Genomic DNA, 57,671 nt, shown 5'->3' on the forward strand with positions numbered 1-57,671 from the left:
CGGCAGATGATCACCCCGCCTGAAATTCGCGCCAGTAAATGCGCCGGGCGAAGTCACCACATTCCAGCCCGCGCGACCACCTGAGAGAATATCAAATGTCGCGAGCTGACGAGCGAGTGCATAAGGCTCGTTAAATGTGGTTGTGAGTGTGCCGATTAGCCCGACGTGTTCGGTGATAGAAGACAATGCGGTAAGAATGGCCAGCGTATTCGGACGGCCTGCTACATCGAGTTCATGCAGTTTGCCTTTCTGCTCGCGTACCCTCAGACCTTCTGCAAGAAAGATAAAATCAAATTTTCCGCGTTCAATCGTTTCGGCAAAATGCCTGAATGATGAAAACTCGATCTGGCTCCCTGCCGCCGGGTCGCTCCAAACCGTGAAATTGTTGACGCCGGGAAACTGCGCTCCAAGAATAACCTGCTTAAGCTTTGTCATTGTGGCTTCTCCTTCGCTCAAGCGGCTGTTTCATAACGATTGATTGCTTCAGGCAGACCAAAGCGCGCACGCAGCGTGGAGCCTTCCAAATCGCGAATAAGCTTTTGCTCACGCAGTGCTGGCAGCAGCTCCTTCAGAACAAAATCGCTTTGTGATTTCGGATCGGACAAAACCAACCTTATCCCCTTCGCGCCCAGCGCTTCGCTTCGGAGAATATTTTCAATCACTCGCTCTACATTTGGCACTTCTGAAAGCTTGATATCTCCGACGATTACGGGCGTAGTTCCGCCTATCGCTTTGAAAAGTGGTTCATCCACGGGAACGAAAACGACGTCAGCGCTGCGTGCTTTGGCAATGTCATTATGGTTGGTGATTGTGGTCGCAACGACAGGCTGTCCCTGCGGTGGGCGCGGTGTAATCGACGGCCCAAGAACCCGGAAATTGTCGCTTTCAAACTTGATATAGTGAAGCTTAGAAGCGTCGAGAAAACGCTGCGTTTTCTTATCGCGAATGACCGCATCATCCTCCCAGCTATCCCACAACCCGCGGATGACTTCGATTGCATCCTGCGCATCGCGATCAAGAGCCTGTTGGTCAAACGCAGGATAGCCGTTCAAAACGCCCAGAGCTTCGCTCGCCTCGATATTTCGGTTTTCTGCAAGATTTTGAACCACAACTCCTGCCCGCCCCTCGCTGACATAATCAAGCGTTGCAATGGCAGTTGAGACGTGAAATGGCTCCAGAAAATTGACCGCCGCACCGGCGATAATTCCGATATTGACCAAACGTGGTGCCAGCCAGTTTGCCAGCAATATAGCATCCAGCCCGTCGCCATTCTTGTTGGCAAAACCATCTTCGAGCGTCAGAAATGCGAACTCATGATCAAACGGCTTTGTCAGCTCGGTCCAGAACTTTCGCGATGGCTTGTCACTGTTCTGCGAAGCGGTAGCCACATCGATACCCACACCGAAGAGCAGACCTTTGGATTGCGTCATGTCTTTGTTCCGATCGTCTAAGAATTTATGGGATGGCTAGCCAGCACGAAGGGCGCTGAGTTCTGGACGAGAAGCGCCGGAGGCTGGGATGATCTTTGCGAAATCGCTCAAAATTTGCGCATAATCCTCAGCAAAGAACTCGTAAGGCAGCTCAAGCCGAAACTCCGATACCAACGGCAGAACAGGATCCCGGGAAAGCGTTTCGAGAATTTCATCAGTCGTACCGACGATATCCGGCAAGAACAGCGTGCGACGCGGACCATGAGCAAAACCAGTCCTTTTATCGCGCTCAGCAACAAATTCGGCATAGCGACGGCGGGCATCCGGACTGGCGCTATCGGTTGGCAAGATCACACGACCCAGAGCAACACGCGGCGCACGTTCATGCACCCATTCTTGCCGGAATCGCTCAATCAACGCTTTCTGCGCGGTCAGAAAATCATCCGTTTTTTCACCGCTGACGATGTTGCCGGTCAACAGGTTGAAACCAGCCTGCCCGGCCCATTTGGCGGAGATTTGCGAACCACCGCCATACCACAAGCGGTCTGTTAATCCCTCGGCGAACGGCCTTAAACGTGGAATTTGTGCGCCAGCAGCATTGCCCGCTTCGGTCTTGCCCGAAAGTGGCTCCGAACGAAGTGCCTGCGCCAGTTTCTCAGCCCGCGCATGGCTGTAATCAGCAATTGGAACCGTATCAACAAAGTCCTCAATCAGATGCGCAAAAGGCGGCGCACCAACCGAGACACCAACATTCAATCTGCCATGTGAAAGCAGATCAACCGTTGCCAAGTCTTCGGCCAGCCGAAACGGATTTTCATAGCCAAGCTGGATAACAGCGGTGCCAAGGCCAATGCGTTTTGTTCGCTGCGATGCAGCTGCAAGGAAGGTCGATGCAGAAGAAATGCCACGCTCCAGATGGCGCTGGCGCACCCAGCCACTGTCATAGCCTAGTCGCTCTCCATGCTCGAAAAGTTGCAACGTATCTTCAATGCCCTGCGCCGGATTGTCCTCTCGGTGACTGCCGGGAATGAGAAAAGCAAAATGTTCAATATTGGAAAATGGCATATTCTGCCCCCTTTAAGCAGCTGTTTCGCGATAGCTTTGAAGACGCGCCAGGATTTTTGCTTCCTGCACCGCTTTGCGTTCCTGCACACGTTGTGTTGCCTCTTCAAACGAAGCTGCGGCCGGATAAATTGGAGTAGCAATTGGATGCCCCAACTTGGGTCCAATATGCTTTTCAAAAGGGAGTGAGCGATAGTGCTGGACATCGACTGACGTATCAAACAGCGGTCGATAGCCGAGCGCGATATAGAGGGCAGTCGCCTCCGGCTGGCGGAAGCCTGTCGAAAGATAGGCCCGCGTGTAACCCAATTCTCCAGCAGCTTCCTCGAGAGCGACCACGATGCGGCGCGCCAGTCCCTGTCTGCGCAAATGCGATGCAGTCCAGATGCGTTTGAGCTCCACTGTATCATCATCGTGGCTCATAAACGCACCGCCAGCGATAGTCTCTCCATCGCGCTGCAACAGCAAAAAACCACCAAGCGGCGGCGCGAATGCTTCCGTGGGGTAGCGAAGGATTTCCGTGCGCGCACCACCGGGACGATCTAAGTTCGCGTAGCGGCTGTCATACTCTTGAACCAAGCCATCAATAAGTGGCTGTGCAGCTGGGTCCAGAAGTGAGGATTGGGTAATAATATCTACCATAAGAGACCTCTATAGAAACAAATACTTTTTCATAAGCGGTTTTCAGACAGCAAAACCAAAACATGGAAAAGCATATTTTCTATACGGTGCATCTTTGTTTTATGATTTGCACGGCATGAACGTTTAATCAAACAACAAATATTAGAAGAACATTGCTAGATTAAAACTCTACAAAAAACATAGGCTATATCTTCATTGATTTTACTGATGGGGACAACATGCCTTATGCGCTTAGCTTTCTTGACAAAAGCCCTATTCATGATGGCGAAGATGCCCGAACGGCTCTGAGCCGCACGATAAAGCTTGCACAGAAAGCGGAAGCCGCAGGTTTTCGTCGTTTCTGGGTCGCCGAGCATCATAATTCGCCAGCACTCGCCAGTTCTTCGCCGGAAGTGCTGATCAGCTTTTTGTTGGCACATACGAAACATATTCGTATCGGCTCGGGTGGAGTGATGTTGCAGCACTATAGTGCTTACAAGGTCGCTGAAAATTTCAATCTCCTTGCCTCTCTTACCCCTGGACGCGTTGATCTTGGGGTTGGCAAAGCGCCGGGTGGCCTGCCACTTTCAACGCGTGCTTTGCAAGGGGCTTATGATCCTGAACGCAAGCCACCCTTTGAAGAACAACTGAAAGAACTTGACCAGTACTTAAACCATTCCATCAAAACTGCTGACGACGAAAATCACCTCGCCGCCTATCCGGTTCCGCCGCAAAAACCTGAACGTTTCCTACTGGGTGCGAGCGTCGAAAGTGCTGAACTTGCTGCGCAGCTCGATTGGAACTTCGTCTATGCTGGACATATTCAGGGCGACCCGGCAGCCATCAAAGAAGCGGTTGAAGCCTATCGGACAATTACGAACCGCCCTGCTATTTTAGCGGTTAGTGTTATTGTTGCTGAGAGCGATGCCGAGGCGGAAAAACTGGCTGGTGATATTCGCCGCTTCCGTGTCGCGGTCGAAGGCCTGCAGCCAGTCAACGTGGGCAATCACGAACAGGCGCTGGAATATGTAAGACAGGCAGGCGCCACGGAATACACAATCGAAGAGCGCATGCCGCATGTCATTCGCGGCACGGCCCGCCATGTTCACGCCGAACTTCAACGCCTGCATCATGATTTTGGCATCGCTGAGTTCGTTATCGACTGTCCAGTTTCAGAGGGCAGCCATCGTCTCAAAACCATTGAGCTGCTCGCCAACAATCGCCCGGCAATCGCGGCATAAGTTTTCCCAATCTCCCGACACTGGATGATCAACGTGGTAACAAGACGAATTTTTCTTACAGGTGCCAGCGCTATTGCTTTCACCATCGCTGCAGGCTTAACAACAACTTACGCTCAAACAGAAGCCAAGCCAGTCAGTGGCGGCTCTCTCACATGGGGTGTGGAGACAGAGCCAAGCACGCTCAATCCGCATTTGAACGGTCAGGCCAAAGCCAAGCTCATCTTGCGCAACAGCTATGAATCCCTTTTGGCCCGCACACCGGAGGGTGGTTATGTGCCGTGGCTCGCCAAGAGCTATGAAGTTTCTGAAGACGGCAAAACCTACACGTTTAAACTACGCGACGGTGTGAAGTTTTCGGATGGTGAAAAATTCGATGCGGCGGCTGTTGCGCTCAACTTTAGCAAACTCAAAGAACCCACTTATTCGGGAAGCATCAGTGCAGGGCATGTCGCGCGTGTCAGCGAAGTCACGGCTGTTGATCCACTGACTGTCGTTATAAAACTCGACCGCGTTTACGCACCTTTTCTGGATGGTGCGGCCGGCATTGAACTGATCTCGCCCAAAGCATTTGAGTCTACACAGCTGAAGGCTGGTGGAACAGAAGTAGCAGGAACCGGGCCATTTGTTATCGACCGTTATATCAAGGGTCAGGAAATCCGTTTCGTTAAAAACCCGGATTATAATTGGGCGCCCGAAAATGCCGCGCATCAAGGACCGGCCTATCTTGATGATGTGACATATCGTTTCCTGCCTGAATCCTCAGTGCGTATCGGCGCACTCACTTCCGGGCAGATTGATGCTGCAGAAGGTATTTCGGGTAATGACGCACAGCTTTTCAAGGATAATCCGGAGTTTACCTATCAAGCTGCACTTAACACCGGAACACCCTACACACTTTATCTCAACATCACCCGCGAGCCGACGTCCGACGTCAATGTCCGTAAAGCAGTGCTGGCTGCCGTCGATGTCGAACGCATTATTCAGTCGGTTTATCGCGGTGAGCGCGAACGTGCCTGGGGCATTCTTACGCCCGCTGACACTGACTTTTACGACAAGTCGATTGAAGGCACTTACGGGTTTAATCCAGAACTTGCCAATAAGCTGCTTGATGACGCGGGTTGGACGGAACGCGATGCCGACGGCTTCCGCACCAAAGACGGCAAACGTCTGACAATCGAGGTTGTGCAGTCACAATCCACCGTGCGCGACCAGCGGGATATTCTGTTACAGGCGGTACAGGCACAGGCCCGACAGAATGCGGGCATCGATATTGCGCTACAATATGTCGATGCGGGCACCTATTCCAGCCGTCAAAAAGACGGCGAATACGGCATCATCCCAAACTCGACCACGACGCAAGAAAATGGCGTCACCATCTATTTCCATTATCTGCCACGCGATAAGGGCGGCTCGATCAACTATAGCCGAACAGAAGACCCCAAAGTCTCCCAATGGCTGGACGATGGCGCTTCCACGCTCGATCCCAAAAAGCGCTTTGAGACTTACGCAGAACTGCAACGTTTTGCATTACTCGATCAGGCTTATGGCCTGCCGCTCTACGTACCTGCCGATCAAATCGTCGCATCATTCCGCGTTCAAGGCATTGGTTTCCGCGCTTTCAAGCGGCTTCCGGAAAACGCCTACGACATCTGGCTTCAAGATTAATTTCATCCTTTTGACGAGAGACCGATACATGCTTAATCGCCGATATTTCCTGACACTCGGAACCGCAGTTTTCGCAGCGGTCGCATTGCCAAAAATCGCATTCGCGGAAGATGCCAAACCCGTTGAAGGTGGCAAGCTGGTCTGGGGCGTTGAAACCCAGCCTGCAACGCTCAATCCGCAACTCAATGGTCAGGACAAAACCAAACTTCTGCTGCGCAATGCTTATGAATCGCTGCTCGCACGCACCGCTGACGGCGGTTATGTGTCCTGGCTTGCGAAAGATCATAAGATTTCGGACGACGGTAAAACCTACACATTCACGCTACGCGATGATGTGAAGTTTACGGACGGCGAAAAATTCAATGCGGAAGCCGTCGTAGCCAACATTACAGCGCTCAAAGACCCGGCCTATTCCGGCAGCACAAGCACTGGGCCAGTGTCGCGCATTGCAGAAGCGACAGCGCTTGACGAAAACACCGTCAGTTTCACGCTCAAAGGCATTTACGCGCCATTTCTCGATTATATTGCCAGCCTGGAAATTCTCTCGCCTGCTGCATTCAAATCTGAAGAAATCAAATCCGGCGGACCTCAGATTGCAGGAACCGGTCCTTTCATTTTGAAGCGCTATGCCAAAGGACAGGAACTCAACTTCGCAAAAAACCCGGATTACAACTGGGCACCAGCAAATGCTGCTCATCAGGGGCCAGCCTATCTGGATGAAGTGACCTACCGTTTCCTGGGCGAGTCCTCGGTCAGAACCGGCGCCCTTACGTCTGGTCAGGTTGATGTCATTGAAGGTGTTTCCGGCAATGATGCGGCCTTGTTCAAGGACAATCCTGACTTCACCTATCAGACGGCCTTGAATACCGGCACACCTTATTCGCTTTTCCTCAATGTCGAATGGGGGCCAACGCAGGAGCTGAATGTTCGCAAAGCGCTGGTTGCCGCGATTGATGTCGATGCCGTTCTCAAGTCTGTCTATCGCGGGGAACGCACCCGCGCATGGGGCATCACTTCGCCTATTGATCCACAGTTCTACGATAAAAGCATCGAAGGAAAATACGGTGCAAATCCAGAGCTTGCCAATAAGCTTCTTGATGAAGCTGGCTGGACGGAACGCAATGCGGAAGGCTTCCGCACCAAGGATGGCAAGCCGCTGACCATCGAAGTTATTCAGGCACAGGCAACCGTGCGCGATCAGCGCGACGTTCTCTTGCAGGCTTTGCAGGCGCAGGCGCGCCAGAGTGCGGGCATTGATCTCAAGATCGTTTATGTGGATGCCGGAACCTACACAGATCGCCGCAAGACCGGCGAATTTGGCTCGATTGCCAATTCCAACACGCCAACCGACGCTATCGATATCGAGCTGCATTACCTGCCACTCGATAAGGGCGGTTACATCAATTACAGCCGCGCATCCGCGCCTGAGTTGGCGCAATTGCTAAACGAAGCCGCTTCGACGCTCGATCAGGCCAAGCGGTTTGAGCTTTACAGCAAGCTGCAAAACTTCGCCATTTTGGATCAGGCCTATGCCCTGCCGCTTTACGAGCCAGAAGATCAGGTTGCGGCAGCAAGCTACGTCAAAGGCATCAGCTTCCGCCCATTCAAGCAACTTCCAGAAAGCGCGCACAATATCTGGCGCAGCGAATAAGCACGCTTTTTCGCGGACTGCGACACAAAGGAGCTACAGATCATGGATGCTGAAAATACCACGACCATCGGTCGCGCACCCGCAAGCTGGTTGCCCCGGCGTTTCGGAGTTCCGCGTAACAGTCTTACGGGACAAATCACCCTGCGCATAAGCTCAGGTCTACTGGTGCTTTGGGCGGCGATCACCCTGAGCTTCATCAGCGTCCACCTCGCGCCGGGCGATATCGTCAGCATATTGATTGGCGAGCAGTTACGCACGCCTGAAGTAGAGGCCGCCATTCGTGCAGAATGGGGTCTAGGTGAACCGATATTCGTACAATACCTGTCCTATCTCGGACGCATTCTGCATGGCGATTTTGGCCGCTCTTATTATCTGCAAACAGATGTTTCTGAGCTGCTTTATTCGCAGATGTGGCCGACGCTAAAGCTCGCAGGGGCCTCGCTTTTTGTGGCAATCGTCTTTGCGGTGAGTAGCGCGGTCCTGACTGCTGGTAAAAAGCTGCCGCGTTCAATCGCGGCCGGCACAGAACTTGTGCTGATTTCAACGCCATCCTTCTGGCTTGGCATCGTTCTGCTTTTTATCTTCTCTTTCACACTCAAGCTGTTTCCGGTGTCGGGGGACAGGAATTTCGCAGCACTCGTTTTACCTGCCTTGGCTCTCGGTCTGTCCTTGGGTGCGGTCATTGGACAGGTCCTACGCGAAGGTCTGGAACGCGCACTGGAAGAACCCTTCGCGCTCACCGTTCGTAGTTGGGGAACCAGCGATCTCGTGTTGCGGCTTCGACATGGTTTGCGCCATGCATCGCTACCAGCCGTGACACTCACCGGCTGGCTGATTGGTGGACTTCTTTCAGGCGCAGTCATCACCGAAGCCGTTTTCGGACGTCCCGGTCTTGGGCGCATCACCGTTGATGCAGTGCTTTATCACGACCTGCCGGTGGTGCTTGCTGTCGCTATTTTCTCGGCCTTTATCTATGTGGTGATGAGCACCATCGTTGATGTGCTCTATCTGCTCATTGATCCGCGCCTGAGAACCGAAGGCCGGAGATAAATCATGAGTGTCACCCCCGCACTTGAAACGCACTCGACGGCAAAACAGGCTGGCACAAGCTTACGTGATCTGGCCCGATTGGTGCTTTCGCGCCCGTCACTGGCACTACCATCACTCTTTCTAACGCTCATTGCCGTTGCAACGCTCTGGCCGGGTTTACTTACAACAGCGGATCCATTGCTAGCAGATCCGCTACAGGCACAATTGCCGCCGTCGGCAGAGCATTGGTTTGGCACCGATCACCTGGGCCGCGACGTGTTTTCACGCGTTGTTCATGGCGCACGTTATTCTGTTCTGATCGGCTTTAGCGCTGTGGCTATCGGTGCTATCGCTGGCTCGATTTTGGGGCTGTTGGCTGGACTATCGCGCGGCCTGATTGATGAAGCAATTTCCCGCTTTCTCGATGTGGTGTCTTCGTTTCCCGATCTGCTGCTGGCTCTTGTTTTCATCTCGTTCACAGGACCGGGCACCGTCAATCTGATCTTCGCGCTGGGTGTCGCAATCATTCCGCGTTTCGCTCGCGTCGTGCGCGCGCAGACCTTTGTTATTGCGCAAAGCGGTTATGTCGAGCAGGCGAAAACATTTGGGCTGAAGCGTCACATCCTCGTGTTGCGGCACGTATTGCCCCACGCCATTGCGCAGGTACCAATCCTTGCAACAATCGGGCTTGGTACAGCAATCATCAGTGCTGCGGGCTTGAGCTTTCTTGGCATGGGACCGCAGCCGCCAGCTCCCGAATGGGGCGCGATGCTCTCAGAAGCGCGCAATTATCTGCGTGTCGCATGGTGGATTGGCGTCTGGCCCGGTCTGGCCATCACACTCACCGTTATCTCCATCAGCATTCTCGGACGCCGTTGGCAGCTTGCCTTTGAAGGCCGGAGGCAGTCATGACAACGCCCCTTGTTGAAATGCGCAATCTATCCATCAGCTTTCAACGCGATGACCAATTGGTCAAAGTCGTCGAAGGCATCAATTTGACCATTCAACCCGGTGAGACGGTAGCGCTTGTTGGAGAGTCCGGTTCGGGCAAGTCAGTGACGGCACGAGCACTGATCGGACTTTCAGGCCCAAGCGCAATCGTCAAGGCTGACCTTTTCGAGATTGATGGTCTGAGTGTCCTTGATTATCGCGACAAGCAATGGCGCGGTCTTCGCGGCAACAAGATCGGCTTTGTACTTCAGGACGCGCTGGTCTCGCTTGATCCGCTGCGTCGTATCTCGCAACAGCTTTCCGATGCCTTCGGCGTCAAGGGCTTCTTCCGAAAGCCGGATGTCACGGATCGCAGCAAGGAATTGCTGCGCTCGGTCGGCATTCCCGACCCTGATCGCAGATTGTTGCAATATCCACATCAGCTTTCCGGCGGCTTGCGGCAACGCGCACTGATTGCAACAGCGGTTGCGCGTTCGCCGTCACTGCTGATTGCGGACGAACCGACAACAGCGCTGGATGCGACGGTTCAGAAGCAGATACTTGATCTTTTTGCAGAGCGTCGTCGGGCGGGACACACACTTCTGCTGATTAGCCATGACCTTGCTGTTGTCTCACGGTTGGCCGATCGCGTTCTGGTCATGCACAATGGCCGCATCGTTGAGGAAGGCCCGACTAACCAGATCCTCAATGCGCCGAAGGAAGCCTATACGCGACATTTGCTTGAAGCCGTACCGTCGGCCGGGTCGCGCGGCTACCGGCTATCGCCAGCACAGCCGCACCAAGCTCAAGTCAGGGTGGCTCTGCCAGCAAAGCGCATCGATGAGAGCACCAATGTTCTCGAAGCCAAAGGGCTTTTCAAACATTATGGCAAAGCCAACACGCCTTTGGCCGTCAATGATGTCTCATTCTCGCTGAAAGCTGGCGAAGCGCTCGGCATTGTTGGGGAATCCGGCTCTGGCAAAACCACCGTCGCGAAGATCGTTCTGGGACTCACGGAACCCGATCAGGGTAGCGTGCATATTGATGGTAGGCTCTGGAGCAATCTGCGCGAGGAGCAACGCCGCGAACAACGTGCGCATATGCAACTGATTGCACAGGATGCCCTCAGTTCGTTCGATCCGCGTTACACGGTTGAAAAGATCGTCGGTGAAAGCCTTGATTCCGTTCATATCTATGGCGATGAACGCCGCAAGCGCGTGGTGGAAGTGCTGGATGCCGTGCGTCTGGGCGCACCGTTTCTCAAGCGCTATCCCCGCGAATTGTCGGGCGGACAGCGCCAGCGTGTCGCCATCGCGCGTGCCTTTGCACCGCGTCCGAAACTGCTGGTCGCCGACGAGCCTGTAAGCGCGCTTGATGTATCGGTACAGGCTCAAGTGCTCGACCTTCTTGCGGAACTTCAAGCTGCCTCCGGCACATCGCTTCTGTTCATTTCGCACGATCTTGGCGTTGTCCACCATCTGACAGACCGCGTTCTGGTGATGAAGGACGGTCGCATCGTTGAAAGTGGCGCTGTTGAACGCGTCTTTTCTCAACCACAGCACAATTACACACGCGCCCTGCTGGATGCGGTTCCAACGATAAGCGCCGCTTAATTTACAAGGACATTACCATGACCAAAACACGTACCCGCCGCTTGAAAACCCTGTTCGGTGCCAGCAACGTTGTTTCCGCGGACAATGACCAGGACAAGACATTTGGTTTCAAACGCGCAATAGAGCTGGCAAAGAAGGCTGAAGCCGAGAAAATCACCGGTCTTTTTACTGCCGACCTTCTGCAACTTGATCCGGCGGGTCTTGCAGGCACCACCGGCACACAAGACCCGGTTATCGCGCTTGCAGCGCTGGCACATGCCACATCGCATATCGGGCTTATTGCGACCGTCTCAACAACATTTCTGCATCCTTACAATCTCGCACGCCAGATCGGAACGCTGGATCATTTGAGCGGTGGCCGAACGGGCTGGAATGCCGTGACCTCTTCGGTCGGCGAAGAGAATTTCGGCGGCGATCTACCAAGTCCGGAAGAGCGCTATGAACGGGCTGCGGAATTCATCGAGATCGTCAACGCGCTCTATGATGCAAATGAACGTGATGCGATCACGCGCAAAGCGTCGGGTAATATCTCTGTCCACCCAGAAAAATTTCACCCCATCAACTATCATGGCAAGCATTTCAGCGTCGAAGGGCCACTGAATGTGCCACCTCTGCCGCAGGGTCGTCCGGTTCAGTTTCAGGCAGGTCAATCGGATGCCGGTGTCACAGTTGGCGCACGCTATGCGGAGGTTGTTTATACATCGCAGCCAAAGCTTGAAGACGCTGTGGCCTTTGCCACCGAGCTGCGCCGCAGAGCAGCACAGTTTGGCCGCGGCAACAATCTGCCATTCATCATGAACTCGCTTCATTCGCTCATTGGCTCATCGGAAGCCGATGTTGCACGCCGTGTGAAGGATAAGCATGAGGCTATCGATTATGATCAGGGGCGTGTCAAACTTGCAGATATGCTCGGCGGTCATATTGATCTGAGCGATCTGCCGCTCGACAAGTCTCTACCGGAAAACCTTTTGCCGGAAGTAACCAGCATTAACCGGCGCCGGGGCCGTGTTGAAGTCTTCCGCCGCTATGCGCGTGAAGGCCTGACGCTGCGTCAGTTGATTATTGAGGCACAGGAAACCGGTCACTGGTCGGTGGCTGGCACGCCGGAGCAACTCGTTGATGCGATTGAAGAACGCTTCAATACGGGTGCTGTCGATGTTCTCACGCTGCACGGCATTGGTAATCCCGATCAGGAAGATTTGCTTCTCAATGGTCTGATCCCGGAGCTTCGACGCCGGTCGTTGATTGATACGGATTATATCGGTTCTGACTTCCGAGCCAATCTGGAACTGCCAGCCTTATCCGTTGCAACACCATCTCAAGCCCGGAGCGCCTGAAATGGCAAAGCGTGAGGGTTTTCTGCGTTTTGGCTTGTTCGTCTATCCGGTCGGCCACCATATTGCGGCATGGCGGCACCCGGATGCTGTTGCAAATGCTGGCATCAATTTCGACTATTACCGCAACGTTGCCTCGCTGGCAGAAGCAGCCAAATTCGATCTGCTGTTTCTTGCTGATGGTGCAGGAACTCGCGGCGACAATCTCGAAATTCTGAGCCGCACAGCGCATAGCTACGTAGCACAGTTTGAGCCACTCACGCTTTTGTCCTCGCTCTCGGCTGTCACCAGCCATATCGGTCTTGTTGCAACAGCCTCATCGAGCTTCAATGAGCCTTTTCACATCGCACGAAAATTTGCCTCACTTGACCATTTAAGCGGTGGTCGCGCAGGCTATAACCTTGTCACTTCGGCCAGCGACTTTGAGGCGCGCAATTTCAATCTCGACCGTCATTATGAACATGCCGACCGTTATGAACGGGCGGAAGAATTTGCCGATGTCGTCACGGGGCTATGGAATAGCTGGGAAGATGATGCCTTTCTTTATGACAAGGAGCAGGCACGGTTCTTCGACCCTAACAAGCGGCATGTGCTTGATCATAAGGGTAAGCACTTTTCCGTTCAGGGACCGTTAAATGTGCCGCGTTCGCCGCAAGGACATCCGGTAACGGTGCAGGCCGGTTCATCGGCAGCTGGAAAGGAACTGGCAGCAAAAAGTGCAGATGTTGTTTTCACAGCACAGCAGACGGTTGAGGAAGCTTCCGCTTTCTACAAAGATGTCAAACAGCGTGCAGCGCACTATGGCCGTGATGCCGACGATATAAAAATCATGCCAGGCATTTTTCCGGTTGTTGGCCGCACGAGGCAAGAGGCCCAGGATAAGTTCGATCAGCTCCAGAACCTTATTCACCCGTCTGTGGGGCTCAATATTCTGTCTTCGGGCTGGTCTGGCCCCGACCTTTCTCAGTTCGATCTCGACGGTCCCGTGCCGGAGTTGCCGGAAACTCAAGGCAGCAAAAGCAGACAAGAGCTTCTGTTTGAATTGGCGCGGCGCGAAAATCTGACCATTCGCGAACTTTATCTACGGGTTGCAGGTGCGCGTGGTCATCTGCAAATCATCGGCACGGCGACGGACGTGGCTGACGCACTCGAAGAGCGTTTTGAAACCTATGGCGCGGATGGCTTCAATGTGATGCCGCCTATCTTTCCGGCAGGTCTGGAAGACTTTGCCGAGCTGGTGCTGCCGGAGCTTCGTCGCCGCGGGCTTGCCCGCAGCGATTATGATGGTCCGACATTGCGGGACAATCTCGGTTTGAAAATACCGATCCATCCCGCGACATCGGTTCAGAGTTCAGACACCTTAGCTGCCATTAAAAAAGCGGTTTGAAGGGCGTGGGAGACCCAGGTGTTCACGCAGCGTGGCGCCCTCGTAATCGGTGCGGAAAATGCCACGACGTTGTAATTCCGGCACCAATTTATCCGCTACATCATCAAGGCCTTCCGGCAGAAACGGGAATACAACCGTGAAGCCGTCGCTCGCATCCTCTTCCAGCCATTTCTGCATTTCATCGGCAACGCTTTCGACGGTTCCGACGAAAGCAAGGCCTGAATAGCCGCCATAACGCTGAGCGAGCTGACGGACAGTCAGCTTTTCCTCTTCAGCCAATTTAAGCACTTGCGCCCTGCCAGACTTGCTTGCATTGGTTTCGGGAATTTGAGGCAGATAGGCGTCGGGATCGAAGCCTGATACATCATGGCCAAGAGCTATAGATAGAGATGCAATACCGCTATCATAGTGAACAAGACTATCGAGCTTCGCACGCTTCTGCTTGGCTTCCTCAATGCTATCACCAAGGACGATGAAGGCTGCAGGCAATATCTTCAGCGACGTTGGCGCGCGACCGGCAGTAGCCAAGCGCGACTTCAAATCAGCATAAAGCTTTTTCGATTCACCAATGTCGCGCGGCGCACAAAATACCACTTCCGCAGTTTCTGCCGCCAGCTTGCGACCCGGCTCTGATTGGCCTGCCTGAACAATAACTGGCCATCCTTGTACGGGGCGCGCGATATTGAGTGGTCCACGCACGTTAAAATCATCGCCATGATGGTCTAAAACATGCATTTTAGATGGATCGAAGAAGATACCGCTTTCCTGATCGCGAATGAAGGCATCATCCGCAAAGCTATCCCACAGGCCAGTTACAACATCATAGAACTCACGCGCACGCTTATAACGTTCTCCATGTTCAGCGTGCTCATCCTTGCCAAAATTCAAAGCTGAATCTGGGTTTGACGTCGTCACGATATTCCATGCAGCACGCCCTTGACTGATATGATCGAGCGACGCAAAGCGGCGAGCAATATGGTACGGCTCTTCAAATGTTGTGGAGGCGGTCGCGGCCAGACCAATTTTATCAGTCACCGCAGCCAAAGCCGAAAGCAACGTAAATGGCTCAAACGACGTAACGGTGTGACTGCGCTTCAGTGCCTCGACAGGCATGTTCAGGACTGCAAGGTGGTCTGCCATGAAAAATGCGTCGAACTTGGCCGCTTCTAGCTTTTGCGCAAAGGCTTTCAGATGCTGAAAATTGAAATTCGCGTCGGCATAGGCGCCCGGATATCGCCAAGCGCCAGTATGGAGACTTACAGGGCGCATAAACGCCGTAAGATGAAGTGACTTTGTCAATTGATTGTTCCTGAGGCTATTGCGAAATGTGGGATCGTCTTGATGAGTGCTGATCAGATCAATGATTTTACGACTACAGGTTCATTGAGCTAAGAAATATGGTTGCGCAGCCTGCGCTACTCAAGGAATTTACGCTTCATATTTCCGTGATTCATGCATCATCATGCTCATCATCTGTCACATAGAGATGATAAACTTCACCCCAACATATAGCGTCATCTTTATTGGGTTTTATCGACAAACGCGACATGGCATAATTTCTGAGTGGAACCGACATCGGCGTTTTGACGTTGAAGATGTGGTTCCGATCAGCCTCGGAGGCAAAATGGTTTCGCTTCTGGGCCTTGAGGAAAACAACAAAGGGAGGTCAGAAAAATGAAAGCACGCACAGCGAGTGTCGGTGATCTTGAGAGCGTTTTTCACGACCTTTCAGAGCGTATGGCGACTGAATATAGCTCTGCCGGAAAAGACGTAAAAGCTGCCCATGATAATTTCACAATGAATCTCAGTGAGGGCCGTGCGCATGCGTTGATTGAAGGCGACAAAGTCGTCGCCATTATTGCATGGCAGGAAGCTGACGAGGCTACAGACACACTTTTTGCAGCCAAAGAAGACTTTTTCAATGCACGGTCAGTCAGGTTCTGTCGCAAGCACATAAGACAAATTCAGGCTCTTTCTGGCGACCGCCCCATCCATTCAAGAAGCTGGCTTGATCGACCTGACGTCGTCAAATGGTTTCGCATCATTGGCTATCGAGAAATCAGCGGTGAGAATGGAGCGCATCTCTTCGAGCTTAGCGCCCCGGCAGGAAACAGTCTTCCCAGCCAATGACATCACTTGCGCCGCGCTTATCAAATTCAGCGCGGTGCGATCCATCTCAAATCCTCTGCTATAGCGTCAATTGTTACCCGCACGCGCGAAGCGAGAACACGTCCGCCGGGCCACAGGATATGGATGGGAAGCACCGGCATTTTAACAGCTGATAAGACCTGAACCAGCGCACCAGATGAGAGCTGATCTTCAACGAGCCAATGCGGTACCTGTGCGAGGCCAAGACCGGCCGCTGCCGCATCTACAATCATATCGTAGGCTGCAAAACTGTGCTTTGCGCGCATCTCGCATCGAACAGCCTCTCCTTCAGCGTTCAATGTAAGCCATGCGTCACTCTGCCTACCCCGAAACTGCGTGATACAGCTATGCTCAAGTAGTTGTTCCAGCTTCAGTGGTTCGCCATACAAAGCGATATAGCTAGGCGCTGCGCAAATAATGACATCTTGCTGGCCGATGCATTTTGAAAATAGATCTGTGCTATCCGGCAAATGGCCAATACGAACCGCGAAATCAAACCCTTCTTCGATAAGGTTTACAATGCGGTTCTCAAACGACACCTCAAAATGAATGTTTTGATGCTCTCTAGCCAATTGCATCAGAATTGGTGCAATGCGTTTGCGCCCGAACAGGTCCGGCAGATTAATCCTGACCCGACCTGTAGGCACTTCCTGACGCGAAGAAAGTACCGTCTCTGCATTGGCGAGTTCTTCAAGCGCACGGCGGCAGCTTTCAAGATAGACACGTCCCTCGTCCGTTAGGCTTAAGCTGCGGGTGGTACGTTGAAACAACCGGACACCGAGACGCTCTTCAAGTCGTGCAACAGCCTTGCTAACTGCAGATTGCGACAACCCAAGCACTAAAGATGCAGCAGCAAAACTACCCGACTGCTCCGCCTGAACGAAAGCTCTGATACCATTAAATCGTTCGTTTGAGATCATTATTCGATACTATGTGTCTTATATGACTATATAAAATGCCAGAAATGCGAAATTTTATCCATGATAAATTGCCTCACACAGAAATCCAGTCTGCAAAGGGCAAAAAAATGTCAGATGCGTTGAAAGATAAGACTATCGTTGTGATTGGTGGAAGCACAGGCATCGGCTTTTCGGTTGCTCAAACTGCCATAGCGAAGGGTGCCAATGTCATTATTGGCGCACGCGACGCCCAGAAATTACAAGCGGCAGCGGCAAAACTTGGCGAACGCGCAAAAGCTTTAGAGGTCGATACATCTGACCATGAATTGCTTGCAGCCTTTTTCAAAACAGCGAGTAAATTCGATCATCTGTTTATTTCTGCCGCGACCTATACAATCGCTGGTATCGACAGCAACGATGAGCAGGCAATCGAAAGCCCCTTTCGCTCCAAATTCTGGGGGCAGTATTGGGCCGTAAAGCAGGCATTACCTTATCTCGATAAAGCGGGGTCCATCACATTGATGGCTGGTGCTGCCGGTGCGAGACCGATCAAGGGTGGAGCGATCTATGCCGCCTGTAACAGTGCGATTGAAGGACTTGGCCGTGGACTGGCAATTGATCTCGCCCCCATCCGTGTGAATACGATTTCACCGGGCACAATTGATGGCCATTTATGGCAAAATCGCCCGCAGGAAATACGTGAGATGGCCTTTGAGCATTACCGCGGAGCGTCACTCGTCGGGCGTCCGGGAACTGAGCAGGAGATAGCCGATACAGTGCTTTATCTTATGGAAAACCGCTTTGTAACAGGCTCAACGCTCTATCCGGATGGCGGCTACGCGCTTCGCTAAAATCCGAAATAACAACTGGCTACATTATCTGAAGTTTCTAATGCAGCCAATTGAATTTAAAAAGTTTCTCCCCGAAGATGGCTTGCTAGAAAGCCGAGATTATCCTGCCCCCAGTAGGTCTCAGTGTCGTAGATATAGGTTGGGAAACCAAACACACCCTTATCGACAGCACGCTCACGATCAGCTTTCCACTTGGCCTGAACATCGTGATCATTTTCGCGCCCGATGAGATATGCGCCATCGAAACCCGCTTCATCCGCGACCGCCCTGCGGACTTCTGGATTGCCAATGTCTTTCGCTTCGGACCAGAAGGCGTTTTGCAGGACGCGGGTGAGTTGCAGCCAGTTCTGACCATCCAGATAGGCCGCGATTACACTGAAGGATGCAGGGGTCGGATCGCTCAGAGCGGGCCTATCATCAATCAAAAGTGGCTTGCCACGAAATCTGGCCCAACGCTTAAGATCTTGCGTGCCATAAGCGCGCCGGGCTTCCGGCCGGTTGCGCGAGAAGATGCCACCGTTCTCTTCAATCACAGTTGCAAGATAAGGCTTTATTTCGACCACATGCCGTTCTGCCAGTTCCTCAAGCGTATCAAGCCCCAAGTAAGACCATGGCGATCCGATGGAAAAGAAGTAATCAATCGTTTTTGGCACGTTGTGTCCTTCGATAAATGCTGCATTGGGAAGGTTATTTAAACTTTGGTAATCCGGGCGGATTGGTTTCAGATCGCTCTAGGGCTTCTTCACTCAGATGCCAGCGATCAAGGATACGGGCGTAGTCTCCGCCCTTAATCAGAGTGTTGGTGGCCACAGTCAGCGGATCAGCCAGACCGCTGCCTTTACGTGTAGTGATCGCCACGTCGGACCGATCTGGCCAACCTGCGCTCAGCGTACCCACACGTTTGATATTTCCGTCACGCGAGGCAATGAACACAAGCTGTGCATGAGGCTGCACAATCACATCGGCACGTCCCGACTGCACAGCCAAAAGGCTCGCGGCCTCATCATCATAATATTGCAGTTCAAGCGGCTTTAGCCCGGCCTTTTCGTTTTCCTCACTCCACTTGACGAGGATACGCTCCTGATTGGTTCCAGCTCCCACTATAATGCGCAAACCGGCAGCATCTTTGGGTTCTTTAATGGACGTAACGGCACTGTCAGTTTTCACAAACAGGCCATGTAGACCCTGCCGATAGGTCGAAAAATCGAACTTCTCTTTGCGTTCCTCTGTAACGCCAACATTTGAGATCACCGCGTCATACTTGCCAGATGCAAGACCCAGCGGCCAGTCAATCCACGCAACCGGCACGCTTTCCAGTTCAAGGCCGAGGCTCTCAGCAATGGCCGATGCATAATCCAGATCAGCCCCAACGACCGTTTTGGCATCTGTTGCATAGGCTGCAAGTGGTGGTCCTCCGGGTGCAACCGCCACAGTCAACTTGCCCGGCGTTACGAACTTGAAATCGGCGGGGATGGCGGCAATTGCTACGGCATCTTTCTGGACGTGAATGCGCCCTGACTGTTCAGGCGACAAATCAAAATCGTCTGCCGCGAATGCTGGCAGAGACGAAGCCGCGAACGCCGCCCATGTAGCGAACAACAGAGCACTTGCTCTCATAAACCATTCTCCATCTGTTTGAAAACTTGTGGGCTGGCGCAAGCACCCCTCATGCGCCAGCCCAAACCCTTACGATCCGCTTTTTGGCAGACCCTGCGGGTTTGTATGTGCCTCGGTGATGGCTTCTGGTCCAAGGTTCCATGTTTCGAGAACCTTGGTATAGGCACCGCTTGCAATCAGATCGTTGAGGACATTGGTCAGCGGCTGCGCAAGCCCGCTGCCTTTGCGCGTTGTCACTGCAATTTCAGCGGTAATCGGCCAGCCACCACTGACGGTGCCAACAAGCTTGGTCTTCCCGTTGATACCAGCCGAATAGGCCTGTGTCGCATTCACGCTGAACACTGCATCAGCGCGGCCGCTCTGGATCGCGAGATCTTTTACGGCATCATCGTCGTAATACTGTACCTCAATCGGTTTCAGACCAGCTGCAACATTCTGACGATCCCACTCAAGCAACACCTTTTCCTGATTGGTGCCAGCATCAGTAATGATCTTGAGACCTTCAATGTCTTTTGGCTGCTTCAACTCGCCAATTGCGCTGTCTGACTTGACGTAAAAGCCAAGCTCATCCTTGCGGTAAGTAGAAAAGTCAAACTTCTCTTTGCGCTCTTCCGTCACTGTAACGTTGGAAATCACAGCGTCGAATTTGCCGGAAGCAAGACCGAGCGGCCAATCAGCCCAGGCAACAGAAACCAGTTCCAAATCCCGTCCAAGACTGTCTGCAACGATCTGAGCCAGATCGACATCGTAGCCAATAACGGTCTTGGAGTCAGACGCATAATCATGCAGCGGTAAGTGTCCGCTGGTGCTGATACCGATTGTCAGAACACCATCTTTGACGAATTTGAAGTTCTTAACCTCATCGATACGATTATCGCTTTTCTCGACCCGCAAGCGGTTTGGCTGTTCGGGGCTAAGGTCAAACTTACCCTCGCTCCACGCTGTCCCCGAAGTCAGCACAGCCATCGAAATCAGGCCTGCAGTGAAGTATCCCGCTTTTCTGATATATGTCATATTCCCATCTCCTTGAGCTTAAAGCTCCATGTAATGACCTGATTTCTCGATATTCTGGCTCTTTACGAGCGGATTTTACGATCCGCTTTTTGGCAGGCCAGCCGGATTCGTTTTGGCCTGATCAACAGCTTCTGAGCTCAAGCTCCAGCGTTCAAGCACCTGCTGGTACTTGCCATTTTTGATAAGTTCGTTGAGTGAAAGCGTGAGCGCATCGGCCAGACCGCTGCCCTTGCGTGTGGTGATTGCCACTTCTGCTGTCTGTGGCCAGCCACCGCTCACAGTTCCGACAAGCTTGGTTTTGCCATGCTGCGATGCTGCATAGGCCTGCACGGCGTTGACACTGAACACCGCATCCGCGCGACCGGAATCAATTGCAAGGCTCTTGACCGCATCATCGTCGTAATACTGAATTTCAACAGGCTTCAGACCCGCTTCAACGTTCTGCTTGTCCCATTGCACAAGGATGTTTTCCTGATTGGTGCCTGGATCGGTGATGATTTTGAGACCCGCAATGTCCTTTGGCTCTTTCAGCGAACTGATTGCGCTGTCAGCCTTCACATAAAAGCCGAGTTCATCCTTGCGATAGGTCGAGAAGTCGAACTTCTCCTTACGCTCTTCCGTCACGGTCACATTGGAAATAACCGCATCGAACTTGCCCGACTGCAGCGAAAGCGGCCAGTCAGCCCACGCAATCGGCACAAGCACCAGTTCACGACCCAATGTGTCGGAAACCAGCTGAATGAGATCAGGATCGAAAGCTACGACGGTCTTTGCGTCCGTTGCATAGGTGCTGATCGGAGGGACCCATGGATTGATGCCGACGACGAACTTATCGTTCTGCACGAATTTGAAATCTTTCGGCACGGCATTGATGACAGCGTCACTTTTTTCCGTGCGCAGACGGTTTGGCTGCTCCGGGCTAAAATCGAGCTCTGCGGAAAAGGCTGGTGCGCTCAACAGGGTGGCTGCTGCAAACAAGCCACCCAGAATTGCATTTTTGTAATGAGATGGTTTCACTGAATAACTCCTGAGATTGATCTGAATTTTCGACAAACAGCTCCCTTCAATCGCCTGTGCAGAGGCGATTGCTGCTGTCTGAATTTTGGTTGAATTAGATGGGTGTTCCTGCGTCAGAGAACTTTGGCGAGAAACTCCCGGGTTCTTGGATGCGTGGCCGCGTTGAACAGCTGTTCCGGCCTGCCGGTTTCGAGAATACGGCCCTCTTCCATGAAGACGACAGTATCTGCCACTTCACGCGCAAAGCCGATTTCGTGGGTTACGATCACAAGTGTGGTGCCAGAGCGCGCAAGCTCCTTAATCACATCAAGCACTTCGCCAACCAGTTCCGGATCAAGCGCAGAGGTCGGCTCGTCAAACAGGATGACTTTTGGATTAAGAGCGAGTGTGCGGGCGATGGCGACACGCTGCTGCTGCCCACCAGAAAGCTGGCGCGGATAGGCATTGATCTTTTCGCTGAGACCAACACGAGCCAGCAGGCGCTTTGCGATCACCGTTGCGGCGTCACGGCTCAGACCACGCACAATCATCGGCGCTTCGATAATATTTTCTAACACGGTCAGATGCGGGAAGAGATTGAAGTTCTGGAAGACCATGCCAACATCGACACGCTTTTTCAGAATATCCTTTTCTTTGAGCTCATAGAGTGTGCTGCCACTCTGGCGATAGCCCAACAGTTCGTCGTCAATCGCAATGAAGCCGTCATCGACGCGTTCCAAATGATTGATCGAGCGCAGAAGTGTCGATTTACCGGAGCCTGACGGCCCGAGGATCGCCGTTACGCTGCCTGACTTAATATGAAGGCTGACATTGTCGAGAACCAGATTGTCGCCAAAGCTCTTGGAAACACCATGAATATCAACTGAGCCGCGTCGTCCACCTGTGAACCCGCCAATAGTCAGCGCTTCGGTAATCTGTGAATTCTTCTCACGGCTGACAACATTCTGCACTTCAGCGGATGCTTTAGGCTGTGATGGGATAAAGCGGGAGAACAGGCGGCCAAACAGAGCCGGTGGCGGATTGCGCAATGCGCCACGTGAATAATACCGTTCCGTATAATACTGAGCAATCGACAGCACAGTCATGATGATCAGGTACCAGACGGTCGCGACCATCAGCAGAGGAATGACTTCAAGATTGCGGCGATAAATGACCTGAACCGTATAGAAAAGCTCAGGCAATGCCAGCACGTAAACCATCGACGTGCCTTTTGCGAGGCCGATGATCTCATTGAAGCCAGTCGGAAGAATTGTGCGCATGGCTTGTGGAAGCACAATACGGAAAGCCTGACGACGACGCGGTAGACCAAGAGCCGCCGCTGCTTCAAGCTGACCCTGATCAACAGACAGAATACCGCCGCGAATGATCTCGGATGAAAATGCTGCCTGATTAAGGCTAAGCCCAAGAAGTGCTGCTGCAAAAGGGCTCAATATCTGAACGGTCGGATATTCCGCGAAGGTAATATCCGTATAAGGCACGCCGAACCGGACGGTCTCATACAAATAACCAAGATTGTTAAGCACCAGCAGCAGAACGATCAACGGGATAGAGCGTAACAACCAGATATAGGCCCATGACAATCCCGACAACAACGGCGACCGTGAAACACGCGCCAGTGCAAGTGCGGTGCCAAGTGCAAAACCCAGCACCGTTGCAAGGGCAGTCAGCCAAAGTGTGCGCATCAGGCCGACAAGCACTGGCTCAGCGAAGAACCATTCCGCAAAAACCGACCAGCCCCATTTAGGGTTTGTCAGAACCGATTGCGCCGTCGCGATGATAAGAACTGCCGCAATAATTGTACCTACAACACGCGCTGGATAACGTGCTGGCACGATGCGGTAATGTTTAAAATCACCGGGACTGACGCGAGGTTTAGCCTCGCGTTCGGTGCCGACAAAGTCTGTAGCAATGGCCATGATCAACGCTGCTCCGATTGGTCATTCAATTTATGACGAGAAGCGAAGGCGTCTGTCATGGAAGTCATATGTTGCAATATTCGGAGAAGATTGACCGGTTTTCAAAACAAATAAGTCTATTTAATCGAGCTGACGTGGATGTTTTTTCTACAACACCCACTTAAACGCCATGCATTTACTTAGCCAAAAACCGGCTGCTTCTGCGGAGTTTTAGTTGATTCAAAACCGAGCTCAGAAATATTTGCAATGTGCTTTTCAAACGGCAGTGTGCCGTAAATTTCCGGATCAGCGGCCACATCAAAAAGTGCCGTATATCCGTTGCGCAGATAAAGTTCCTTGGCTTCTGGCTGCCTGAAACCGGTAGTCAGATAGACGCGTTTGTAACCTTGAAGCCGAGCCTGCGTTTCAAGCTCTTGCAGTACCTTTTTCGCCAATCCCTGACGACGCAGATCGCCATGAGTCCAGATGCGCTTGAACTCAGCGGTCTCATCGTCATAACGCATGAATGCACCACCGCCGATGGTCTGACCGTCGCGCAACAACAAAAGGAAATTACCATGCGGCGGCGCGAAGGCTTCCGGTGGATATTTGTTCATTTCCGCAGCGGCACCTTCATCGCTGAAATAGTTGCCGTAGCGCGTGTCATATTCAATTGTCAGCGCTTCGATCAAAGGCACTGCACGACTATCAAGTGTTGTGGTGTAGAGAAATTCATCCGCCATGATATGGACTTCCGTATCAGTTGAGAGAAGCTTCGGTCAGACGCACCCAAAACAGGGCTGCTGGCAGTAAGATGTCATCGTTGAAATTATAGTCCGGGCTATGCAGACCGGCGCTGTCGCCATTGCCGACGAAGAGATAAGACCCCGGCTTTTGCTCAAGCATGAAAGCAAAATCCTCGCTCGCCGTGCGCGGCCGAAAATCTTCGATCACCGTGCCTTTGGGAAAGCTTGTAAGCGCGACCTGTTTCGCAAAATCAGTCTCCGCTTTCGCATTGATCAGCGCCGGGAAGCCCCATTGATAATCGACATCCGCAACCGCGCCATAGCTCTCAGCTTGCGAACGGGCAACAGCTTCGATCCGCCGCCGCAGTTCTTCTCGAACGCTCTGTGAGAACGAGCGAATAGTAAGCCCAAGATCAACATGCGCCGGAATGACATTGAGTGCATCGCCGCCATGGATGGAAGCCACCGTGACCACTCCCATATCGAGTGGATCGAGATTGCGCGCAACGACAGTTTGTAAAGCCAGAACAATCGACGAAGCAACCACAACTGGATCAACCGACTTGTGTGGCTCCGCACCATGACCGCCGCGACCATTAACGCGGATTCGTGCACGATCCACGGATGCCATTGCAGACCCGCTCACAAAGCCAAATTGTCCTGCAGGAACACCCGGCCAGTTATGCAGTCCATAGACGGCATCGCAGGTAAAGCGCTCAAACAGGCCATCATTGATCATACGCTTCGCCCCTGCCCCAATCTCTTCCGCGGGCTGGAAAATCACATGCAGCGTGCCTGAAAAACGACCAAACTCGGCGAGATACCGCGCAGCGGCTAGAAGAATGCTCGTATGCCCATCGTGACCACATGCATGCATGACGCCGGAGTTTTTGCTTGCGTATTCAAGGCCAGTCGCCTCGATGATCGGCAGCGCATCCATGTCCGCCCGGATGCCGATGGTCTTGCCGGAGTCACCACGCTTCAAACTTCCCACGAGACCAGTACCGCCAATACCGGTTGTAACCTCATAGCCCCATTGGCTGAGATAATCGGCGACAAGTGCAGAGGTCCGAACCTCTTTGAAAGCCAGTTCTGGATGAGCATGAATTTCGCGACGCAGAGCGATAAACTCGTCGATAAACGAGGCAAGACCTGCCTCGATTTCGAGTTTTCGGTTTATCTCTGGCGACGGTTGAACAGTCATGCCGCGCCCTTCTGATCACCTTCCTGCGCAGGCGCCGCATAACGGCTCTGCGGAAGGATCAGGCCCAGATTTTCACGCAACGTATCGTGTTTCAGCGTGCCTTCATGATAGCCGCGCTTTTCCAGAATTGGCAGAACATGCGCAGTGAAATCATCAAGCCCTTCAGCAATGACCTGAAAGCCGAGGATAAAGCCATCTGCAGCCTTCTGCTCTTTCCAGCGGATAATTTCGTCAGCAATCCGCTCTGCCGTGCCGATGAAAGAAGTGCGCGGCGTTGCAGCATTAAGAGCCACCTCACGCAAAGTCAGCTTCTGTTCAGCCGCATCACGCTTGATACGATCTGTTGTCGAGCGGAAACTGTTTCTACCGATATCACCCAATTCTGGGAACTGCGCGTCGAGATCATAGGTCGTAAAATCATGATGATCGAAGAAACGGCCAAGATAGGCGAGAGCCTCGTTGACGCTTACCAAATTGCGGATTGCCTGATATTTTTCTTCGGCTTCCACTTCCGTTCGCCCGACAATCGGACCAATGCCGGGGAAAATACCGATATCATCCTGTGAGCGCCCATGCGCTACAGCACTGGCCTTGATCTGCGCATAGAATGTCTGGCTGTCTTTAATCGTGCCTGCATTGGTGAAAACAGCATCCGCATGTTTACCGGCCAGACCAATACCCGCTTCCGATGCGCCGGCCTGAAAGATAACGGGCTGCCCCTGCGGTGAACGCTGAATGTTGAGCGGACCTTCAACGGAGAAGAACCGACCTTTGTGGTCAAGACGGTGGAAGCCTTCCGGCTCGTAAAACTGACCAGTTTCGCGATCACGAACAAAAGCGTCATCGTCCCATGAATCCCAAAGGCCTTTGGTGACGTCGAGATATTCATCGGCAATTTCATAGCGCAGTGCGTGATCGGGATGCGGCTTGCCGTAATTCCGGCCCGATCCTTCCAGCGGGGTTGTCACAACATTCCAGCCAGCTCGTCCACCTGAAATTAGATCAAGCGATGCAAACTGACGCGCAATCGTAAACGGGTCGCTATAGGACGACGAAACGGTACCTGCGAGGCCGATACGTTTTGTATGCGCTGCCAGCGCCGACAAAACAGTCAAAGGCTCGAAGCGATTGAGAAAATGTGGAATGGAAATCTCATTGATATAAAGCCCGTCTGCGATGAAAGCGAAGCTAATGCCCGCCTCTTCGGCCTTGCGCGCCGTATCAATAACGAATTGGAGGTTGACACTGGCATCGGCAGGGCCGGACGGATGCTTCCAGGCGCTCATATTTCCGCCTGCTCCTTGCAGCATCACGCCAAATCTAATCTGTCTGGAACTCATTTGAGATTTTCCTTATAGCCAATGGCTTTTAATCAGGCGGCAATAGCTAGACGTTCGCCCGCGAGGCTTTCAATCGCAGCCAGTCTTTGCTCATGGGAAACAGCAGGGAACTCGAGTACAAACTCTTTAACCCCATATTGCGCGTGCAATTCATCGAGCTTCTGCTTCACCTGCTTTGCAGAACCTGAAAGCACGCTTGGGTGCTTTTCCTCAACACGATAATCAGTCTCACCAGCCTGCCGCGCAAACTCCGCTGCCGCCTCCGGCGTGCCAACGGAAACAGATACACCCGACGCCAGATGGACTTTAAAAATCTTGATTTTGCTGACGGCCGCATCGACGTCGTCTTTGCTTTCAGCCACCACAGCGCCCAATGCTAGGACGGGCACTTTTCCAGTCGCATCACGATAGACGTCAAAGGTTTTCTGCAGATTGGCGGTATCGCCGTTGAGATGGCCTGCATAAACGAAATCCCAGCCTGAACGAGCGGCGAGCAACGCGCTATCAGGGCTTGCACCAAGCACAAATTTTTCTGCCGGAACCTGCGGTTTTGGCGTCGCCGCCAATCCCTCAAATGGGCCGGAAGCTATTTTGTCGCCGCCAAGGAAAGCACTGAGTTGTTCAATCTTGCTGTTAAAATCGAGCCGCTTTTCGGCGCCGAACTCCTGCTGCAAAGCCTTGGTTGATAGCGGCAACCCACCGGGCGCTTTCCCCACGCCAAGATCGACACGCCCCTGCCCGAGTGCTGCAAGCAGGTTAAAATTCTCGGCAACCTTATAGGGGCTGTAATGCTGAAGCATAACGCCACCAGAACCTATTCTAATACGTTTGGTTAGTGCGAGGAGATAGGACACAAGAACTTCGGGCGATGGCCCGGCCAACTCATCTGCATGGTGATGCTCTGCAACCCAGAAACGCTTATATCCAGCCTTCTCTGCCGCTTGCGCATAAGACACGGTATTAGCAAGTGCAGTTTCCGCGTGTCCTGCCGGCACCACAGGGCTCTTGTCGAGAAGGCTTAACTGATAGGGCATCGACGTATCCGCTTTCATTGAGAAATTGAAACCGCCTGATTTGCCAGGCAGAGCTTTCCCATTATGCGAAGCACATAGATGCGATCAGCCGAGCTTATTTTCCCGGCGCTGACATAAAATCTCAAAGATCCAACGACTGAAATATACTGTATTCAGGCAAATTAATTCTGTTTCATTCCGTATTTTTAAAATGCGCTTCTTCACTTTTATCTTCTGCACATATTCGATCAAGAACAGCGGCTTATTGTGCACCTTCACCAACACCACGTTCGGCGATATTGCTTTGGCCCTTGCATAAGCCCTGCAACCCTTATTCGGTTTCGCTAAACATACAATTGCATCTCAAAATATTAAATATGGCATTCTATGAAGTCGCCGATCTATATCTTTAAAATACCTGTAACTTTTCCATCAAAAAATAGAAGCAACTCGTGGTGTCTTGGATGTCATACTAGATACAACGACGAGCTGATTGAACTCACCACGTTTGAAGGCATTCAGAAACCGCGGATAGTCTTTAAAAACAACGCAGCCATTCGAGTTTCCACTTTTGCCCAACATATATGTATGCGCAAGAAGACCATCCCGATTATGTGGATTACGACCGTCGACGGGCGTCAACCGAATTGCTGCGACGCCGTGGAAAAGACTTTCGCGCATGCGCAAATTATATGTATGAGGTGGCGTCGCACCACGATTTTTTTGGGTAACAGAGTTCGGATTATCGCGCATCGGCCCTATACCCGAATGCGCTTCCAAACGTTCGCCATTTGGTAAATAAACGGTCGCAGCCGAAATATCATAAATGGCAGTACGGCTATTAATTGGAGACCTGAACAGTCTCTTCAAAAGTCCGTCATGCTTTGGTTCGTCATCCCGTGTTGCTTCCGTAGCATAACGAGTTGTCTGTGCAGGTAAGCGGCTTATTACAGGCTTACGCGAAGGTAACGGAACTTCGTCAGGCATTAATTTTTCTGGCGCATTTTTTATGATCGGTATCTGTGGAGCAACGTCAGGCCCCAGATGTGAGGCGTCTATTTCGGCGACTCTTTCAGCTTTAATCGGCGTGTAAGGAACACGTTCTGCACGTGGCTCCACTATCTTTTCTGAAATTGCCACTTTCTCTTCAATGACGCTATCTGGTCCGATATCCGAAATGATATCTCTGTCACCATCGACTTTGTTGCGATGCCAATCGACATTTGAATAACGCGTATCAGCGGTATAAGCCGCAATAAAACGCTGCCGAATGACATTATCTATACCAAGGCTATGATTTACAGTCGCAAATTTCTGCGGAAAATCCCCAGGCAAGCGCCGCATTACAGGGGCAACGGAAGCAAAAATGGGCAAAACAGTCTCAGCGACACCTATCGCACTTAAAACACCACTAAATGCAAACAAGCCAACTGCTAAAATCGTAGCAATTTGAGGAAATCTATAATTCTTCTTATTGGAAAATTTATACCGAAAACTGAATGCGGTATCAAAACTAAAATCGAATGTATCAGTTACCAGCGCCATAACTCTTAACCCGCATGGAAAATAGAATTCAGAAAGTCATCGAAGCTAGGATTTCGTCAAAAAACAAACACCCGTAATCTCAATGAACCGCTGATAAGACATTCTAATTATGCAAAATTATGGTAACCAAATTCTTTACGCGCCCATCCTCATCTACGAAAATAAATAATTCACTCGATAAGTGATATGATTCAATCAACGACGCGCTCGTCACATTCCCGACTATAGATACGCCTGAAGAGCTAAAAACCGACAGTTAGCCGGATGAGCGGCCCGTTTTTCTTGTAAGTAGTAGCTTTCAGCCCCTCCTCGTTTTTTACAGGGACGAAATACAAAGACACAATATAAACAATTAAAGGTGATCCACTCTTAAAATATTTTTTTATAACAATATCAAATAATTCAAGAATATTGAGACACATGGATCGTAACATTATCTGTTACTAATTAATTTCGCCACTTGGTAAGATGTTGCTGAAATGGCATTCTGAAGCCAATTTATTATGAGGTGGAGACGTTATATGCGACAACAGTTTGACCTTTTTAACGCCTCCTCATCGGAGGTTGAAAAACAGGCAGAACTGCGTCCTATCCGAACCAAAGTTGGGAAATCAGCCCCTATTGATGAAGCGGAAATGGTACAGCGCCTGAAAGACAGCGGGCGTTATCGTATTTTGCAGAGACTTGATCCTCCGCGAACAGTCGCGAATGCTGATAAGATTAATTTCCCACGACTTGGCGTTGTGGTCGATACTGAAACCACCGGCCTGAGTGCTGCTCAGGAAGAAATCATTGAAATCGGTGCGGTGGCCTTCCGTTATGCTGATGACGGTTCAATCGGAGACGTCTGTGCAACTTTTGGTGCGTTGCAGGAGCCCTCGAAACCTATCCCCGCGGATATTACCCGTATCACAGGTATCACCGATGAGATGGTCGCCGGGCAGATAATCCCGCGCGCCAAACTCGAAGCACTGATTGCTGAAGCCGACATCATCATTGCACATAATGCTGGTTTTGACCGGCCATTTCTTGAGCGTTTTTCGCCCATCTTTGAAAACAAGCCATGGGCTTGTTCGGTCAAGGAGATTGACTGGACGGCACGCGGCTTTGAAGGCACTAAACTTGGTTATCTGATCGGCCAAAGCGGTTATTTCCATAATGGCCACCGTGCAGAAGATGATTGTCAGGCGCTGCTGGCGGTTCTGAAAGAACAATCAGGCAAAACCACTCCATTTGCAGAATTGCTTCAAGCGAGTCAGAAATCGCGCCTTCGCATTTATGCAGAAAACAGCCCTTTTGAAATGAAAGACAAGCTGAAGGAGCGTCGCTATCGCTGGTCCGATGGCACAGACGGACGGCCAAAGTCTTGGTGGTCGGAAGTCGGCGAAGACGAGCTTGATACGGAACTCGAATATCTGCGCACCGAGATATACGGCTGGCGCGATGCAGAACCTCTGGTTCAGAAACTCACCGCTGTTGATCGTTACAAAGAGCGAGCGCCACTCAGATCAAAATAAAGAAAAGGCCGCATCACGCGGCCTTTATTCTTATGCAATGATGGGCCAAGGACGCTGGACAGGCCGCATGTCCTCATAGGCCTTTGCAAGTCGCAGCACGCCCAGATCATCAAAGCGCTCGCCAAAAATCTGCAAGCCAATAGGCAGCCCCTTGGACGTATAGCCACAATTGAGCGAGATTGCAGGCTGTTCCGACATATTCATCGCAACGGTAAACGCGATGTGCTCGAAAGGGCGTTGCGGATCATTGACCGGAGAGGCCCATTCCGCCGGATAGGTCGGCATTGGAGCGGTTGGGGAAATGATGAAATCGAAATCCTTCGATGCCGCAAGCGCTGCATGGCGCATCACATCTATTTGGGAAAAGCCGGAATAGACTTCCTCGCCAGTCAAACCTTCAGCGGTTTCAGTCCATTGATAGATGTATGGCAAGATTTTCGCACGGTTTTCCGGTGTCATCTTAGAGACGTCGGCCCAGGAACGCGCCCGCCAGAAGCGATCAAGTCCATCGATCATGGTGCGATTGAGGAATGGAGCAACCGGCTCAATAATTGCGCCAGCACCCGCGAACAGCTTCGCGGCGGCTTCCACAGCTTCGCGTGTTTCATCGCCCGTTGGCTCGCCAAAACCAGCATCGAGCCAAAGGCCGATTTTGAGACCTTTTACATCAATATCAAGGTTCATCCAGTCGATATCCTGATATGGCAGGCTCATCGCGTCACGGCGATCAGGACGGGAAAGCACCGACATATAAAGCGCGCTGTCGGCAACTGTGCGCGTCATTGGCCCTGCAACGCGGCCAAGAAACGCCGGATCGATTGGAATACGTCCGAAGGACGGCTTCAGGCCAACCAGACCGCACCAGCCTGCCGGCAATCGAATAGAGCCACCAATATCCGTACCGATATGCAGTGGCCCGTAACCAGCAGCACCAGCGCTGCCTGCACCAGCACTTGAACCGCCCGGATTGGTGTTCAAGTCCCACGGGTTGCGCGCAAGCTTATGAAAGCTCGAAAGCCCAGAGGACAACATACCGAGATCAGGCATGGTTGTTTTAGCCAAAAGCACGCCACCAGCCTCGCGGGTTCGGGCTGCGGGCGGCGCATCAATGGCTGCGGGATTGAGAGGCAGTGCTGCACAGCCCAGCGGAACAGCTGTACCTTTCGTGGCAATATTTTCCTTAATCGTCAGCGGCACACCGTCAATGGGGCCAGCAGGCTCACCTTTTGACCAACGTCCTTCCGATGCCTTCGCAGATGCCCTCGCGTTTTCCGGATCATAAGCCCAAAGCGCATTCAGTTTCGGCTCATAGGCCTCGATGCGCTCAATTACAGCTTCCGTAACTTCAACCGGCGAAAGCGATTTCGCCTTATAGGCAGAAACAAGATCGACAGCTGACAAATCGGCAAGTGAAGACATGGCGTTCCCTTATTTCATTCTGGTAGTTTGATTGTAGAATTGAGCTTGCGGGCACGTTTGCGCCGTCCCGAAAATGGCTTCGGCACAGCATCAACCAATGCGCGCGTATATTCATGTTGCGGATTATCGAAGACCGCGTTGGTCTCTCCCTGCTCGACGATATTGCCGTGATAAATCACCGCTACACGATCGGTAATTGCGCGCACGACACCGAGATCGTGACTGATAAAAAGATAGGAAAGGCCGAACTTTTCCTGCAGATCCATCATCAGATTGAGAACCTGCGCCTGAATGGATACATCAAGAGCTGAAACAGGTTCGTCAGCAACGATGAGCGCCGGTTTGGTAATTAGGGCGCGAGCAATAGCGATACGCTGGCGTTGCCCCCCGGAAAACTCATGTGGATATTTTTCGGCAGATGCTTTTGGGAGGCCGACAGCTTCCAGCACTTCTGACACGCGCTCGTCCCGTTCCTTGCTGCTTGTCCCACGCTCCAGTGAAACAATCGGCTCCGAAATGATCCGCTTAACCGTGTGGCGCGGATCGAGCGAACCATAAGGGTCCTGAAAGATCGCCTGAAAACCTTTACGCGCTTCACGCAGTCCTGAACGGTCAAGCGCATAGATATCCTGACCATTGATAAGAATTTGGCCAGACTGCGGTCGTTCCAGCCCCATAACAGCACGCGCAAGTGTTGATTTGCCCGACCCACTTTCGCCCACGATACCAAGGCTTTGCCCTGCTTCGATCTCGACATTGACACCGTGGAGAACGCGTAACGATCCCGGCTTTGAAAGGAATGATGGGCGCGGGAGCTGATATTCACGCACGACATCACGAACCTGCAAAATCATCTTGCTCATGCCAGCCCCCCGCCATCGCGTGGATGTAGACAGGCAGCGCGATGGGCAATGCCTTCGCTTTCACCGATCAGATCGAGCGCCGGAATGAGTTTTCGACAATCGCCTTCAACGAATGCGCAACGATCAGCAAAGCTGCAATATGGCGGGCGGGCCAGCGGATCCGGTACAACGCCGGGAATTGCAGCGAGGCTCTGACGCGGCTTCGTATGATCGCGAACCAGATTAGCCCCATGTGGAGAAGCCTGAAACAGCCCCCGCGCATAAGGATGCGCCATACGATTGAACACGGCTTCAGTCCGCCCCGTTTCCACGATTCGCCCGGCATACATCACTGCGATACGATCAGTCATTTCCGACACAACGCCGAGATCATGGGTAATGAGCATCAGCGCTGTTCCAGTTTCGTCGATCAGCTCATCCATGAGATCAAGAATCTGTGCCTGGACAGTAACATCAAGCGCCGTGGTCGGTTCATCAGCAATCAACAGATCAGGCTCGCAGGCAATCGCCATGGCGATCATCACGCGCTGGCGTTGCCCGCCGGAAAGCTGGTGCGGATACAGATCGAGATTAAAGCGCGGTGCAGGCAGACCCACGCGATCCAGCAACTCTCGCGCTTTGCGTTCCGCATCAGTGCGACTTTCGCCAAGATGCAGACGGCGGCCTTCGGCAATTTGCGCACCAATGGTTTTAACCGGATTGAGTGCTGTCATTGGCTCCTGAAAGATCATCGCCATGCGACGACCGCGCATTTTGCAGAGTTCGGCTTCTGGCTTGTTTGCCAGATCCTCCCCATCAAAACGCAAGGTTCCGCGCACGCGCATCCTGTCAGGCAGCAAGCCCATGGCAGCAAGCGCGGTAATCGACTTGCCACTGCCAGATTCACCCACAACGCCCAGGCGTTCACCACGGTTGAGGGTTAACGTAATACCCGACACGATATCTGCAGTGCGCGTGCCAAATGGCAGCTCGACAGACATATTGTCCATTTCAAGAAGAGGTGTTTTTGGCAAAGCTTTTATCATCTCTGCCTCCTTACGCGCGGATCAAGTATGTCGCGCAGACCGTCACCCAGCATGTTGAGACCAAGGACTGCGAGTGTAATGGCAAGACCGGGGAAGATCGCCAGCCATGGTGCATCATAGATGAAGGTCTGTGCATCGTTGAGCATTTTGCCCCAGCTCGGCATTGGCGGCTGTGTGCCAAGCCCCACATAGGAGAGACCTGCTTCCGCCACGATGGCGAGTGCGAACTGGATCGTCGCCTGTACGATCAGCACATGATTGATGTTGGGCAGAACATGCAGCAGCGTGATCGAGATATCGCCGCGCCCTGCGCAACGCGCCGCCTGCACATATTCGCGCTTCCAAAGCCCGAGCGATGCACCACGCGTAACACGGGCAAAGACCGGAATATTGAAAATACCGATTGCAATCATGGCGTTGACCGCACCGGGGCCAAAAATAGCGGTGATAATGACTGCGGTCAGCAGCGCCGGGAATGCAAACGCCAGATCGGTCATACGCATGACAAAGCCATCGACCAATCCACCGCGCGCTGCAGCAAAGGCACCAAGAGGGATACCTATACCCGCGCCAACAAGCACAGCAATAATCGACACGGCAATGGAATTGCGCGCACCGACCATAATCATGGAAAACACATCACGACCGAAATTATCCGTTCCGAACAGATGACTGAAGCTCGGCCCCTGCAACTTGTCGCGGAAGTTCATGGCGGTGGGCGAATAAGGCGTCCAGAAATAGGAGACGAGAGCCATAGCCACAAGAATAGCGGTAACAAGCGAACCGATCACAAGGCTGCGGCTTAAAAACAACGTCCGAAAGCGGCTTGGCTTTACAATTGTCTGAACCTCACTCATCGGCTGCCTCCCGTCGAAAGACGCGGATCAATGAAGCCATAGACAAGATCGACAATGAAATTGACCGTAATCACGGAAGCCGCAAGCAGCGTCACCAGCGACTGCACGGTCACAAGATCGCGCTGGGCGATTGCCTGAAACACCAGCCTTCCAAGGCCGGGAAGATTGAAGACATTTTCGATGATGATCGTTCCAGCCAACAGAAATGAGAATTGCAGGCCAATAATTGTGACAACCGGGATCAGCGCATTTGGCACCGCATGGCGCCAGAGTGCTGCGTTACGGGTAAGACCTTTTGCGCGCGCGGTCCGCACGAAATCCTCACCCAGCGTTTCGATGACGGCGGAACGCGTCACGCGGGCAAGAATAGCGGCAAGCGGCAAGGCAAGAGCCAGCGCGGGCAAAAACAGCGAGCGGATACCATTCCAAAAACCACTTTCCCAGCCCGCGAAACCAGACGCGGGGAACCAGCCGAGCTGCAAAGCAAACAGGAGGATCAAAAGCAGGCCGAGCCAAAAATTCGGGATAGCAACCCCCACCTGCGCCACACCCATGGAAACCACATCGCCGGTTTTGCCACGTTTGGATGCCGCATAAACGCCGACGGGAATAGCTACCGCGACCGACAGAACCATGGACAGAAGTGCGAGCGGCAGCGTGACCATAATGCGCGGTCCGAGCAATTCACTGATTGGCACAGAATAGGTGTAGCTCGTGCCGAAATCACCTTTCAGAAAGCCGCCAATCCACGAAAGATACCGCCACCAAAGCGGCTGATCGAGGCCGAGCTGTTTGTGAAGTGCTGCGAGTGTTTCAGGCTGTGCGTTGATGCCGAGGATAACTGCCGCAGGGTCGCCCGGCAGCACCTGCATCAACAGGAAGACGATGACGGAGGCCGCAAGCGTCGTAAGCAAGAGCGATGCTAATCGCCCGGATATATAAGCCAGCAAAACGACCTCCTAAGCACAATCCCGAAAACTTATCCGGCTTTTCGGACAAGATTGTGCGTCATAAAAATGCAGGAATGGGCGCTTCACGCCATTCACTCCACATTCCATTTCTAGCCGTGCCGCAGCCCCTTGATTGTTATCGCTGCACGGCTATTCGCGTAAAACCGCCCCGCCAAAAAAGCCGGGGCGGAAATGTTCTTATTCGGCCCAGTAAGCCTGTGTCAGATCATCAGCGGGGATCGGCATGTTCTTCCACAGACCTTTTACGTTCTTATTCCACACACCGATTTTTGGCAGCGCATAAAGGAAGATATTCGGCTCGTCTGCAGTAAGCTTTTCCTGAAGCTTCTTCACCAATTCGAGCTGTTCTTCGTCGCTACCGGCCTCGGCATAAGCTTTATAGAGCGCCTTATATTCCGGGTTGTTGTAGTTGAAGTAGTATTTTTCGCGAGCATAGATATCGAGATCACGCGCTTCTGTATGTGCAATGATCGTGGCATCGAAATCCGAGCGCTTGAATACCTGATCCAGCCATTGTGCAAACTCGATTGGAACGAGATTGGCCTGAATGCCCACTTCCGCCAGCATGGCTGCGATGATTTCACCACCGCGACGCGCATAGGCCGGAGGCGGAAGCGTGATGGTGATTGACGTGCCAGCCGGAACGCCCGCCTCTTCCAGCAGCTGCTTCGCCTTTGCCGGATCATACGGATAGGTTTCCGAAAGATCGACATAACCCGGATCGACCGGCGCATAATGCGAACCGATTGGTGTACCAAAGCCGGAATACGTGCCTTCAATCAGGCTCTTGCTATCAATGGCATGGGCCAGTGCCTGACGCACCTTCACATTGTCGAATGGAGCCTTGGCATTGTTAAGCGAAAGCAGAACTTTGCCTGCAGTATCACCGACTTCGACCTGCAACTTATCATCGCTCTTGAAGCGGCTAATCAATTCCGGCGCCTGGAACATCGGGAAGACATCAATGTCGCCAGCAAGGATTGCGGCGGCTGCAGCCGAAGGATCGCTCACAAAGCGGAAAGTAACCGCAGAAAGCTTTGCTGGCTCGCCCCAATAGTCCGGGTTACGGTCGAGCTCGACACGATCACCTTGCACCCAGCGCTTGAACTTAAACGGACCCGTTCCGACAGGTTTGGTCTTATTATCGGCTGCCGAATTCGGAGCGATCATAACCGCGTCGCCCCACCCCATATTGAACAGGAAGTTCGAGGTTGACCGCTTCAGCGTCACAACGGCAGTCGCTGGATCAGGACATTCGGTGCTGGCGATTGGTTCAAAAAGACCTTTTTGCGCATTGGTGGAATCTGGAGCCACCGCACGCTCATAGGAGAACTTTACAACCGAACAATCGAACGGCGTCCCATCGTGGAACTTCACGCCCTGACGCAACTTGAAGGTGTAGGTCTTCTTGTCATCAGAAACTGTCCAGCTTTCGGCCAGTTGTGGCTTTACTGTGCCGTCTTCGACGATACGAACCAGACCTTCATAGAGATTGGCGTAAGTAACCTGCCGGATACCGGCAGCAGCATTTGCCGTCGGATCAAGGCCCGGCGGTTCCAGCACTTCGCCGACCACCAGCGTATCCTTTGCAAAGGCACCGTTGATCGATGCAAGCATCGTGGCTGTAATCAGCCCGGCTTTCAGCAGTTTACTCATCGTTTCTCTTTGGCTCCCCTTATCAATTTTTTAAATCGAACGCCCGCCATCTACGTCGAGCGCAACCCCGGTGATCATAGAGGCTTGAGGCGAGCAAAGGAAAGCCGCAGCTTCAGCCAAATCATCAGGTTTCAACAGGCGACCCATCGGGATGGAATCGCGGAACTTTTTGCGGATTTCTTCGGTATCCTCGCCCATGAAGGTGGTGAGAAGCGGTGTCTCACCCGCAACCGGGTTCAAAGCAACCACACGAATCTTTGCCGGCGCAAGCTCGATAGCGAGCGCCTTAGTCACAGAAACCACCCAGCCCTTGGTCGCATTGTACCAAGCGAGATTCGGGCGCGGACGACCTGCGCCTGTCGAAGCGACATTGAGAATGACGCATTCCTCTCCCTTGGCACCATTGCTTTTAAAATGTGGGATGAGCTTGCGCGTCATCAGATAAACGCCACGCACATTGACGCCAAGAATGCGATCAAACTCTTCCGGCTCAACCAGCTCAGCATTTTGTGGCTTATGGCCGATGCCAGCATTGTTGATGAGAATATCGACTTTACCGAACTTCGACAGGGCGGCTTCTACCGCTGCATCAACATCTGCTTCCTTGGAAATATCGGCAGCAACGGCCAGTGCTGCATCACCAATTTCGCCTGCAACGCGCTCGGCACCTGCCTTGTCGCGGTCAACGATGATGACCTTGGCGCCGCCTCTGGCAAAGCGCTTTGCCATGCCCTCACCAAACCCTGAACCTGCTCCAGTGATGAGCGCGACCTTACCTTCAAGCGACACTGCAATTCTCCCAAATTCAAACTTCAGCACATTTTCGGACGGGAAACCGGTTCCCACTTTCCCTGAAAATGCTATTTTAGCCGTGATACACGGAAATCGTCTTCAGCGAGGCAAATCCGTAGAACGCCTCAAAACCCTTTTGACGCAGCCGAATGGCAATTCGATACCGCCGCCAGCGCCACAACATCGGCGCGCCCCTGAGTTAAGGGCTTGCCAACATCCTTCAATTCAAGATCAGTCAACAAGTCGATGTTTTTCAACACTTGTTCTGAAATGCGGTGCAAGGCGCGACCGCGCTCGGTCGCGGTCAGGTTTCCCCACTCACTGGAAAGTGCGGCACGGACTGCAGCCACAGCCAGATCGCTACCATCGGAAGGATTGCGAAGCGTAATGTGCTCGCCACCCAGAGCTTCCTGCCATTGACCAGCAATGAAATTGCCATAACGAAGAAGGCCTGAACCACTCGACTTGTTTTCATGCTTCATTTTCATCCTCCCGCAGAGGCATTTCAGCCTCCAGTCTTGCCGTGGTTGCGCGGATATGTGCCCGCGCCAGCCGTTCGGCCTCTTCCCCATCACGCGAAGCGATGGCTTCAACAATTGCTCCATGTTCGCGGATTGCTTCGCGTGCACGATCTACCGATAACGAAAAAGATGGCGCGAAAACCTGCGACGTCATGCGCAACAGCGGAACAAATGCTATCAGCGAGGCATTGCCCGCGGTGTTCATCACCGCCATGTGAAAATCGACATTCGTCTGGGTGTAAGCTTTGGGAGCCCATGGATCGACGACTGTGCTCTGCCCCACAACATGGGCGCGCAGCTTTGCAATATCCTCATCTGTTGCGCGTTCAGCCGCAAAACGTGCAGCAACGCCATCGAGAACTTCTCGCACAGCATAAGCATCAATCAGGCGTGTGAGATCAGCGGAGGCCACACGAACGCCCCTGCCAGGCAAGTGGATAACCAGCCCGTCACGTTCCAGAACACGCAAGGCTTCGCGCAAGGGCGTGCGGCTAATGCCAAATTCCGCAGCTATATGTTCCTGTCGAAGAATGGCACCCGGCGCATAAACACCCGCATAAATTCTCTCACGAAGCGCTTCTGCAACTTCGTCCAACAAACGGGTCTGACTGCGCCATTCAAAAGCCGCCAAAAGAAAAGCCTCCCAACTTTTTTGAGTACAATATCCTGGATACAAAATTCGTCAAGCAACATAAACTGACATTTGTTTGTCCAAAATTGGTGCTTACATATGCGGACATTTCTATTCGCTGACGAGCGCGCTGAGCATTTCGACCAATTGCAGCATTCGATCAGAGCCATTGTCTGTATGCTGGATAACGATTTCCATCGGACTGATAAGGGGGAGATCCGAAGCTTCGGGAACAATGCGATGCGTGGACAACGCCACCCGGTCAGGTAACAGGCTTACACCCAAGCCCTCTGCCACAGCGCTTTGAACACTGGCAAGACTGGAACTCGTAAATACCACATGCCACGGCCTCCCTATATGATCGAGAGCTTCCATCATATCGCTACGATAAAGACCATTTGGTGGGAACGCCACAAGTGGCAAAGGATTCATATGAGACACTGGGTAATCAGCGCTTTCCAGCCATGAAAGTGGCTCGGGCCAGCGTATTGCGCAACGCGTATCACCCTGCTTTTGCTTGACCATCACCAGATCATATTCGCCGGTCTCAAACCCCTTCTGTAAATCACGACTCATCCCGCTAGTGACTTCCAGCTTCATATTGGGATGTGCGCGAAGGAAGGCTGCAAGTGCTGGCGTAACAAGTTTCGCTGCAAAGTCTTCTGCCAAACCGAGACGAAACACGGCTGCCAGTGAACTGCCTGTCATCGCAGCAGTCGCTTCATCATGGAGATGCAGCATGCGTCTCGCATAGCCGAGCAGCTTTTCGCCTGCTTCAGTTGGCCGGACATCATGTCTGGCGCGCTCTAGCAAAGGTTGCCTCGCAGCGTCCTCGAGTCGCAAGATCTTCTGGCTCACAGTTGATTGCGTTGAATGTAATTGCTGTGCCGCAGCAGTAAAACTGCGCGTATCCACGACAGCTACAAACGCGCGCAAAAGATCGAGACTAAAAATATTATTCATTTTATGAATGGACGCCAGTTGAACATTTAATTTTTAAATATGTCTCACTGCAACTATTTTAGCAAGAAATAGGAGAACAGCCATGCGTCAAACCTTAATCCGCTTGAATGCCTTGGCATTAATTGCAGGAGCAATTGTCATGTTAGAACCGTCACTGCCGGGTCATCAAGCCACAGCATATGCGCAGACTTCGCTTATTGATGCGGCTAGCGCGGGGAACCTCTCTGCTGTCAAAGAAGCAATCAAAGCAGGTGTCAATCTTGATACGCCTGGAAAAGCGGGCGAAACAGCTCTGCTTGCCGCAACACATGCCAATCACGTGGATGTAGCCCGCGCACTTATTGATGCCGGTGCTGACGTGAATGCAAAGGATTCGATCAAGGATAGCCCCTATCTTTATGCTGGCGCACGCGGCCACCTCGAAATACTCAAGCTAACGCTTGCTCACGGCGCGGATCTGAAAAGCACGAATCGCTACGGCGGTACGGCCCTTATCCCCGCTTCCGAGCGCGGCCATGTCGAAACCGTTCGCACGCTAATTAAAGCGGGCGTTGAGGTCGATCACGTCAACAATCTTGGATGGACCGCGTTGCTCGAAGCAATCATTCTTGGCGATGGCGGTCAGCGACATATTGATATTATGAAACTGCTAATTGATGCCGGTGCAGACGTTAATCTTGCCGATAAGGATGGAGTAACACCATTGCAGCATGCACGTCAGCGCGGGTTTGCACCGATGGTAGCGATGCTTGAAAAGGCTGGTGCAAAATGAGCACCAGCAATGCTTTTCTCAGTCAGGCAATTGCGCTTGCTTTTGAAAACGCCGAACAGGGCGGACGCCCATTCGGTGCCGTTGTCGTGAAAGATGAAAAGCTTATCGCCACCGGTGTCAACCGTATGCAGGCTGACTGCGATCCAACTGCGCATGCCGAACTGCTTGCATTACGTGCAGCGGGTAAAGCCTTGCAATCCGTGCGTCTCGATGGTTGCACGGTTTATGCGAGTGGTCAGCCCTGCCCTATGTGTTTTGCCGCCATGCGTATGTCAGGCATCACAGAAATCATCTTTGCCTACTCAAACGATGAGGCAGAGCCTTTCAATCTTTCGACTGCAAAGATCGCGAAAGAGCTTTCCAAGCCAGTCAGTGAGCAGACCGAAATAAGGTTCGAACACTGTTCCCCACGTGATGAAGCTCAACTCTATCGCGCATGGCAACAAAAACAAATATCCGAGCGCCAGACTGCAAAATGACTCCAACCTCAGCCCCATCCGTAGACAAACAGGAAACGCCTGTAGCGCTTATTGTTCTCGTTGTGCTTATTGGCCTCAATCTGAGGCCATTTCTAACGGCACCCGGACCTGTGCTCAGCTATATTGCAAGCGATACAGGTATGGGTTTTGGTGCACTGTCATTGCTGACTTTTCTGCCGATGCTGCTGATGGGGCTTGGTGCGTTTGTTGCACCGCATATCCAATCGATTGTCGGAACACGGCGCAGCATGTTTGCAGCACTTGTCATCCTGGCAATAGGCTCACTTTTGCGAGGTTTCGTTCCCGATGGGCTGTCCCTGATCCTCACGGCGATTCTCTGCGGTGCGGGTGTAGCCATGATTCAGGCAATCATGCCGGGCCTCATTAAGGCAAAGTTTCCAACAAACATTGCCACCGTGACCGGACTTTATTCCGCTATGATCATGGGTGGCGGGGCACTTGGTGCACGACTTACCCCGTGGCTTGCGGGCACTGAGCATAACTGGCGGTTCGCACTCGCAGTTCTGGCAATTCCTGCAGTTCTAGCCTTGCTCACCGCAATTCCGATTCTTCAGGAAACGAAATCTTCCGGCGCAAAATCGAACATTGCAGGCAAATTGCTGCGCCGTCCGCGCACATGGATCCTTATGGTCGCATTTGGCCTTGTAAATGCGGGCTATTCTTCAATGGTTGCATGGTTGGCGCCTTATTATCAGGCACTTGGTGTCAATGCTTCAGCTACCGGTAATCTCGTAGCAGTTATGGCGATTGCTCAGGCGCTATCGGCTTTTATTCTTCCACTTCTTGCCCGACGTAGTCTTGATCGCCGCCCTTGGCTGCTGTTGACGCTAGCTATGCAATCTATTGGTTTTGCAGGTCTTGCGTTTCTGCCGCAACTCTCGCCGATGTTCTGGTCGGCGATATGTGGTGCCGGACTTGGTGGTAGTTTTGCGCTCGCCATGATTACATCGCTTGATCATCTGCCAAAGCCTGAGGAGGCCGGCGCTCTGGCAGCCATGATGCAGGGCGGCGGCTTTCTAATCGCAGCGCTTGGCCCTGTTGCAACGGCTTTCTTGCACAATTTGACGGGAACGTTTGCATCGGGCTGGATCATGCATCTCATTTTAGTTGCCAGCATCTGTCCACTTTATCTCAGCTTCAATCCCCGCCACTATGGGCGCGTGATGAAACTGCCGGATATAAACGAAAACCCCACACAATAGCGTGACTACGCTTGGTTTAACCACGACAACCGGTGCTTTTCTGGAGCTAATGCTTTACATGACATATGAACCTTGCCCGTCTGGATAAGGTTTGCAGAACCCTCTTAAACATTCGCCGCGCGCTGGTCTGCTAGTGCGGTACTGGTCAGTGGTCGATGAAATGAAGCATGAAAAGGTCATTCAAGAAGGCACATTCGTAGCACCGGATGGTCTGCCAAAGCCGCGTTTATACTGGGCCTGGGCGACGCTGATGGTCGGGCTTACGCTCGCTGTCATCGACGGCACCATAGCCAATGTTGCACTTCCAACGATTGCGGCCGACTTTTCTGCCGGGCCATCAGCATCGATCTGGATCGTCAATGGCTATCAGCTTGCAATCGTGATCACGCTTTTGCCGCTTGCAGCTTTGGGTGAGATTTACGGCTATCGCCGCATTTATCTTCTGGGTGTATCGTTGTTCACACTCGCATCCATTGCCTGTGTTTTTTCCAACTCGCTTGAAGCTCTTACCATCGCACGCGTCATTCAAGGCTTTGGTGCTGCGGGCCTGATGAGCGTCAACACCGCGCTTCTACGCTATACAGTACCACAAGCAAAATTCGGTACTGCTATCGGGCTAAATGCACTGTTTGTTGCGGCCTCTTCAACAATTGGACCGACGCTTGCAGGTGTGATTCTGCATTCATTGAGTTGGCCGTGGCTGTTTGTCATTAACATTCCGCTGGGCGTTATGGCTGTTGCTATGGGCCTAAAAAGCCTGCCCGATAATGAGCGCTCATCGCGCCGTTTCGATTATCTGAGCGCTGTGCTAAGCGCGCTTACGCTTGGGCTTTTGGTGACAGTGGTTGACAGTGCTGGTAGCGAAATTGATGGATTGTGGCTTCTGTTACAGGCTTTGGCGTGCATTGCCGCTGCAACGTGGCTTATCCGCCGCTCAATGCGCAAAACTGATCCACTATTACCGCTTGATCTTCTGCGCATTCCTGTTTTCAGCCTTTCACTCTGTACCTCGATCATGTCATTTCTGGCACAGATGATGGCTTTCATTTCACTACCTTTTCTGTTGCAATCGGTTTATGGTTTCCAGCCCATCGAAGTCGGTTTTCTGATGATGCCATGGCCAATTGCTCTGGCAATTGTCGCCCCTATATCTGGTAAACTCTCAGACAAATATTCACCTGCAACGCTCGGCCTCATAGGGCTGGTCATTTTCGCAATTGGCCTTGCTCTGATGGGACTTCTGCCCGAACAACCAACAGTTCAAGACATCTGCTGGCGTATGGCAATCTGCGGAGTTGGATTTGGCTTTTTTCAAGCGCCAAACAATCGCATGATTATAACATCCGCCCCGCGTGCCAGAAGCGGTGCGGCAAGCGGCATGCTGGGAACCGCGCGGTTGATGGGGCAGTCGCTGGGTGCTGCGTTCGTTGCATTCCTATTGGGGCATTGGGGCCTAGCCAACATTCCAAATATTTTACTTGTCGCAGCTGGTTTTGCCGCTTTTGCATCGATTATCAGCATCACCCGACGCAAGCGATGAATTAGCCTGTGAATCTTTGAAAATAACTTAGTCGAAACATGAAATTCCCTGTTGCAATCTCAAAAGCGTTGGTCCATATAGCGCTTGCCTAACGGAAACGACTTCTCCTAGAGAACAGTTTCCAAACTGAAAACTGGCGCGAGCGGGTGTAGCTCAGGGGTAGAGCACAACCTTGCCAAGGTTGGGGTCGAGGGTTCGAATCCCTTCGCCCGCTCCAGTTTTTCAGTTTAACGATAGGTATCAAAATCCCGGCTTTGTCCGGGATTTTTGCTTTTTAGCGGTCAAATTCTTTTTGCCCTTCGACTCAATCGAAAATCACCCACGCGCCTGTTTGATTCCTTATCATTTGACTGTGTTTCATCCTGCGTTTCGACTCCGCAAAACACCCTTCACATTCATTTTGTTTCGAAAACGACACATTCGAAATCAGAAAATTACGTGAAACACCTTTTAAGCTTGCGGTTTCGTATTTTGTGGCACTAAGAAGGCAGCATCTTGGGCTTCCCCCCACAATGAAAAGCCCACAAGTATGGATATGAAACAATGACTGTTGCTCAAGCAGTTGTTCCGAAGAAAAATTCTGCACGCCGCGTTTTGGCCGCGAGCATGATCGGAACAACAATCGAATTCTTCGACTTCTATATTTATGCCACTGCTGCGGTAATCGTTTTCCCGCACCTCTTCTTCCCCGCAAGTGACGGTAACTCGGCGCTACTCCAGTCTTTGGCAACTTTCGCTATTGCCTTCTTTGCACGTCCAATCGGCGGCGCGTTGTTCGGTCACTTCGGCGATAAGGTTGGCCGTAAGGCAACGCTCGTTGCAGCTCTTATGACCATGGGTATTTCCACGGTCGCTATCGGCTTCTTGCCAACCTATGAATCCATCGGCGTATGGGCGGCTCTCCTGCTCGCACTCTGCCGTCTCGGTCAGGGCCTTGGCCTTGGTGGCGAATGGGGTGGCGCAGTTCTGCTTGCAACCGAAAATGCACCGGAAGGCAAGCGTACCTGGTACGGCATGTTCCCACAGCTCGGTGCGCCTGTTGGCTTTATCCTTGCAACGGGCATCTTCCTGATCCTCGCTGAACTTCTCACCGAAGAACAGTTCATGTCGTTCGGCTGGCGTATTCCTTTCATCGCAAGTGCTCTGCTGGTTGGCGTAGGCCTCTTCATTCGTCTGAAAATTGCTGAGACGCCGGAGTTCCAGAAGGCTATCGACAAAGCTGAGCGCGTTGAAGTTCCTGTCGCAACGCTTTTCAAAAAGTACAAGTCGAGCCTGTTCTTCGGTACTATTGGTGCTGTTGCAACTTTCGTTCTGTTCTACCTGATGACGGTGTTTTCGCTCGGTTGGGGTACACGTGCGCTCGGCTACAGCCGTGAGCAGTTCCTCATCCTGCAGATGGTTGGCGTTATTTTCTTCGGCCTCACCATTCCGATTGCAGCACTGCTTTCAGATAAGTACGGCATGCGTCCAGTCATGATCGTCGTAACAGTCCTGATCGGTATCTACGGCTTCCTGATGGCCCCGCTATTCCTCAGCGGAACTGTCGGCGTTCTCGCTTTCCTTATCCTTGGTTTTGGCTTGATGGGCCTGACTTACGGTCCAATTGGCGCAGCCCTTGCAGAACCCTTCCCGACTTCGGTTCGCTATACCGGCGCTTCGCTGACATTCAATCTGGCTGGTATTCTTGGCGCATCAGTTGCACCTTACATCGCAACTTGGCTCGCGACCCATTATAGCTTCGCTTATGTTGGCTATTACATGACTGCTGCCGCCGTGATTTCTCTGATCGGCTTTGCATTCATCTCGTTCAAGCGCGGTGAATAATTAGTAATAAGCGTCAAACAAAAAGCCCGCGTGGAGCAATCCACGCGGGCTTTTCTTTATGTAAGTTCGACAACTTTATTCGGTGTCAGCAGCTTCAAGCGCAATCGCAACGGACTGAATGATCGAAGCGAAACGCGCAGCAGTCTGGATCACTTCGGTCGAAACGCCAGCCTTGCGCAGAACATCTTCATGCGCATCGATGCACATGCCGCAGCCATTGATTGCTGAAACGGCCAGCGACCAAAGCTCAAAATCAACCTTGTCGACGCCCGGGTTGCCAATCACGTTCATGCGCAGCTTGGCTGGAAGCGTGCGATATTCCTTGTTGGTGGCAAGGTGCACGAAACGATAATAGACGTTGTTCATGCCCATTATCGAAGCAGCCGATTTTGCGGCCTGCACAACGCTTGCATCAACCTTACCTGCTGCTTCAGCAGTCAGCGCCTTGCGCACATCAGCATTGCGCGAAGCGATACCGCAAGCAATAAAAAGACCATATTTCTGCTGTGGCGTCAGCGTTTCATCGCTCGCCATGGACGAAAGGTTAAGGCGAACATCCTTGGCAAAATCCGGGATTTTAGACTTCAGATCATCAATGGACATGGAACCCTCTTTAAATGTCATGTGTCAGTTCTGGATAAACAAAAGGCGGGTCTCAACCCGCCTCGTGTCATATAGTTGATGCCGATTAGGCAGCCTTAAGCGTTTCGCCACCGACTTCGCGGTTGCATGGGCAAAGCTCATCGGTCTGCAGAGCGTCGAGAACGCGAAGCGTGTCTTTCGGAGCACGGCCAACATTGAGGTTGGTTGCGTAAACGTGCTGGATCGTGTTGTCAGGATCGACAACGAAGGTGTAGCGGTAAGCAACGCCATCTGGCGAGCGAACGCCGAGGCCATCGACCAGCGAACCGTTGGTGTCAGCGAACGACCAGATTGGCAGCTTGTTAAGATCCTGATGATCGCGGCGCCAAGCGAGCTTTACGAATTCGTTGTCGGTTGAACCGCCGAGAACAACTGCGTCACGGTCTTCAAAGTCCGAAGCGAGACGTGCAAACTCTGCGATTTCTGTTGGGCAAACGAATGTGAAATCCTTAGGGTAGAAGAAAATAACCTTCCACTTGCCTTCGAAGCTTGCTTCGGTGACTTCTTCAAAAGCCGAAACGCCGTTTTCTTCGTGGAAGTTAAAACCAGGCTTTACGCCGGTTACTTTGAAAGAAGGAAGCTTGTCACCAATACCGAGCATCTCATACCTGCCTGTGAATTCGTTGTTGTGCAGAAAGTTCAGAAGTTTCAGAACTCTCTACTTGCTAGACATATATAGAGATTCTAATACAATCGGTCAAAGCGATTAAAACGATCAAATCCATCGATTTTAACGATGGGGATAAGTCCAGCCTGCTCTCATGCTCAATATCAGTGTTCGCCAACTCCATTATTTTATCGCTCTTGTAAAAGCAGGCTCGTTTTCACGCGCAGCCGAGGCCGTCGGTGTTACGCAGTCGACACTAAGCGCTGCCATTCAGGCGCTTGAAGCGGAGATCGGTGCCACACTGATCGACCGCACCGGACGACGCATGCAACTGCTGCCAGCGGGCGAGGATTTCCTCAATCGTTCGCAGGAAATCGTTGCTTCCATTGAGGAACTACCAGAACATGCGCGTCAAGCAGAGCGACCTCTAACCACGCGTCTGCGACTGGGCGTCATCCCGTCAATCGCGCCGTTTTTATTGCCTAAAGTACTGCCGACGACAGCCAAAGCTTTTCCGGAACTGCAATTAAGTGTGCGTGAAGGGCTGACGCGCACTCTTCTCGACAATCTGCGCTCAGGTTCGCTTGATGTGGCGCTTGTCGCTCATCCCTATGAACTCGATGATTTTGAAGTCGCCGAAATCGGGAAAGACCCATTCTTTCTCGCTGTACGACGCGATCATGCGCTGGCCAATCGCGACCAAATTGATGCGAGCGACCTTCAGGACCAGCCGTTTCTGCTGCTCGAAACTGGCCACTGCTTACGTGAACACGTCATGGCTGCCATTGGCTCAAAGCCCACCCAGACGGGTGGCGATGTTCATGCGACAAGCATCATGACGCTGGTGCAGCTTGTGGAGTTTGGCATGGGCGTAACGTTGCTGCCAGAAGTCGCGATTAAAGCAGGCGTTACCCGTGGTAGCGAAATCAGCATTGTTCCTTATGAAGGACAGAACAACTATCGCTCACTTGCTTTGGTCTGGCGCGCCAAGGCAGCGAGACGCAATGAATACCAGCTCTTTGCAACGCATCTACGCAATCATTGCATGAATAAGTGAGCTAAAGAACACCCCATGCACGAAAACGACCGCGCCCGGTAATCTCTCGAAGATTAAGCTCAGCAATCAGCTTGAGCGCCCCCTGTGGCGTAACATCAAGTTCCTTTTCCACCATTGGGCTCGATACAAGCGGGCTGCGCATCATCATATCCACGAGTTGCGGCAAGCGGGAATTAGAACGGCGCCCTTTTAGCTTGCGCTGCATCTGCTCTCGCGCCAGCATCAAACGGTCATGCTCTTTCATCACTGTCTCAGCACCATCCTCAATGGCTGCAAAAAAGGTTTTGAGACGAACAAGGCGATTCTGCGAGCGGCGTTCATCAGGCCTTTTGGTTCGCAAACCGATGCTTAGCGCTGGCAAATGCGAAGAAGCTATTCCAGACTGACGCAGGTAAGCGGCAGCAAGCAAGCGCCCTACCCATGAGGAGCGCTGCACTACCTCAATATCAAACCAAGCATCATACATGATTGCAGAGCGCATTAAGGGAGGCAGATAAGCAGACTTTTCAAAGATATCGCGCCATTGCTGCAAACGCTCATCCTCATTCCAGTCCTCATCATTCAACAGCGGATCAATTTCGACGACCTGAGGCTTGGGCTTCTCCTGAACGATGCCTTTCAAGAGTGCATCAGTGCGTGCAAGCAGAGCGTCAATATCATCCAGAAGTGCGTCGGCCTCGCCCTCTTCCGGCTCAGAATAGTGTTTCACGGGCTCGGCTTGAATATCGATATTTCGACCGAGCAATTGCTGGATACCTGAACTGCTCAACGCCCACCCTGCTGCGCGTCCAGCAACTTGCCGCCGAAGACGCAAAACGGAGTGCGCAATCGTCAGCGCATGGCTCGGCATACGCGTATCCATCACGGCGTCGTGCAAAACCAAATCTTCCAGATGAACCAGTTCTCCCTCAAGCCACATGGACGCAACAGCGTCATGCATATGCATGCGCTCCAACATTCCGTCGCGGATTGGTGAACGGGCAAGCCGCTCGTCGAGCCTGGTTAATGCAGCCGTGGCATTAGCCACAGGCACAAAAAGCTCATCGAGCGGCAACTTGTCAAATTCATAAGCCATGTTCAGCATATCGCAACCGATTGCGGAAAAAGGCAAATGAAAATAGCAGTTTAAAGCGCCTTGCGTCGTTTTAGACGCATAAAAAGCGCTTTAAATAAACTATTTTATCTTCGCATCGTGCTTTCCAAAAATCTGGTTAGATTTTTGGGCCGATGCTTAGGAGAGAACGTCCGCAACTTTCACCGAACGACCTTCTTTAACCGAAAGAAGTGCAGCTTCAGCAAGTGCTAAAGCCTGTAATCCATCTTCAGCAGAAGGTGTTGACTCATCACCATTATCAATCGCATCGATGAATGCGGCAATCTCAGCCGCATAAGCATCCGTATAGCGCGTCATGAAGAAATCATGCAGCGGCGGACGCGTGTAGCCATCTTTCGATGCAACTTCGATCGAGACAGGACGCTGGTTTTCAGCCGAAACCGCTCCTTCTGATCCATGCACTTCGATGCGCTGGTCGTAACCGTAAGAAGCCCGACGCGAATTGGAAATCACACACTGACGACCGGAAGCTGTGGTCAGGATAACGCTGGCGCTGTCAAAATCGCCAAGCTCGCCGATCTTAGGATCAACAAGAACCGTCGCCGATGCAGAAACCGTTGCAATTTCTTCACCCAGCAGAAAACGCGCCATATCAAAATCATGGATCGTCATATCTCGGAAAATCCCGCCGGAAACCTTGATATATTCTGCAGGCGGCGCACCCGGATCGCGACTGGTGATCGTGACCATCTCGACCTTACCGATGCGACCATCATCAATCGCTTTGCGAACCGCCGCGAAATGTGGATCAAAACGGCGATTGAATCCGAGCATAACCCTGCCGCCGGTTTCCTTGATGACAGCGAGGCACGCGCGCACCCGCTCGATATTTAAATCAATCGGCTTTTCGCAAAAAACGGCTTTGCCAGCTCGCACGAAGCGCTCGATCAAATCAGCATGGGTGTTGGTTGGTGTGCAAATCAACACCGCATCCACATCAGATGACTTTTCGATCTGTTCGATAGTGCGAACTTCAGCACCAGCAGAATCGGCAATGGCACGTGCTGCATCCTCATTAGCATCCGCCACCGCAACAAGTTTCGCACGCTTATCAGAAGCGATTGCACCCGCATGAACCTTACCGATACGGCCAGCACCGAGCAGAGCAAGACGTGTAACCATTGCCTTCATTCTCCCAAAACGGCCATCCTCGATTGACCGACAAAACAGTTTCGCCACTCCACTTTGTGCAAGAACACAATGCGCAATAGAATATTTATTCTATTTTGCTAGATTGCGATATAATATAAGTCAAGAGAGTGTTTCTGAAAGGACCGCAATGGACGTCGAACAGGTTGCAACAGCGCCAAGCAATATCAAAGAATTTGAAGCGAGGCTGCTCGAAATTGCAGATCGCCTGCCCAAGCGCTTGAAGCAATGTGCGGATTATGTTGCGGCTAATCAGGACAGAATCGCGGTTTCAACTGTGGCCGAAATGGCCGAAGGCGCAGGTGTTCAAAGTTCGGCATTCATGCGCTTTTGTCAAATTCTTGGCTTTTCAGGTTTTTCGGAAATGCAAAAGATTTTCCGCGACTCCTATGCTGGTGGCTGGCCAGATTATTCCACGCGGATCGAACATTTACGCGAAACTGCGGCAGGAAGTGCTCCTGCCCTGTTAGCCGAATTCGCTGAAGCCGGACGCACGTCTCTCGAAAGCCTGCTTAAGACCATAGAACCGCAGGCATTGGACAAGGCAGTCCACCTGCTGGCAACGGCGGAGACCATTCATATTATCGGGGTCCGACGTGCATTCCCTGTTGCAAGCTATCTGGCCTATGCTTTTGAAAAGATGCAAGTTCCGGCGATGCTACACAGCGCAGTTGGCAAGCTCGAAAACCAGCATGCCATTCGCAAAGGCGATGTTGTACTTGCCATTTCTTTCTCACCTTACTCGCCCGAAACCATTGCAATGGCGGAAAATGCCAGCGCACGCGGCATTGATGTCATCGCAATCACCGACACAATTGTCAGTCCGATGAGCAAGCTGGCACAACAATCATTGCTCGTTTCTGAGGTAGATTTCGGTGCATTCCGCTCGCTTTCTGCAACGCTCTGCCTGGCAATTACGCTCGCTGTCGCCGTCGGCACAAAACGCCAATCATAAAAGAACACGACATTCCATTTTTCAGTTGAAATAGAATATTAAATCCATTTTAATCACAAATAGAATGAAAGACGCATGCACCGATGGAGGATGGAATGGAGCGGCTGGATTTGATCACGATTGGCCGGTCTTCGGTGGATCTCTACGGCGCACAGATCGGTGGCTTACTGGAAGATATGTCTTCCTTTAACAAATATGTTGGCGGCTCCCCTACCAATATCGCAACCGGCACCGCTCGCCTGGGGCTAAAATCGGCGCTCATTACGCGTGTCGGCAATGAACATATGGGGCGCTTTCTGCTGAATGAACTTGCACGCGAAGGTGTAGATACGCGTGGCATCGTCACCGATCCTGAACGCCTCACAGCACTGGTCATTCTCGGTATCCGTGACCAGCAACAGTTCCCGCTCATCTTCTATCGTGAGAACTGCGCTGACATGGCACTTTGCGAAGATGATATCGATCCAGACTTTATCGCTCAGGCCGGATGTGTACTCGCAACCGGCACGCACCTTTCGCATCCGTCTACAGAAGCTGCAGTTCTCAAGGCTTTGAATCTTGCGCGGGAAAATGGCAGCCGCACAGTGCTCGATATTGACTACCGCCCGAACCTCTGGGGACTTGCAGGGCACGGCGATGGTGAGAGCCGCTTTATCGAATCTGCTACCGTGACCGCCAAGCTGCAAACTACGTTGAACCTGTTTGATCTCATCGTCGGAACAGAAGAAGAGTTCCACATTGCGGGCGGAACGACTGATACGCTTGAAGCCCTCAAAGCTGTCCGCGATACCACCAAAGCAGTCCTCGTTTGCAAGCGCGGGCCGATGGGCGCCGTAATCTTTGAAGACGACATTCCTGATAGTCTCGACGAGGGAAAATCTGGTGAAGGTTTTCCAATTAAAGTGTTTAACGTGCTTGGTGCAGGTGACGGTTTCATGTCCGGCCTTTTGCGCGGCTGGCTTAAGGATGAAGATTGGCCGACCAGCTTGAAACTCGCCAATGCCTGCGGAGCCTTCGCAGTGTCGCGCCATGGCTGTACGCCCGCTTATCCCAGCTGGGAAGAGCTGCAATATTTTTTCAAAACCGGCATTCGCAACACGGCGCTCCGCAATGATGAGGCACTTGAGCAAATTCACTGGTCGACCAATCGCAATGGTGACTGGCCGCATATGCGAGTTTTCGCTTTTGACCACCGTATTCAGCTTGAAGAAATGGCAAGGGAAGCTGGCGCGAATGAGGAAAAAATCGGACAATTCAAAGAATTATGCCTGAATGCTGCATTAGAGGTTTCGGGCGGTCAAAATGGCTATGGCATCCTCTGTGACAGTCGGCTTGGTCGCGATGCGCTCTATCGCGCCGCTGGAACTGGCCTTTGGATCGGACGCCCCACAGAATGGCCGAGTTCGCGACCGTTAGAGCTTGAACCGGAAATCGGACCTGATTGCGGCGGCCTTGTTGAATGGCCGCTTGAGCATGTCGTCAAAGTGCTTTCGTTCTATCATCCAGATGACAGCGACGATGTAAAAGCCCAACAGGAAGCCACCGTAAAACGGCTCTTTACAGCTGCACGCCGTAACCGTCTTGAATTCCTTCTGGAAGTCATTCCATCCAAGGTCGCACCTGTCGATGATATGAGCACAGCGCAAGTCGTTGAGCGTTTCTATGAGATCGGCGTCTATCCCGACTGGTGGAAACTAGAGCCTCTGACCACAGAGGAAGCATGGCAAAATACCTGCGATGCGATCACGCACAATGATCCGCACACGCGCGGGATCGTCGTGCTGGGTCTTGATGCACCAGCCGAAGAACTTGAAGCAAGCCTCAAAGTTGCGGCGGGTTTTGATCTCGTGAAAGGCTTTGCTATTGGTCGCACCATTTTAGGTGAAGTCGCACGCCAATGGCTTGCAGGCAAAATGAGCGATGCAGATGCTGTTTCGGAAATGGCAGAACGCTATCGCAGTTTCTGCGATCTGTGGGACGGGCTGCGCCAAAAATAACGCATCTCAGCGACGGGTGGAGGCCTGTATCTGAGGTTGCGATGAGGCGGGATTTCCGCCGGGAGGAAATATGACGACAGTTCGACTAACCGCGGCACAGGCTCTTGTGCGCTACATTGCCAATCAGATGACACCAGAAGGTGAGCCCTTTATCGCTGGTGTCTGGGCGATTTTTGGCCATGGCAATGTGGCTGGGCTTGGCGAGGCTTTGCATGGCATTCGTGATCAACTCGTGACCTGGCGCGGCCATAATGAGCAAACCATGGCTCATGCGGCCATTGCTTATAGCAAGCAGCTCGGTCGCAAACGCGCTTGCGCTGTCACTTCCTCCATCGGTCCCGGTGCAACCAATATGGTCACCGCGTCAGCACTCGCTTATGTAAACCGCCTGCCGGTCCTGTTCATTCCCGGCGATGTATTTGCCAATCGCGGCCCCGATCCAGTGTTGCAGCAGATCGAGGATTTCAACGACGGCACAGTGAGCGTCAATGATTGTTTCCGCCCCGTGAGCCGCTATTTTGATCGCATCGCGCGACCCGAGCAGCTTCTCACTGCCCTGCCGCGCGCGTTCCGGACAATGACCGATCCTGCGGATTGCGGACCTGTAACGCTGTCATTCTGCCAGGACGTGCAGGCCGAAGCCTATGACTGGCCAGAGGAGTTCTTCGCGCCAAAAGTATGGCATTGGCGTCGTCCGCCAGCCGATGAGCATGAATTGGCAACAGCAGTTGCCGCGATCAAAGCTGCCAAGACCCCGGTTATCGTTGCGGGCGGCGGCGTACATTACTCAGGCGCCCATGAAGCACTGAAAAGCTTTGCGGAAACCCACAACATTCCGGTTATCGAAACACAGGCCGGCAAATCGACTTTGCCGTGGGATCACGCACTCAATTTCGGTTCGGTCGGCGTTACTGGTGCAGACAGTGCAAACGCCGTTGCAGCAAACGCCGATCTGGTCATTGGCGTAGGCACACGGTTTCAGGATTTCACCACCGGCTCATGGGCATTGTTCAAGCATCCAGGCCGAAAACTGCTTTCGCTGAACGTTCAGCCCTATGACACGCACAAGCAAGGTTCGATCTCACTTGTTGCAGATGCGAAAATTGGGCTGTTAGCACTTTCAGCTGGTCTGAAAGACTATAAGCGCAGCACACTCGACACCACGCTGAAAACACGCTGGTTTGAAGCAGCGGATCGTTGCACGGCTGCCCCCGGCGATGCCAACCAGCTACCCACAGACATGCAGGTGATCGGCGCGGTACAGCGTCAGTCGAAAGAAAATACCGTCGTTATGTGCGCGGCTGGCACCATGCCAGGTGAATTGCACCAACTCTGGAAAGCCGGTCGCCCGATGTCCTATCACATGGAGTATGGCTTTTCCTGCATGGGCTATGAGATCGCAGGTGGGCTTGGCATCAAAATGGCGGAACCGGATCGCGACGTGATCGTGATGGTCGGTGATGGCTCCTATATGATGGCGAATTCAGAGCTTGCGACCTCTGTGATGATGGGCATCAAGATCACAGTCGTGCTTACAGACAATCGCGGTTATGGCTGCATCAACCGTTTGCAAATGGCGACCGGCGGTGCCGAGTTCAACAATCTGCTCGACCACACAACCCATGTGAATGCATCGAATATCGACTTCGCGGCCCATGCAGGTGCGATGGGTGCCGACAGTAAGAAAGTCGGTTCTATCCGTGAACTCGAAGATGCGCTGGCGGAAGCGCGCAACAGCCCGCGCACCACAGTTATCGTCATCGATACCGACCCTTACCTGACGCCTGAAACCGGCGGCTGGTGGTGGGATGTGGCTGTGCCGGAAGTCTCGGACCGCGAACAAGTACGCGCCGCGCGCGAAAATTATGAAGCTCAGATCAAAGAAAGAAACTGACCGATGATCCTCTATGGCACCAACCCGATTGCCTGGTCGAACGATGATGATCGCAGCCTTGGCGCGCATATAAGCCTTGATCAATGCCTTGATGAGACTTCAAAAATCGGCTTCGATGGAATCGAAAAAGGTCATAAATTTCCGCAAGTTGCAGCGGAACTTAAAGCAGTACTCGAACCACGCAATCTGGGCTACGTTTCTGGCTGGCATTCGCTGAACCTTCTTAACAATTCCGTAGAGGATGAGAAGGCTGCTATGCAGCCGGCGCTTGATCTTCTGAACGCCATGGGATGCAAAGTCATCATCGTTTGCGAAACGTCGAACGCAATTCATGGCGACGATAGCAAGTCGCTCTCCGAACGTCCTGTGCTGGAAGAAGCACGCTGGGCTGAGTTTGGTGCAGGCGTTGAAGCACTGGCCCAATATGCGAGCGCGCAGGGTATTGCACTCGTCTATCATCATCACATGGGCACGATTGTTCAGAGCGAAGACGAGATCGATCTTCTGATGAAACATACCGGCCCACATGCCAAATTGCTGCTTGATACAGGCCATTGTCTGTTTGGTGGCGGTGATCCTGAACGCGTTGCAAAGAACCATATAGAGCGTGTCCGGCATATCCATGCCAAGAATGTACGCCCGGCTATAGCGGCACAGGTACGCGACCAGAGCCTCTCCTTTCTGGAAGGCGTGCGCCGCGGCGTATTCACGGTTCCCGGTGATCATGAAGGCGGTGTCGATTTTGTACCAGTACTTAAGGTCGCAGCCCAGCATGGCTATCGGGGCTGGCTGGTGATTGAAGCCGAACAGGACCCTGATGTGCGCAATCCATTCGAATATCAGTCGCTGGGGCTAAAATCGCTCAAAGCATTTGCGCGCGAAGCAGGGTTAGACAAAGGAGACTGAGCTATGGCCAATCTGTTACGCAAACCGAGCGGCAAGCATGGCAAGGTGCACGACATCACGCCGGAAAGCGCCAATTGGGGCTATGTTGGCTTTGGCCTTTATCGTCTGAAAGCAGGTGAAACCGCAACCGAGAAAACCGGCGACCGGGAAGTCATTCTGGTGCTGGTCGAAGGCAAGGCAAAGCTCAAAGCCTCGGGAGAAGATTTCGGCGAAATGGGCGAGCGAATGAGCGTGTTTGAAAAACTCGCTCCGCATTGCCTCTATGTGCCTGCTGAGAGCGACTGGGATGCGGTGGCAACAACCGATTGCGTGCTTGCTGTCTGCACAGCACCTGGCAAACCGGGCCGCAAGGCACAAAAACTCGGACCGGAAGGGCTGACATTCGATACGCGTGGACAAGGTGCAAACACCCGCAACATCTTCAACATTGCCATGGAAGGCCGCGATGTCGCCGACAGCCTCTTGGTGACGGAAGTTTTCACGCCACAAGGCAACTGGTCATCCTATCCGCCCCACCGACATGATGAAGATAACTTCCCGGATATGACCTATCTGGAAGAAACCTATTATCATCGCCTCAACCCGTCGCAGGGCTATGGCATTCAGCGAGTCTTTACCGAAGATGGCAGTTTGGACGAAACCATGGCCGTTTCTGACGGCGATGTTGTTCTGGTGCCAAAGGGACATCACCCATGCGGCGCGCCCTATGGTTATGAGATGTATTATCTCAACGTCATGGCTGGACCGATCCGCAAATGGCGATTTAAAAACCATCCTGATCACGACTGGATTTATAAGCGCGATAATCCATCAGCATAAAAAGAAAGCCCCGGATTTCCGGGGCTTTTTTCTTAGAGTTTTGCCACTTTTTTCAAATCGTCCACCGCACCGGGTGCAGCAACGAAAACTTTGCTACCCTTGGTCAGTTGCTCGCCTTCCGTTGGAAATGGATGCGTATAGCCGCCTGCTTCGCGGACCAGGCAAAAACCTGCCATGCAATCCCAAGCGTGCATATATGGCTCGTAATAGCCCACCAGACGCCCTG

At 52.4% G+C, this 57,671-nt stretch carries 52 protein-coding genes, 1 tRNA gene and 1 pseudogene (2 of these 54 cut by a window edge); 23 read left to right on the forward strand and 31 right to left on the reverse strand.

Annotated elements, in window-relative coordinates; translation table 11 throughout:
* The 4 genes in view from ACOZHT_RS06665 to ACOZHT_RS06680 are tightly spaced (at most 36 nt apart) and all read right to left on the reverse strand, a layout consistent with a single transcriptional unit that may run on beyond the window.
* Nucleotides 1-435: the beginning of an NtaA/DmoA family FMN-dependent monooxygenase gene (locus tag ACOZHT_RS06665; RefSeq protein WP_421565438.1), read on the reverse strand. The gene continues 834 nt to the left of window position 1, outside the view; the window shows 435 of its 1,269 coding nt (coding positions 1-435); the start codon lies at nt 433-435; its stop codon lies off the left edge, out of view.
* 17 nt (nt 436-452) lie between these two features.
* Nucleotides 453-1,430 (reverse strand): LLM class flavin-dependent oxidoreductase, encoded by a 978-nt coding sequence (locus ACOZHT_RS06670; RefSeq protein ID WP_421565439.1) that lies wholly within the window; start codon nt 1,428-1,430, stop codon nt 453-455.
* Nucleotides 1,431-1,466: 36 nt separating this feature from the next.
* Complete coding sequence (locus ACOZHT_RS06675) at nt 1,467-2,495, reverse strand: LLM class flavin-dependent oxidoreductase (RefSeq protein ID WP_421565440.1); 1,029 nt, start codon at nt 2,493-2,495, stop codon at nt 1,467-1,469.
* 12 nt (nt 2,496-2,507) lie between these two features.
* Entirely contained in the window at nt 2,508-3,134 is a 627-nt protein-coding gene (locus tag ACOZHT_RS06680) for a GNAT family N-acetyltransferase (protein ID WP_421565441.1), read from the reverse strand.
* A 218-nt stretch (nt 3,135-3,352) separates the two neighbouring features.
* On the opposite strand from ACOZHT_RS06680, the gene ACOZHT_RS06685 reads away from it, so the two are divergent.
* Genes ACOZHT_RS06685 through ACOZHT_RS06720 form a run of 8 tightly spaced genes read left to right on the forward strand, consistent with a single transcriptional unit; the run spans nt 3,353 to nt 13,963 of the window.
* Nucleotides 3,353-4,354: an LLM class flavin-dependent oxidoreductase gene (locus ACOZHT_RS06685; protein ID WP_421565442.1), complete on the forward strand. Its 1,002-nt coding sequence runs from the start codon at nt 3,353-3,355 to the stop codon at nt 4,352-4,354.
* A 33-nt stretch (nt 4,355-4,387) separates the two neighbouring features.
* The gene (locus tag ACOZHT_RS06690) at nt 4,388-6,019 is read left to right on the forward strand and encodes an ABC transporter substrate-binding protein (protein WP_421565443.1); all 1,632 of its coding nucleotides are present in this window, start codon (nt 4,388-4,390) and stop codon (nt 6,017-6,019) included.
* A 28-nt stretch (nt 6,020-6,047) separates the two neighbouring features.
* A complete protein-coding gene (locus tag ACOZHT_RS06695) occupies nt 6,048-7,670 on the forward strand; it encodes an ABC transporter substrate-binding protein (protein ID WP_421565444.1) in 1,623 nt (540 codons plus the stop codon).
* Between the two features lie 42 nt (nt 7,671-7,712).
* Nucleotides 7,713-8,720, forward strand: a complete 1,008-nt coding sequence (locus tag ACOZHT_RS06700) for an ABC transporter permease (protein WP_421565445.1) — start codon at nt 7,713-7,715, stop codon at nt 8,718-8,720.
* Between the two features lie 3 nt (nt 8,721-8,723).
* Entirely contained in the window at nt 8,724-9,611 is an 888-nt protein-coding gene (locus ACOZHT_RS06705; RefSeq protein ID WP_421565446.1) for an ABC transporter permease, read from the forward strand.
* Nucleotides 9,608-11,242 (forward strand): dipeptide ABC transporter ATP-binding protein, encoded by a 1,635-nt coding sequence (locus ACOZHT_RS06710; RefSeq protein ID WP_421565447.1) that lies wholly within the window; start codon nt 9,608-9,610, stop codon nt 11,240-11,242. The genes ACOZHT_RS06705 and ACOZHT_RS06710 overlap by 4 nt, the downstream gene beginning before the upstream one ends.
* Nucleotides 11,243-11,259: 17 nt before the next feature.
* Nucleotides 11,260-12,579, forward strand: coding sequence for an NtaA/DmoA family FMN-dependent monooxygenase (locus ACOZHT_RS06715; protein WP_421565448.1), 1,320 nt, complete (start codon nt 11,260-11,262; stop codon nt 12,577-12,579).
* 1 nt (nt 12,580) lies between these two features.
* A complete protein-coding gene (locus ACOZHT_RS06720) occupies nt 12,581-13,963 on the forward strand; it encodes an LLM class flavin-dependent oxidoreductase (RefSeq protein WP_339509541.1) in 1,383 nt (460 codons plus the stop codon).
* Here ACOZHT_RS06720 and ACOZHT_RS06725 read toward each other — a convergent pair.
* On the reverse strand, nt 13,937-15,262 hold the full coding sequence (locus tag ACOZHT_RS06725; RefSeq protein ID WP_339509542.1) for an LLM class flavin-dependent oxidoreductase: 1,326 nt from the start codon (nt 15,260-15,262) through the stop codon (nt 13,937-13,939). The genes ACOZHT_RS06720 and ACOZHT_RS06725 overlap by 27 nt on opposite strands.
* Nucleotides 15,263-15,637: 375 nt before the next feature.
* Here ACOZHT_RS06725 and ACOZHT_RS06730 point away from each other — a divergent pair, with 375 nt between their 5' ends.
* Nucleotides 15,638-16,093: a hypothetical protein gene (locus ACOZHT_RS06730; RefSeq protein ID WP_339509543.1), complete on the forward strand. Its 456-nt coding sequence runs from the start codon at nt 15,638-15,640 to the stop codon at nt 16,091-16,093.
* A gap of 26 nt (nt 16,094-16,119) precedes the next feature.
* Here the strand turns inward: ACOZHT_RS06730 and ACOZHT_RS06735 are convergent, their stop codons facing one another.
* Complete coding sequence (locus tag ACOZHT_RS06735) at nt 16,120-17,031, reverse strand: LysR substrate-binding domain-containing protein (protein WP_421565449.1); 912 nt, start codon at nt 17,029-17,031, stop codon at nt 16,120-16,122.
* Between the two features lie 107 nt (nt 17,032-17,138).
* Here ACOZHT_RS06735 and ACOZHT_RS06740 point away from each other — a divergent pair, with 107 nt between their 5' ends.
* Complete coding sequence (locus ACOZHT_RS06740; RefSeq protein ID WP_421565450.1) at nt 17,139-17,861, forward strand: SDR family oxidoreductase; 723 nt, start codon at nt 17,139-17,141, stop codon at nt 17,859-17,861.
* Between the two features lie 56 nt (nt 17,862-17,917).
* Here ACOZHT_RS06740 and ACOZHT_RS06745 read toward each other — a convergent pair whose 3' ends face one another.
* The 10 genes from ACOZHT_RS06745 to ACOZHT_RS06790 form a co-directional block, all read right to left on the reverse strand.
* Nucleotides 17,918-18,514: a 2-hydroxychromene-2-carboxylate isomerase gene (locus ACOZHT_RS06745; protein WP_310011795.1), complete on the reverse strand. Its 597-nt coding sequence runs from the start codon at nt 18,512-18,514 to the stop codon at nt 17,918-17,920.
* 34 nt (nt 18,515-18,548) lie between these two features.
* Nucleotides 18,549-19,478 (reverse strand): ABC transporter substrate-binding protein, encoded by a 930-nt coding sequence (locus ACOZHT_RS06750; RefSeq protein WP_421565451.1) that lies wholly within the window; start codon nt 19,476-19,478, stop codon nt 18,549-18,551.
* A 69-nt stretch (nt 19,479-19,547) separates the two neighbouring features.
* A complete protein-coding gene (locus tag ACOZHT_RS06755) occupies nt 19,548-20,492 on the reverse strand; it encodes an ABC transporter substrate-binding protein (protein WP_339509548.1) in 945 nt (314 codons plus the stop codon).
* A 75-nt stretch (nt 20,493-20,567) separates the two neighbouring features.
* On the reverse strand, nt 20,568-21,509 hold the full coding sequence (locus tag ACOZHT_RS06760) for an ABC transporter substrate-binding protein (protein ID WP_421565452.1): 942 nt from the start codon (nt 21,507-21,509) through the stop codon (nt 20,568-20,570).
* 113 nt (nt 21,510-21,622) lie between these two features.
* Nucleotides 21,623-23,425 (reverse strand): amino acid ABC transporter permease/ATP-binding protein, encoded by a 1,803-nt coding sequence (locus ACOZHT_RS06765; protein WP_421565453.1) that lies wholly within the window; start codon nt 23,423-23,425, stop codon nt 21,623-21,625.
* A gap of 179 nt (nt 23,426-23,604) precedes the next feature.
* Nucleotides 23,605-24,147 (reverse strand): GNAT family N-acetyltransferase, encoded by a 543-nt coding sequence (locus ACOZHT_RS06770; RefSeq protein WP_339509550.1) that lies wholly within the window; start codon nt 24,145-24,147, stop codon nt 23,605-23,607.
* A 16-nt stretch (nt 24,148-24,163) separates the two neighbouring features.
* Nucleotides 24,164-25,354 (reverse strand): M20 aminoacylase family protein, encoded by a 1,191-nt coding sequence (locus ACOZHT_RS06775; protein ID WP_421565454.1) that lies wholly within the window; start codon nt 25,352-25,354, stop codon nt 24,164-24,166.
* On the reverse strand, nt 25,351-26,694 hold the full coding sequence (locus tag ACOZHT_RS06780; RefSeq protein WP_421565455.1) for an LLM class flavin-dependent oxidoreductase: 1,344 nt from the start codon (nt 26,692-26,694) through the stop codon (nt 25,351-25,353). The genes ACOZHT_RS06775 and ACOZHT_RS06780 overlap by 4 nt, the downstream gene beginning before the upstream one ends.
* Nucleotides 26,695-26,726: 32 nt before the next feature.
* A complete protein-coding gene (locus tag ACOZHT_RS06785; RefSeq protein WP_339509553.1) occupies nt 26,727-27,728 on the reverse strand; it encodes an MsnO8 family LLM class oxidoreductase in 1,002 nt (333 codons plus the stop codon).
* A gap of 411 nt (nt 27,729-28,139) precedes the next feature.
* On the reverse strand, nt 28,140-29,252 hold the full coding sequence (locus tag ACOZHT_RS06790) for a DUF2778 domain-containing protein (protein ID WP_421565456.1): 1,113 nt from the start codon (nt 29,250-29,252) through the stop codon (nt 28,140-28,142).
* Nucleotides 29,253-29,773: 521 nt separating this feature from the next.
* On the opposite strand from ACOZHT_RS06790, the gene ACOZHT_RS06795 reads away from it, so the two are divergent.
* Entirely contained in the window at nt 29,774-30,769 is a 996-nt protein-coding gene (locus ACOZHT_RS06795) for a 3'-5' exonuclease (RefSeq protein WP_339509555.1), read from the forward strand.
* 30 nt (nt 30,770-30,799) lie between these two features.
* On the opposite strand, the gene ACOZHT_RS06800 is transcribed toward ACOZHT_RS06795, so the two are convergent.
* From ACOZHT_RS06800 to ACOZHT_RS06845, 10 genes and pseudogenes are all read right to left on the reverse strand, one after another.
* Nucleotides 30,800-32,188, reverse strand: a complete 1,389-nt coding sequence (locus tag ACOZHT_RS06800) for an amidase (protein WP_339509556.1) — start codon at nt 32,186-32,188, stop codon at nt 30,800-30,802.
* A 14-nt stretch (nt 32,189-32,202) separates the two neighbouring features.
* Nucleotides 32,203-33,051, reverse strand: a complete 849-nt coding sequence (locus tag ACOZHT_RS06805) for an ATP-binding cassette domain-containing protein (protein WP_339509557.1) — start codon at nt 33,049-33,051, stop codon at nt 32,203-32,205.
* Nucleotides 33,048-34,076: an ABC transporter ATP-binding protein gene (locus ACOZHT_RS06810; RefSeq protein ID WP_421565457.1), complete on the reverse strand. Its 1,029-nt coding sequence runs from the start codon at nt 34,074-34,076 to the stop codon at nt 33,048-33,050. Before ACOZHT_RS06810 ends, ACOZHT_RS06805 begins: the two co-directional genes overlap by 4 nt.
* Nucleotides 34,073-34,933: an ABC transporter permease gene (locus tag ACOZHT_RS06815; RefSeq protein WP_421565458.1), complete on the reverse strand. Its 861-nt coding sequence runs from the start codon at nt 34,931-34,933 to the stop codon at nt 34,073-34,075. Before ACOZHT_RS06815 ends, ACOZHT_RS06810 begins: the two co-directional genes overlap by 4 nt.
* Nucleotides 34,930-35,883: an ABC transporter permease gene (locus tag ACOZHT_RS06820; RefSeq protein ID WP_421565459.1), complete on the reverse strand. Its 954-nt coding sequence runs from the start codon at nt 35,881-35,883 to the stop codon at nt 34,930-34,932. Before ACOZHT_RS06820 ends, ACOZHT_RS06815 begins: the two co-directional genes overlap by 4 nt.
* 198 nt (nt 35,884-36,081) lie before the next feature.
* Nucleotides 36,082-37,560 carry an ABC transporter substrate-binding protein gene (locus tag ACOZHT_RS06825; RefSeq protein WP_421565460.1) on the reverse strand — a complete coding sequence of 493 codons (1,479 nt, stop codon included), beginning with the start codon at nt 37,558-37,560 and terminating at the stop codon, nt 36,082-36,084.
* Between the two features lie 30 nt (nt 37,561-37,590).
* Nucleotides 37,591-38,349, reverse strand: a complete 759-nt coding sequence (locus tag ACOZHT_RS06830; protein ID WP_421565461.1) for a glucose 1-dehydrogenase — start codon at nt 38,347-38,349, stop codon at nt 37,591-37,593.
* A 140-nt stretch (nt 38,350-38,489) separates the two neighbouring features.
* Nucleotides 38,490-38,834: pseudogene (locus ACOZHT_RS06835) on the reverse strand (aldehyde dehydrogenase family protein); the annotation flags it as partial.
* Nucleotides 38,824-39,504, reverse strand: a complete 681-nt coding sequence (locus ACOZHT_RS06840; protein WP_421565462.1) for a GntR family transcriptional regulator — start codon at nt 39,502-39,504, stop codon at nt 38,824-38,826. The pseudogene ACOZHT_RS06835 and the gene ACOZHT_RS06840, both read right to left, overlap by 11 nt.
* Nucleotides 39,505-39,615: 111 nt before the next feature.
* A complete protein-coding gene (locus ACOZHT_RS06845; RefSeq protein WP_421565463.1) occupies nt 39,616-40,467 on the reverse strand; it encodes a LysR family transcriptional regulator in 852 nt (283 codons plus the stop codon).
* A gap of 82 nt (nt 40,468-40,549) precedes the next feature.
* On the opposite strand from ACOZHT_RS06845, the gene ACOZHT_RS06850 reads away from it, so the two are divergent.
* The 6 genes from ACOZHT_RS06850 (at nt 40,550) to ACOZHT_RS06875 (ending at nt 46,305) form a co-directional block, all read left to right on the forward strand.
* Nucleotides 40,550-41,239 carry an ankyrin repeat domain-containing protein gene (locus tag ACOZHT_RS06850; protein ID WP_339509565.1) on the forward strand — a complete coding sequence of 230 codons (690 nt, stop codon included), beginning with the start codon at nt 40,550-40,552 and terminating at the stop codon, nt 41,237-41,239.
* Entirely contained in the window at nt 41,236-41,718 is a 483-nt protein-coding gene (locus ACOZHT_RS06855; RefSeq protein WP_421565464.1) for a nucleoside deaminase, read from the forward strand. The genes ACOZHT_RS06850 and ACOZHT_RS06855 overlap by 4 nt, the downstream gene beginning before the upstream one ends.
* Nucleotides 41,715-42,941, forward strand: coding sequence for a cyanate transporter (locus ACOZHT_RS06860; RefSeq protein WP_421565465.1), 1,227 nt, complete (start codon nt 41,715-41,717; stop codon nt 42,939-42,941). The genes ACOZHT_RS06855 and ACOZHT_RS06860 overlap by 4 nt, the downstream gene beginning before the upstream one ends.
* Before the next feature lie 160 nt (nt 42,942-43,101).
* Nucleotides 43,102-44,481, forward strand: coding sequence for an MFS transporter (locus ACOZHT_RS06865; RefSeq protein ID WP_421565687.1), 1,380 nt, complete (start codon nt 43,102-43,104; stop codon nt 44,479-44,481).
* A gap of 142 nt (nt 44,482-44,623) precedes the next feature.
* Nucleotides 44,624-44,698, forward strand: a tRNA-Gly gene (locus ACOZHT_RS06870).
* Between the two features lie 326 nt (nt 44,699-45,024).
* The gene (locus ACOZHT_RS06875) at nt 45,025-46,305 is read left to right on the forward strand and encodes an MFS transporter (RefSeq protein ID WP_421565466.1); all 1,281 of its coding nucleotides are present in this window, start codon (nt 45,025-45,027) and stop codon (nt 46,303-46,305) included.
* Nucleotides 46,306-46,380: 75 nt separating this feature from the next.
* Here ACOZHT_RS06875 and ACOZHT_RS06880 read toward each other — a convergent pair whose 3' ends face one another.
* Together ACOZHT_RS06880 and ACOZHT_RS06885 are read right to left on the reverse strand one after the other, a co-directional pair.
* Nucleotides 46,381-46,908, reverse strand: a complete 528-nt coding sequence (locus tag ACOZHT_RS06880; RefSeq protein ID WP_339509570.1) for a carboxymuconolactone decarboxylase family protein — start codon at nt 46,906-46,908, stop codon at nt 46,381-46,383.
* 85 nt (nt 46,909-46,993) lie between these two features.
* The gene (locus tag ACOZHT_RS06885; RefSeq protein ID WP_064321814.1) at nt 46,994-47,548 is read right to left on the reverse strand and encodes a peroxiredoxin; all 555 of its coding nucleotides are present in this window, start codon (nt 47,546-47,548) and stop codon (nt 46,994-46,996) included.
* A gap of 160 nt (nt 47,549-47,708) precedes the next feature.
* Here ACOZHT_RS06885 and ACOZHT_RS06890 point away from each other — a divergent pair, with 160 nt between their 5' ends.
* Nucleotides 47,709-48,611, forward strand: coding sequence for a hydrogen peroxide-inducible genes activator (locus tag ACOZHT_RS06890; RefSeq protein ID WP_421565467.1), 903 nt, complete (start codon nt 47,709-47,711; stop codon nt 48,609-48,611).
* A 1-nt stretch (nt 48,612) separates the two neighbouring features.
* On the opposite strand, the gene ACOZHT_RS06895 is transcribed toward ACOZHT_RS06890, so the two are convergent.
* Together ACOZHT_RS06895 and iolG are read right to left on the reverse strand one after the other, a co-directional pair.
* Entirely contained in the window at nt 48,613-49,686 is a 1,074-nt protein-coding gene (locus tag ACOZHT_RS06895) for an RHE_PE00001 family protein (RefSeq protein WP_421565468.1), read from the reverse strand.
* Between the two features lie 156 nt (nt 49,687-49,842).
* Entirely contained in the window at nt 49,843-50,847 is a 1,005-nt protein-coding gene (iolG, locus tag ACOZHT_RS06900; RefSeq protein ID WP_421565469.1) for an inositol 2-dehydrogenase, read from the reverse strand.
* A gap of 157 nt (nt 50,848-51,004) precedes the next feature.
* Here iolG and ACOZHT_RS06905 point away from each other — a divergent pair, with 157 nt between their 5' ends.
* From ACOZHT_RS06905 to iolB, 5 genes are all read left to right on the forward strand, one after another.
* Nucleotides 51,005-51,829, forward strand: coding sequence for a MurR/RpiR family transcriptional regulator (locus ACOZHT_RS06905; protein ID WP_421565470.1), 825 nt, complete (start codon nt 51,005-51,007; stop codon nt 51,827-51,829).
* Nucleotides 51,830-51,924: 95 nt separating this feature from the next.
* Nucleotides 51,925-53,826, forward strand: coding sequence for a bifunctional 5-dehydro-2-deoxygluconokinase/5-dehydro-2-deoxyphosphogluconate aldolase (locus ACOZHT_RS06910; RefSeq protein ID WP_421565471.1), 1,902 nt, complete (start codon nt 51,925-51,927; stop codon nt 53,824-53,826).
* Nucleotides 53,827-53,896: 70 nt separating this feature from the next.
* Nucleotides 53,897-55,720 (forward strand): 3D-(3,5/4)-trihydroxycyclohexane-1,2-dione acylhydrolase (decyclizing), encoded by a 1,824-nt coding sequence (gene iolD / locus ACOZHT_RS06915; protein WP_421565472.1) that lies wholly within the window; start codon nt 53,897-53,899, stop codon nt 55,718-55,720.
* 3 nt (nt 55,721-55,723) lie between these two features.
* Nucleotides 55,724-56,626: a myo-inosose-2 dehydratase gene (iolE, locus tag ACOZHT_RS06920; RefSeq protein ID WP_421565473.1), complete on the forward strand. Its 903-nt coding sequence runs from the start codon at nt 55,724-55,726 to the stop codon at nt 56,624-56,626.
* Between the two features lie 3 nt (nt 56,627-56,629).
* Nucleotides 56,630-57,445 (forward strand): 5-deoxy-glucuronate isomerase, encoded by an 816-nt coding sequence (iolB, locus tag ACOZHT_RS06925; protein ID WP_007879514.1) that lies wholly within the window; start codon nt 56,630-56,632, stop codon nt 57,443-57,445.
* 32 nt (nt 57,446-57,477) lie between these two features.
* Here iolB and ACOZHT_RS06930 read toward each other — a convergent pair whose 3' ends face one another.
* On the reverse strand, nt 57,478-57,671 hold the 3' end of the coding sequence (locus tag ACOZHT_RS06930; protein WP_421565474.1) for an inositol monophosphatase family protein. Its footprint extends 607 nt past the window's final position; the window shows 194 of its 801 coding nt (coding positions 608-801); the start codon falls outside the window, past its right edge; its stop codon occupies nt 57,478-57,480.

Origin of the sequence: Ochrobactrum sp. EDr1-4, assembly GCF_049199085.1 — a bacterium.
Classification (GTDB): Bacteria; Pseudomonadota; Alphaproteobacteria; order Rhizobiales; family Rhizobiaceae; genus Brucella.

What these genes read in the sequence shown, in the direction of transcription:
- ACOZHT_RS06670 (WP_421565439.1), bottom strand. Translation starts at nt 1,430, where the DNA reads ATGACGCAATCCAAAGGTCTGCTCTTCGGTGTGGGTATCGATGTGGCT.
- ACOZHT_RS06675 (WP_421565440.1), bottom strand. Translation starts at nt 2,495, where the DNA reads ATGCCATTTTCCAATATTGAACATTTTGCTTTTCTCATTCCCGGCAGT.
- ACOZHT_RS06680 (WP_421565441.1), bottom strand. Translation starts at nt 3,134, where the DNA reads ATGGTAGATATTATTACCCAATCCTCACTTCTGGACCCAGCTGCACAG.
- ACOZHT_RS06685 (WP_421565442.1), top strand. Translation starts at nt 3,353, where the DNA reads ATGCCTTATGCGCTTAGCTTTCTTGACAAAAGCCCTATTCATGATGGC.
- ACOZHT_RS06695 (WP_421565444.1), top strand. Translation starts at nt 6,048, where the DNA reads ATGCTTAATCGCCGATATTTCCTGACACTCGGAACCGCAGTTTTCGCA.
- ACOZHT_RS06700 (WP_421565445.1), top strand. Translation starts at nt 7,713, where the DNA reads ATGGATGCTGAAAATACCACGACCATCGGTCGCGCACCCGCAAGCTGG.
- ACOZHT_RS06705 (WP_421565446.1), top strand. Translation starts at nt 8,724, where the DNA reads ATGAGTGTCACCCCCGCACTTGAAACGCACTCGACGGCAAAACAGGCT.
- ACOZHT_RS06710 (WP_421565447.1), top strand. Translation starts at nt 9,608, where the DNA reads ATGACAACGCCCCTTGTTGAAATGCGCAATCTATCCATCAGCTTTCAA.
- ACOZHT_RS06715 (WP_421565448.1), top strand. Translation starts at nt 11,260, where the DNA reads ATGACCAAAACACGTACCCGCCGCTTGAAAACCCTGTTCGGTGCCAGC.
- ACOZHT_RS06720 (WP_339509541.1), top strand. Translation starts at nt 12,581, where the DNA reads ATGGCAAAGCGTGAGGGTTTTCTGCGTTTTGGCTTGTTCGTCTATCCG.
- ACOZHT_RS06730 (WP_339509543.1), top strand. Translation starts at nt 15,638, where the DNA reads ATGAAAGCACGCACAGCGAGTGTCGGTGATCTTGAGAGCGTTTTTCAC.
- ACOZHT_RS06735 (WP_421565449.1), bottom strand. Translation starts at nt 17,031, where the DNA reads ATGATCTCAAACGAACGATTTAATGGTATCAGAGCTTTCGTTCAGGCG.
- ACOZHT_RS06740 (WP_421565450.1), top strand. Translation starts at nt 17,139, where the DNA reads ATGTCAGATGCGTTGAAAGATAAGACTATCGTTGTGATTGGTGGAAGC.
- ACOZHT_RS06750 (WP_421565451.1), bottom strand. Translation starts at nt 19,478, where the DNA reads ATGAGAGCAAGTGCTCTGTTGTTCGCTACATGGGCGGCGTTCGCGGCT.
- ACOZHT_RS06755 (WP_339509548.1), bottom strand. Translation starts at nt 20,492, where the DNA reads ATGACATATATCAGAAAAGCGGGATACTTCACTGCAGGCCTGATTTCG.
- ACOZHT_RS06765 (WP_421565453.1), bottom strand. Translation starts at nt 23,425, where the DNA reads ATGGCCATTGCTACAGACTTTGTCGGCACCGAACGCGAGGCTAAACCT.
- ACOZHT_RS06770 (WP_339509550.1), bottom strand. Translation starts at nt 24,147, where the DNA reads ATGGCGGATGAATTTCTCTACACCACAACACTTGATAGTCGTGCAGTG.
- ACOZHT_RS06775 (WP_421565454.1), bottom strand. Translation starts at nt 25,354, where the DNA reads ATGACTGTTCAACCGTCGCCAGAGATAAACCGAAAACTCGAAATCGAG.
- ACOZHT_RS06780 (WP_421565455.1), bottom strand. Translation starts at nt 26,694, where the DNA reads ATGAGTTCCAGACAGATTAGATTTGGCGTGATGCTGCAAGGAGCAGGC.
- ACOZHT_RS06785 (WP_339509553.1), bottom strand. Translation starts at nt 27,728, where the DNA reads ATGCCCTATCAGTTAAGCCTTCTCGACAAGAGCCCTGTGGTGCCGGCA.
- ACOZHT_RS06790 (WP_421565456.1), bottom strand. Translation starts at nt 29,252, where the DNA reads ATGGCGCTGGTAACTGATACATTCGATTTTAGTTTTGATACCGCATTC.
- ACOZHT_RS06795 (WP_339509555.1), top strand. Translation starts at nt 29,774, where the DNA reads ATGCGACAACAGTTTGACCTTTTTAACGCCTCCTCATCGGAGGTTGAA.
- ACOZHT_RS06800 (WP_339509556.1), bottom strand. Translation starts at nt 32,188, where the DNA reads ATGTCTTCACTTGCCGATTTGTCAGCTGTCGATCTTGTTTCTGCCTAT.
- ACOZHT_RS06805 (WP_339509557.1), bottom strand. Translation starts at nt 33,051, where the DNA reads ATGAGCAAGATGATTTTGCAGGTTCGTGATGTCGTGCGTGAATATCAG.
- ACOZHT_RS06810 (WP_421565457.1), bottom strand. Translation starts at nt 34,076, where the DNA reads ATGATAAAAGCTTTGCCAAAAACACCTCTTCTTGAAATGGACAATATG.
- ACOZHT_RS06815 (WP_421565458.1), bottom strand. Translation starts at nt 34,933, where the DNA reads ATGAGTGAGGTTCAGACAATTGTAAAGCCAAGCCGCTTTCGGACGTTG.
- ACOZHT_RS06825 (WP_421565460.1), bottom strand. Translation starts at nt 37,560, where the DNA reads ATGAGTAAACTGCTGAAAGCCGGGCTGATTACAGCCACGATGCTTGCA.
- ACOZHT_RS06845 (WP_421565463.1), bottom strand. Translation starts at nt 40,467, where the DNA reads ATGAATAATATTTTTAGTCTCGATCTTTTGCGCGCGTTTGTAGCTGTC.
- ACOZHT_RS06850 (WP_339509565.1), top strand. Translation starts at nt 40,550, where the DNA reads ATGCGTCAAACCTTAATCCGCTTGAATGCCTTGGCATTAATTGCAGGA.
- ACOZHT_RS06855 (WP_421565464.1), top strand. Translation starts at nt 41,236, where the DNA reads ATGAGCACCAGCAATGCTTTTCTCAGTCAGGCAATTGCGCTTGCTTTT.
- ACOZHT_RS06860 (WP_421565465.1), top strand. Translation starts at nt 41,715, where the DNA reads ATGACTCCAACCTCAGCCCCATCCGTAGACAAACAGGAAACGCCTGTA.
- ACOZHT_RS06865 (WP_421565687.1), top strand. Translation starts at nt 43,102, where the DNA reads ATGAAGCATGAAAAGGTCATTCAAGAAGGCACATTCGTAGCACCGGAT.
- ACOZHT_RS06875 (WP_421565466.1), top strand. Translation starts at nt 45,025, where the DNA reads ATGACTGTTGCTCAAGCAGTTGTTCCGAAGAAAAATTCTGCACGCCGC.
- ACOZHT_RS06880 (WP_339509570.1), bottom strand. Translation starts at nt 46,908, where the DNA reads ATGTCCATTGATGATCTGAAGTCTAAAATCCCGGATTTTGCCAAGGAT.
- ACOZHT_RS06885 (WP_064321814.1), bottom strand. Translation starts at nt 47,548, where the DNA reads ATGCTCGGTATTGGTGACAAGCTTCCTTCTTTCAAAGTAACCGGCGTA.
- ACOZHT_RS06890 (WP_421565467.1), top strand. Translation starts at nt 47,709, where the DNA reads ATGCTCAATATCAGTGTTCGCCAACTCCATTATTTTATCGCTCTTGTA.
- ACOZHT_RS06895 (WP_421565468.1), bottom strand. Translation starts at nt 49,686, where the DNA reads ATGGCTTATGAATTTGACAAGTTGCCGCTCGATGAGCTTTTTGTGCCT.
- iolG (WP_421565469.1), bottom strand. Translation starts at nt 50,847, where the DNA reads ATGGTTACACGTCTTGCTCTGCTCGGTGCTGGCCGTATCGGTAAGGTT.
- ACOZHT_RS06905 (WP_421565470.1), top strand. Translation starts at nt 51,005, where the DNA reads ATGGACGTCGAACAGGTTGCAACAGCGCCAAGCAATATCAAAGAATTT.
- ACOZHT_RS06910 (WP_421565471.1), top strand. Translation starts at nt 51,925, where the DNA reads ATGGAGCGGCTGGATTTGATCACGATTGGCCGGTCTTCGGTGGATCTC.
- iolD (WP_421565472.1), top strand. Translation starts at nt 53,897, where the DNA reads ATGACGACAGTTCGACTAACCGCGGCACAGGCTCTTGTGCGCTACATT.
- iolE (WP_421565473.1), top strand. Translation starts at nt 55,724, where the DNA reads ATGATCCTCTATGGCACCAACCCGATTGCCTGGTCGAACGATGATGAT.
- iolB (WP_007879514.1), top strand. Translation starts at nt 56,630, where the DNA reads ATGGCCAATCTGTTACGCAAACCGAGCGGCAAGCATGGCAAGGTGCAC.